Source organism: Pirellulales bacterium (assembly GCA_036490175.1).
Taxonomy (GTDB): domain Bacteria; phylum Planctomycetota; class Planctomycetia; order Pirellulales; family JACPPG01; genus JACPPG01.
Map to the genome: position 1 here is coordinate 1 of DASXEJ010000303.1, position 57,671 is coordinate 57,671.

Sequence of the window (57,671 nt, forward strand, 5' to 3'; positions counted from 1 at the left end):
GGTTGGCATCAAGGCATCTTAAACTGCTGCTGCCCTCATTCCGCTTGGGCAAGCGATCGGCGTGCATTGTCGGCCGTTCGCTTGCCCAAGCGGAATGAGGGCAGCAGCAGTTTAAGATGCCTTGATGCCAACCCCTCTCCCCACCCGCCGCCGCGCATCCCACAGCCGTCGGATCGTTGGGATTATGGGGATGGTCATCGGTGGCGGTATGCTTATACGCATGCTCCCGAGCAACGTGCTGGTTTATGCGGTCTCGGGTGCGTTGCTTATCGCCGCAGCGATATTGCTGATCATTCCTCGCCGGTAGGGGATGCAGGCCATGCCCCAAGCTTCCTACACCCGCCGGCACTGGTTCCAGTTCTCGCTGGGGTCGATGTTCTTGCTGACGACCATCTTCGCCATATGGCTGGGTTGCGAGTTAAAGATAATACGTGACCGCAGTGCAATGCGCAAATGGATCAATGAGAACGGCGGCTCAGCTATGATGCAGAAGGACACCCGCGATTGGCTTCCGGGGAAGGAAACAATTAGCGCAATTCGCATCTGGCTTGGGGACGGCACGATCAGCATGCTGTCGATGCCTCCCAACGCAAACATTACTATGAAAAGGCGGATTCAAGCACTTTTCCCGGAGTTGCGAATGAACCTGCCATCGGATGGTTCAAGGCAACACGGCAATGATGAATCAACTTCCGTGCCAATCCCGTCCTATGCTCCGAGCGTAGGAGGATTGGTAATCTAGTGTTTCTTCGCGCCAGTACAATTTCGGGACTGGGCAACGAGGGATTCGATTCAAAGAAGGCGGCAATTGATGAACCGGCAACCCTGGAAACTACTTGTCAGGTACTAAAGTATTCGACTTGGGGCAAAGAACAGATCGACGACAGGCAGCAACAACTAGCTGATTTGGCGATAGGCATTTGGTCACTAGAGGTGCGATAATCAGCAGTAACCGGGGGAGTCGAACCCAGCCAGTTGCCCGGTCCATCCGTTCGCTTATAAGGCGAGTGCGCCACCAAGACGCTGGCCGCGATCCTGGCTGCCAACCGGCCACGGCCGGCAACAGCCTGAACTAATGGCGCCGACGATTCCGATAGGTTCGCCGCATGGCCATCGCTCCGCCCACCCGACGCCGGTGGTTCCAGTTTGGGCTGGGGACGTTATTCGTGATGCTAACGGCCCTGACGATTTGCCTGTCACTGGCACGCCGACCGATCGCAGACCGAAGGATGTTCTTGAAATGGGTCGTACAAAACGGCGGCTTTGTCACAACGGTCGTCGAGTCACGTGACTCTCCCGGACCTCGCGAAGTAAGTATCCCGGCTTGGCAGCGCTTGTTTGGTGATGAAGCAATTGCGCACGTAGTCATACCGATAAACGCAACCGAAGCCGAGTGGGTGCGAGGGCGACAGCTTTTCCCGGAAGCACAATGGTGGGGAGGCGCGGCAAGAGCGAAAAGGGAACGGGAGAGAGAAAGAAACGGTGACGATGGCGCTGAGCAGCAACGCTAATCAAATCTTGTAGCAGTCGACAAGACCGGCGGATTGAAACGACCAGCTCCAGACATGACCGGTACGACCCGCCATTTCGCTCGGGCTGTAGATCGTATTGGCGTTACGGTATTCCTTGATGATCTGGCGGCACTTCACGTAGAGGCCGAAGGCCAGATCAACGGCCTCAGGATAGACCTGGATGTCCATCGAGACACGATTGTCATCGCGGCTGGCCGCAGCGGGCGAGAGGCCGCCCTGCAACTGGCCGCGATCGCTCACGACGAATTGGCGCTGCCGAAACGTCGGGATGACGTCGCGCTCTCTAGGTGGCGGCATGGATGCTGCCGCTCGGTCCCTACCCATATTTCCATCTGACACAGTGCCATGACCCGCGACCACCAGCACAACCGGGACTCTAACGCCGACGACCTCTGATTGTCGTCGATTGCAGCCGATCCTGGGCCGGCATTGCTGTCGCTCCCGGGGCACCCTGGTCCGCTGGCGGCAATGATTTGCAACGTCAGTAATCCCCCGGCGACAATTACGTTGCCCCCCGGCGGGCTGAGTCTCGCCAACCTACCGCATCGCCCCCGACCACACGGTCAATCCATGCCGACCTTAAAGGGGGTGCCGGCCGTCGTCAGTGAGGGCTCTGCGACGGCGTTTCGGCAGGGGCGCATAATCCGCGTTAGCCGCTTTGCACTCCCATTCGCCCGTACTTATAATCCACCGGTCCGAATTGTTGCCCAGGCGATCGCTCGGGCCGGGTGGCCGCTATTCTCTTCTCGCGGTCGACTCGGCCGGCACAGTATGTCGAAGTCCGTGGCGGCAGTTCGTGGTGCTTCTCTTGTTGGTTCGATCGGGCCGTGGCGGGCTTGTTCGTCTCAATGTCCGTCCCGCTTTCTTACTGAGGAGTGATCCCCGATGTGGATTCCCAAATGGGTCAGGGACCGAAAAAAGGGCGTCAATTCTGCCATCCCGACGCAGGTCGTCTCGAATGAGGAATTCATTCCTCGCCCGCAGACCGCTAAGCAAAAACAGGTTGAATACCTGATCAACACCATGGGCGAGGAGAACGCCAAGCGTCTGGGCATGGAGCGCCGCGCGTTCATGGCTAGCAGCATGGGTCTGGCCACTTGCTTCCTGGCCAGCAACAAAGTTTTCGGCAATTACTGGGACGTCGACGAAGCCGAGACGATGGAGCCCGGCGCGTACGAGGACAAGTACCCCAAAAGCGAATACTTCATCATCGACGTGCAGTCCCACTTTACGAACGGCATTGCGATCGGCTTCCGCAATCAAGAGTTCGTGAAGAACATGGGATTTAAGCTGGACGACACGGACGAGTCGTACGCCTTCCCGAACTTCGTCAAGGAAATGTACTTCGACAGCGAGACGTCAATGCTCGTCATCTCGGGCGTGCCCGGGCGCGAGACGCACGTCGATCGCAAGGGAAACAAGGTCGAAGGACCGAAGCGCGGTGGCGGCGTGTTGCCCAGTTGGTTGATGTCGGCCCGCAAGAAAGACATCAACGAAATGGCCGGCAGCCAGCGGGCCCTGTGCCAAGGCAACTGTGCGCCCAATCACTATTGGGACATGAAGACCAACACCCAGGACAAAGTCGCGCTCTTCGAGCAGATGGAGCGCGAAATGAAGATGTACGGCATCGATTCCTGGAAGTGGTATTGCCATACCGACCCGGGTCGCTCGGGCAACGGTTTCCAACTGGACGACGAGAAGCTGACCTACCCCTTCTACGAAAAATCGAAGGAGTTGGGTATGAAGCGGATCAGCGTCCACAAGGGTTTTTCGTATCAGTCAAAAACGCTAGGGCACCTGGCGAATCCGAAAGACGTCGAGAAAGCCGCGCTCGATCATCCCGACCTGACGTTCGTCATCTATCACTCGGCCATGCAGCATGCGCCGGGTATCGAGCAGGATGCACTGCTTGAGAAGTACGATCCGAAGACCGGCGATTTCGCCTGGCACGACGTGTTGATGAAGATCAAGGAACGCAATCCGCAGATCAACAACGTCTATCCCGAGATCGGTTCCAGCTTTGGCACGCTAGTAGTCTTCCAGCCCGAGATGTGCCAGCATTTGATCGGCAAGAACGTGAAGACGTACGGGTCCGATCACGTGGTGTGGGGAACGGATTGCTTGTGGTGGGGTTCGCCGCAATGGGTGATCGACGCCTTTAAGCGCTTCCAGATCACGGATGAAATGTGCGAGAAGTTCGGCTACAAGAAGCTGACCAAGGAAGACAAGGCGAATATCTTCGGGCTGAACGCCGCGAAGATTTACAACGTCGATCCGAAGGAGCAGCGCAAGAACATTCCCAAGGACGAACTTTCAAAGCTAAAGGTTGCCTACGACCATTTTGGCGGCACGCGCGAAAACGCCGCTTATGGCTGGGTACGCGACGACGTGAATAGCTAAGTTGGGCAACAATATACTTGACTCAGTGTTGACCGGCCCCTAGCGTGGGGGTATTATCGCCTCCGATGGCCGGCTCAAACAAGGATGAATTTCCGCCTCTGCTTCCGGATGGCTTTCACGTCATGACCGCGTCGGAGCTTCGTGCTCTAGCAGTCGATGAAAAGCGATTCCCTGGGTCATCGTCGCGTGCCGCACTGATGGGGCGCCTCGAACACATTATCGCGGTTCTACGTGAGAAACGAATAGACGGGGAGCTTTGGATCGATGGTAGCTTTCTTACCGAGAAAATCGATCCCGATGACATTGACATCAGCCTTCGCATACAGGCTGCTGCATATGACAACGGCAGCCCGGACCAAGTCCAGACGATTGATTGGATGACTGGGCTTTGGCAAACCGATTCCATTGACGGATACCTGCATTTGGAGTGGCCAATCGGTCATCCGAATCATTCAGTCGGCCTTGGTAATTTCGAGTATTGGAAACGTCAATGGGGCCGCGGTCGGAACGGCACACCGAAGGGAATCGTTGTGGTAAACTTGGCTCTAGGTGAGCCATGAGCGTACTTCTAGAACTTGCCGACAAGCTGCGGGACACGACGGATGCGATTGCGCATCACGAGCGTGCGCTGTCGGCATCTCCGTCGCCATCGCTTGAGGCGAGCCTACGGTCGCTGCGGAAGCGCATGAGCGTGCTTGAAACGCAGTTTGCGGAACTTGCAGCCGGCCAAGGTGTCGACGTTTGTAGGTATCGCTTTTTCGCTGATCTTGTGCGTGCGACCGTCAATCCGGTGTGCCACGCACTGATACACTTTCAGGCGGCTTACTCGCTCGCCTACGATGCGATCAAGAACACACCCAAAAAGGTCGCGCGTCTGGGCGCCGACATTCTCGAAGAGACAACCTTCGGAGTCGGCTATTCCTTTCAGGGATCGTTGGGCATTGTCCTTACGTTCGATAACAAGCGCCTCGATTTGTTTGAGAGCGTAATGGACGAGGCAATGTCGGCCATCTTTGAGCTTGCGCATGCCCAAACATCCGAGGACGTTGCCAAGCATGGCAAGCGGCTAGGTGCACCTACTGTGCGCGCAGTATATCAGTGGGCCAATGATCATGTGCAGTATGGACTGGGCGCAGATATTAAGTGGGTACGCGGCGAGACGTTGAAGAGCAGCCTGTTCATGGAAAGCAAATCTCTTGGGCGCCTCATAGAAGTACTCAATAGCACAAGCGAAACGCACTCGGAAACCATTATCGTTACAGGAATGTTTGCCGGTGGCGAGCATGCTGCTCGTCATCGATTCCACTTCATTGCCGACGACGGCGCTGACATCAAGGGATCGTATACGACCGCAATCAGCGAAGACAATCCTGTGCAGTGGCCGAAACGATACCGTGCGCATATTGAGAAGACGACGCAAATTTACTACACGTCTGATAAAGAGGAATCTGCGTCATACGTCTTGCTGCGCCTTGAATCCGTCAACTAGGCGCGCTTCTTCTTTTTGCGTCTCTTGTTCGCGTCGTATCGCTGCACGTTCTTATCCAGCGCGGCCTTTGGCACTTCCAGCAGCCCCTTCGCAAGCTCCTCGAACTGCCGGTATTCCGTTGGTTTGTCGGTTTTCTTTGCGGCCATGCGTTAGGTCTCTTTATATGACCAGTTACATATCTAGGTGCTTCTGCCCGTCTGACTTTTTTGCTTTTGCCCGCGGCGCTTTCTTAAAGGTACGAAGGTCTCGCGTTGGCGGGAAGTCTGGCCGCGTTCCGTCCAAGAGTTCGCCCACGGTCATGATCTGGACGCGCGGATGCTTGGTCGGATCGCCATGCCCCCACGTAGACGTGTAGAAGCCGCTGCTCGCCGCTTCCTTGCGCATTGGCGCCGTTGGCTGCTGCATTGTTATCAGTACGCCGATCGCGGCCTTCTCGCGATCCAAGACGCCAACGAGGTCTCGGACATGTGCAGGACCGGTATGCCCGGCCTTAACCGAAAATATGATCTGTTTCGTATTACCGCTTTCTGCCTCATCGTGAAAGAAAAGGCGCCCGTCGATCCCTCGATCCGCGCCCTTCTTTTGCTCAACAGGCCGCGCCCCGACAAGACCCAGCGCCCACCATTGAAACTGGTACGGATCATCGTGGGCCAACTGTTCTGCGTCTTCCACTGATACCGGTTCGCCAATCACCTTATATTTGACCGTCTCACCATATGCAGTCTGGAGACGGTGCTTGATGAGTGAGATAGCGAGGTTAGTAATGTCGATTCCGATCCATTTGCGACCTAGTTTCTGCGCGGCAGCAATCGTGGTGCCGCATCCGCAAAATGGATCAAGAATTGTGTCGCCTTCCTTACTACTAGCATTGATGATTCGCTCTAAAAGCGCTTCAGGCTTTTGGGTTGGATAACCTAGTCGCTCTTGTGCCATAGCGTTAATAGGCGGGATATCGTCCCAGACGTTATTTATTGGCATACCTTGCCGTTCGTCCAGATATCTCCGCGCTTGTATTCTGCCATCTTTTTTCTTTGGGAATTCAAGCAATCCATCTGCGTCCATTTGCTTCATTTTTTCAAGTGATACCGCCCACCCGTTGGGGTGTGGTTTGTGTCCTTTGTAGTCGTAGGTCAAGTTCGGTCTTGGATGCGGACTCCTCATATCGGACAAGCGATAAATGCGCCCTGCGGCATCGACGTGACGATACTTCGATTCGATGTATTTTGGATCGTATGATTTGAACTGCCGGAAGAATGGAGCCACTGAAGATTTGACGTAGTAGAAGATGCAGTCTGACACGATCCCAAAATTACGGCGTGCGTCATTATGGGACGTTGTACGTTTCCAAATTATTTCGCTCCGAAAGTTCTCGGGCGAGAAAACAGCGTCGAGAAGAACCTTTAAGTAATGGCTCGCTGTCTGATCGCAATGCAGGTAGATCGCGCCGGTTGATTTTAAAGTGCGTCTCAGTTGCACTAGCCGCGGCGCCATCATCGCAAGGTATGCCAACATGTCGTTGTTGCCGAGCGCTTGACGCATAGCCTGCATCGCCAACGACACTTGCTCTCCAGACTCGACAACCTCCTGATATGCGGCAGCGGCGCCCTGATCCCACTTCCATGTATCCTCGAACACTTGGATCTGCGCGGCCGAGCGACTGCCGTCTTGCTCGGCAAAAAGTACGTTGTAATTCTGGTCGCTCTTGAATGGCGGATCGAGATAGACGAGATCGACAGACTCGTCATCAACGTAGCGGCGCAGTACGTCTAGATTGTCGCCGTAGTAAAGATGATTCACTTGGCCCCTAGCCTTCCGTGGCAGTTAGTTCTTTGAACGTGACTCGCTTGCCAATGATACCGATCATGGCCTCTAGGAAGCGACTGCAATCATTGCCTTGTCGCTTATTGAATCGGAAAGTTTGCTCGTCCAGGTAGCGGAATAGGTGGAATGGCTGGACGCTGACATAAGTGCCCTTGATGCCTCTCTTGAGCAGCGACCAGAAGTTCTCCAGGCCATTCGTATGAATCTTGCCATCGACGTAGCACTCTGCATGGTCGATCACCTGATGGGCGTATTCGTCGCTTAGCCCCTCGTACGATTTGAGGGCATCGGTGAACACCTCCGCTCCCCGATAGACATTTGCTCGCACTTCCGGCTGCAACGAACGACGCTTTGTGTTGGGCATGACCTTCGTGCGAACTTCGCCGTGCCGCTCCAGCAGCCCCATTACCACAGCCTTGCCGACGGTCCCGGTGCCCTTGGCCTTGCGCTTGCCCGGATGCATGTTGCGGGCCTTACCGCCGATAAACGTCTCGTCAACTTCCACTTCGCCAGCCAGGAACTTATTGAACGATCCGGTCTGCATTGCAAGGCGAATCCGGTGTAGCATGAACCAAGCTGTCTTTTGCGTGACACCCAACGACCGAGCAAGCTCATGGCTGCTTACGCCATTCTTGCTGTTCGCAATTAGCCAGACGGCCGGGAGCCACTTGTCCATTCCAAGCGGGCTATCCTCGAAGATCGTGCCCAGCTTTACGCTGAACTGCTTCTGGCATCCCTTGCACTGCCAAGTGCGGCGAGTCTTGATGAAACCGACCTTTTTGCAGTCGCAGCGGGGACAAGTCACTTCGCCATTCGACCATCGCATTGATACCATGAAGTCATGGCAAACCTGCGGATCAGAGAAATGTCGGATGGCCTCGACCAGCGTTTTCGGTAGCGATTTGGTATCCATGCCCGCAGTTTAGCGGGTTTTCGTCACTGAGTCAAGTATATTGTTACCCTAAGTTGCGTCCATAATGACCGATTGTCTGCTGCGGGGTGGGTGTCGCTTGAGTAGCTAATGCGACGAAAATCTGGGCGTTCGCGCGTCAATAAGTTTATGACCGCGGACGCCCAGTTCGTTTCCCAACGCTGTCGGGCAGCGATTTTCTGGCGACGCCATTGACGCTTTTTAAATGGGGGCGCCGCTTGCCGTCAGGGTTGGCCTGTCCGCCTTAATGTGCCTGTCTCGTTGTGCGTTGTGCCCGGGTGCGCCGCATGGGATGCTGTGCGGGCGGAAGGGAATCGCACTCGCAGTGGGTGTCGGCCGCGCCATCGAGATCCTAGTTTGGCGTCCCTCCTCTATACATACGCGATGGACACAATCGTCTAATAATCAGCCGCTATGCTAGCCTGGCAATCGAACGACATTTAACGTCACCTGGAGTTTTTCATCATGCAGCGACGGCATTTTGTTCCCGTGGCGCTAGCCTGGCTGGCCATCACCTTTGTTTGCGCCACCTCTCCAAGCGTCTCGCCGGCGGCCGAAGTGGTACGTCTTTCGCAAGAGACATGGGACGATGCCGCGCCGCAAGGCAAGGAAGTCGACTGCATCTATGGCGACTGGATGCTGCGCAACGATCGCGTGGTGGCGGTCATCGCCGAGGCCATTGCCAAGCGCAACGCGAATATGACGGTCCGCAACGTGCGCGGGTCGGTGATAGATCTCACAGCGCGCAACGATCAAAACGATCAGCTCAGCGCTTACTACCCGCTCAACGCTCAATACGAGTTGGTGGGGCCGCTGGCCAGCGACGGAACCCTACTCGAAAAAGCGCCTGTCGGTCAGGAAAAAGAGGCAACGCTGATGTTTCGCGGTCCGGCAGCCGACAAGCTGTCGACCGCGGAGGTAACCTACGTCTTGCCTGAGGGGGCCCGTTGGCTGAAGATTATCACGCGCGTGACGAGCACCAGTGATAAGCCCCTGGAACTGAGCATCGGCGACGCCATTCGCGCCGACGGCGAATTTGATTTTGGCAGGGTAGACGATCTTGGTCTGTTTTGGGCCTACGATTCGTTTTGGCGGCAGGCTTATGGCGCTGTGATCCTCGATCCGGCCTGGCGATTCGTGCCCAATGCGACCAAACGCGGCGAACACCCCGAATTGCGGATCGCCAGTGCGTCAACGGCGGCACCGCTTGCGCCGGGCGAAATCCGCGAAACGGTTCGCTACCTGTTTCCCGCCGCTAATACGCTGGATGTCTTGGCGATCGCGCGGGAGCTGCGCGGCGAGTCGCTGCTGAAGGTGGAGCTTTCGGTCAATGATTCTCAGGGCGCTGTTGACGGTGCGGAGATCCAGGTAAAAACGGCTGCTGGCGAACCTATCGCGCACGGCCGTACCGATGCCAAAGGCCAGTTGTCGACGCGATTGCCAGCCGGGAGCTATCAGGTAGTTGCGAGCGCTCTAGGACGGGGCGAGAAAGCTGTGACCTTGGATGCCGCGCGGGATGTTCGCCAAAGCATCGAACTGCCAACCGCGGGCTACGTGGTCGCCAAGATCGTCGGCCTGGGCGGTGCGGAAACGGCCTGCAAGGTGCAGTTTCGCGGTCGCAACGGCACGGCCGATCCTAACTTCGGGCCGGACAGCGCGATTCACGGAGTGCGCAATCTCTATTATTCGCAGGATGGCAAATTTCGCGTCCCTCTCGATCCGGGCGAGTACGACGTGATTCTCAGCTATGGACCAGAATTCGACGCGGTCTTTACCACCGTTTCTGTCGAGCGCGGTAAAGACACGCCGCTGACCGCCGAGCTGAAACGCACCGTCGACACCAAGGGCTGGCTCAGTGCCGACTTCCATAGCCACTCGACCCCGTCGGGCGACAATACGTCGAGCCAGCGTGGGCGGGTCCTGAATCTGCTGGCCGAGCATATCGAGTTCGCGCCCTGCACGGAGCATAACCGCATCACGGTGTACGACCCGCACCTGGAGTTTTTTGCCGCACGGCAAAAAATGCTGAGCTGTCCGGGCATGGAGCTTACGGGCCGACCGCTGCCGATCAATCATCAAAACGCGTTTCCGCTGACTCCTCATCCGCGCACACAAGACGGCGGTGCGCCGTTGTCGGACATCGATCCGGTCGTGCAGATCGAGCGGTTGGCGATGTGGGAGAATGGGTCGGACAAGCTGGTGCAGATCAATCATCCGAATATTGTGCAAATGGTCGCCGACCGTGATCTGGATGGTTCTGCCGACGGCGGCTTCGAGAAGATGTTCAGCTTCATGGACGTCGTGGAAGTGCATCCGCTCGATACGATCTTCTCGCAGCCGACGAAGCTACCGACCGAGCGCGAGGAGGGGAATCGCATCTTTCACTGGCTGCAGCTGCTGAACCTCGGCTACCGCGTGCCGGGCGTGGTGAACACCGACGCGCATTGGAACTTTCACGGATCCGGCGGCATGCGTAATTTTATAAAGTCTTCGACTGACGATCCGGCACAGGCGTCGGTGCCGACGCTCGTGCACACCTGCGAGCACGGCAACATCATGATGACCAATGGGCCGTTTCTAGAAGTGCAAGCCAAGGCTGACCAGGGGAACGACACCGCCGCGGTTGGCGAGGACCTGGCCGCGCCGGGCGGCAAGCTGCACTTGCAGGTGCGCGTGCAGTGCCCCAACTGGTTGGAGGTGAATCGGGTGCAAGTATTCGTCAACGGCAAGCCAGAGCCGAAATGGAATTACACTCGGCGCACGCATCCCGATAAATTCCACCAGGCCACCGTCGTCTTCGCCGAGGATTTGCCGATCGCGCTCGAAGCCGATGCCCACTTGATCGTCGCCTGTGCTGGCGAAGGGAAAGAAGTGGGCCCGATCATGGGTCCGTACTTCGGCAAAATCATGCCCACGGCGGTAGGCAACCCAATCTTTGTCGACATCGCGGGTGACGGCTTTCAGCCAAACGGCGATATGCTGGGCTTGCCTTTGCCGCTTGAGCCCGGGTTCAAACCCTCGAAGCCGCATCAGCACAAGCATTGAGGCGGATGCCGATTGCCGTGGTGCCACGAGCGTTGCACCTCGTCGCCCGAGCGCGCAAACTGCATGCAGCGGGAGTCGTCGTCTAGGAAATCAACATGCTCGCCAATGTTCAGCGTATTCGCTGGTGTTTTTGCCTGACGATCGCGTTGCTGGCGGTCGTGATGTCGCGGGCTATCTGGGTAGCACCGCGGCAGTTCGCGCGCGCTGCCGAAGAGCCAGCGGCGACCAAAAGTATCGATCCCGCGGCGTGGGGGACCGATCACGTGGGCGAGCCGCTGCCTGAATACATGGAAAGTGGCGAATGCCTGTTCTGCCACCGCAATGAGGTCGGGGTCACCTGGGGCAAAAACAAGCACAACCGTACGATTCGCGAAGCCGAGCCGAAAGAGCCTGCCGTCATCGCCCTGCGTGCGGACCCAGCCGCCAAGGAAATTGCCGAGCAGGTCGAATTGATCATGGGAGACTCCCGCAGCAATCGTTTTCTCAAGCGGGCGGCGGCCTACGGCAAACTAGAGATGCTTTCGACGGGCGCCGTCCTGTCGCGGACGGGACGGGCGCGGCTGGATCGAACCGACAAGCTGCATTGGGATGCCGAGATTTTCGCGAAAGAGTGTGCTGGCTGCCATGCCACGGCCGTCGATCCCGAGACGCACGCGTTCGCTGCCCTGTCGCTCGATTGTTACACCTGCCATGGCGACTCGCCGGCCGAACATGCCAACGATCCGAAGATGATGCCACTTGCCAAAGTTCGCCACGACTCGGCGGCTGCGGTGACTTCGATTTGCGCACAATGTCACATTCGCTTCGGCAAGTCGAAATCATCGGGTCGGCCCTATCCGAATAACTTCGTGGCGGGCGATAATCTGTTCAAGGATTTTCAGGTCGACTGGGCTTTGGCCGACGACCCGAAAATCAATCCGGCCGATCGGCATGTGCTGGACAATGTGCGCAACGTCGTGTTGCACGGGCAGGAGACGATGACCTGCCTCAGCTGCCACGAGGTACACATCGGTTCGACCAAACGCCATCGCGATGTGCCGGACCAGAAGTATTGCCTGCACTGTCACGAGGCAGGCAAGTCCAAAAAGGAACACATCCCGTACGAGATTCACAGTTCTCGCTGTAAATACTAATTACACATCGCGGAACTCGGAACGATAAACGCGTCGGTTGTTAACGTCGTGTCTTCTCCGCTGTGTCCATTCCACTGTGTCCGCTCCACCGTCTCTTTTCCGTGCCTCTGCGTCTCTGTGGTGGATACGGAGCTTCTTCAGCGCAGCTCGCTTTCGTGCTGTTGAATCTTTTGCACGGCAGCGGCGATCTCGTGCATGTCCTGCTCGTCTCCAAGTAGGGCATATTGAGGCACCCAATAAGTCTCCCACGCTGCACGCTCAGTGATGGGGAAAGGGCCGTTCCAGCTCGGATGACCATCGACGCCGGCCGGCAGGCGGCTGCGAAATGCGCCGCTGGTGAAGACGTCCAACGCGTGTACTGGCGGATAAGCGGCCTGGTTCGGAATCCCTTCGGCGATCATGGCCTCGATGAAGCGTTCGGTGGGCAGGCCGCCAAACGCGGCACGATCGTAGTAGAAAATGTACGCGTAATGCCCGTTGCGGGTGACGCGCGGATCGAGCGCCTGCGGTGTTACTCCTTCGATGTCGCCTAGCAGCCGATCGAGCAAGCGGCTGTTGTCGTGCCGGCGGCGTGTTTGCTCGTCGAGTCGTGTAAGCTGGGCACCCAGGATCGCGCCCTGCCACTCGCTGAGCCGATAGTTCGAACCGTAAATGAAATGGCTATAAAACCACTCGCCCGGCATGCGACCACAATCATGCACCGAGCGCAACAGTCGCTCGGCATCGTCGTCGTTGGTGATAATCAGGCCCCCTTCGCCGGCGGTCATCAACTTGCTCTGTTGAAAGCTGAAGGTGCCTGCCCGACCGAACGTGCCTACTGGCCGGCCGCGCCATTGACTGCCGTGCGCGTGGGCACAATCTTCGATCAAAATAAGGCTGTGTCGTGTCGCAATTTCGCTCAAGCGGTCGAGATCGGCCGGATGTCCTCCCATGTGTACGGGGATGATGGCCTTGGTACGCGGGCCGATCGCACGCTCGACTTGATCGCAATCGATGCAATAGGTGTCGGCCGTCACGTCGACTAGCACGGGCACGGCGCCCGTCATAAGCACGGCGCTCGCCGTGGCCACGAAGGTATAGTCCGGCACGATCACTTCGTCGCCGGGCCCTATGTCCAAGGCCAAAATCGCCACCTCGAGCGCGTGTGTTCCGTTGGTCACGGCGATGCCATGACGGGCCTGGTGATAAGCAGCGAAATCGCGCTCGAATTGTAGAGTCTTGCTGCCGGGGGTCCGCCACCAGACGCAACTATCGAGCACACCGAGCAAGGCCTCTCGTTCGCGTTCGTCGTATTGAGGCCACTGCGGAAACGGTTTGGTCTTGGTGGGCTTGCCACCACGCAGCGCGAGAGTAGACATAACGAAATTACGCACCTAAGGGAGGATCGGAGGACTCGGCATGATCAGTTTGCCATCCCGAGCCCCGACCTGGGAAGAGCGCTCCGTGCGGTTAATGGCATCCGCACGACGGCATTTACAAATTCGCTTCCGGCTGCGCATAAGCCTTGGGCACAAGAAAGCTCATATGCATTTCCGAATGGCGGAGATGAAAGCGATTCCATTCCTCGATCGACAGGGGGCCTGCCACGGGATGCACCGAGCGCGTGGTCTCGGAACGCAGCCGCATGATGCCGCGACGCAGGGCATCCAACCCTTCGCCGGGTGAGGTCTCGTCAGGTACGAGTCGCTTTGCCGCCGAGCGTGGCAGTTGAAAGCCCGCCGGAAATGGCCCGTTCAACAACAATCGCTTTACGTAGATGCGGCCGATGATCCGCAGCCACAAGCGGACCTTGAAGCCTGATCCGTTGACGGAGCCTTCCATCGCCGACCCCAAATGCTTTAACGTTTGACCCAGCGACCAGTTGCCGAGCGACGTGAGTTCAAGCGCCGCGAGGCGTTCGGCATCGACCACGATGTCCTCAAAGGAATCGTAACGCACTGGACGACGGCCGGTGACTTTGCGCGTGTCGACGGGCATTGAGACAATTCCTCCGTCGGAAGAGGTGTGCGCTTGGCGATTATTCCTCAACCGTCTGCTTGCTGCCTGGGGCGATGGCAAGGAGACGACCATTGCCCACCACTCTACTCGTGCGATTGGTATGCGGCAATCAATTTGCATGCTGGCTTTAAGTAGTCATTCGATCATGCGTGTTGACGGTTGAGATCATTAAAGATCGTTGAGTAGCCGCTTGGGCGCGATTAGCCGATAGGCCTCACGCACGAATTCGGCGACGTCGTCCCAATCGACATCGCCATCGAGCCATATGCCAACCCAGCCTCCCTTGCCAACATAGGGCGGGACGAAGAAGCAAGCGGGCGCGGCGTGTACCATCCGCGCCTGCTCGCCCGGGGCCGCCTTCAGCCACACGGCATGCCGACCGCCACCGTGATGATTATGGGCGTTGGCGTACATGGCGAAGAGTTTATTGCGCACCCGAAATGTCGGCTCGCCCCAGGCTTCCACTTCGTGAGCCTCGGGCAGAGCCAGGCAAAGTTTGCGCAGGCGGGTGAGCGGACGCGGCGGCATTTCTAGTTACTCGCGCGAGAGGTAGGACTGCCGATGTGCCGCGAGTTATTGGAGCCGACAACGCCAGCATTGCAAGTCGCCTCAGTTTTGGCAGATGCGCGGCGAAGGTCACGGCCGACAGAGGGTGCGGTTTTCCGTCAGATCCTTATTTCCGGCCGCGCAAAGAAAAACCGCCTTGCGACGGTTGTCTTTTCTCCTGAGCCTCATCGCCGGGGATTTGCCGTATCAATTCGAGGGGCTGTTCCAGACCCTCGAATTGTTCCGTGCATTTCAACACGCGCCGTCGCGAGGCTCCCTTATTCGTCGGCCCTAACTGCCCCTTCTGTTCCCAATCGCTCCCACTCTTCTCTCCTCTGCCATTACTACGACAGTGCTGAGGGTTTGGTTCAAAAATGCCCCACTCGCGACATTTTTCTGCGTGCAGCCCGGCGGTTTGACTGGCGACTCGGGCGCAACGACAATACGAACTTCCCATGCTTGGTGCTGTTCGTCGCGGACGCTCCGGGTGCGTAAACAAGAGGGCAAATCGGTGCTGTTTTCCTGTTCCTTTTGTTCTGGCGGAGGACGTGATGCCCACGAAATGTCTCGATGTGCTGCAAGGCATTTGTCTTGCTTGGCTGCTGCTGATTTCGCTGGTGGCAGCGCGGGCGGAAACGATCAATATCTATCGTGATGATTTCGGCGTACCACACATCTACGCCGAGACCTTAGCCGGTGCGTCTTACGGCGCCGGTTATGCACAGGCTGAAGATCGGCTTGAGCAGTTGCTACAAAACTATCGGCTGGCCGCCGGCACATTGGCCGAGGTGGCCGGCGCGTCACTCGTCGATCAGGACTATCGTTCGCGCGTCTGGCAGCACGAAGAGGTCGCCCGCGATCACTACAATCACATGGATCCCAAGCTAAAGGGCGCTTGCCAGGCCTATATCGCAGGGGTCGAGAAGTTCATGAACGAGCATCCCGAGCAAGTACCCAAGTGGGCGCAAAAACTGGAGCCCCATCATCCCATCATGCTCAGCCGGTTCATCATCTGGGGCTGGCCGGAGGGGCAAGCTCAGGATGATATCGAGAAGATCGGCATCAAGCCCGCTGCGAAAGAATATCGCGGATCCAACGAGTGGGTGATCGCCCCGGGGCGCAGCGCCAACGGCAAGGTCATCGCGCTGATCGACCCGCACCTGAGTTGGTACGGGCCGTTTCGTTTCTACGAGCAGCGAATGTATGCCACCGGAGAAGATTTCGCTTTGAGCGGTGCCGCGATCCTGGGGCTGCCGATGCCCGGGCTGGGGCACACTCAGTACGCCTCGGTGGCCATGACCACGGGGGGACCGGATACGGCCGACGTTTACGAGGAAACCGTCAATCCCGACAACCCGCTGCAATATCAAGTCGACGGCAAATGGCGGGACATGACCTCGCGCAAGATCACGCTACATGTGCGCGACGGCGATAAGCTGGTCGACAAGCAGTTCGAGGTTGCCTCGACGCACCACGGCCCGGTTGTCGCGCGCAAAGATAACAAGGCATACACGATGGCCTTGGCCTACGTGGATCGTGCCGGCTTGATGGAAGAACTGTACAAGGTGCATACGGCTCGCAGTCTCGACCAGATCAAGGCGGCGCTCTCGACTTGCGAGCTGATGCCGCAGAACATCATGATCGGCACAGTCGACGGCGATATCTTCTATGTACACGACGGCAGCGTTCCCATCCGCAATCACGGCCTGCCGACGGACCGGCCGGTGCCGGGCAATGTGTCGAAGAACGACTTCGCGGGTATTCATCGTTTCGAAGACCTCGTCCAGGTCACGAACCCGCCCTGCGGCTACATGCAGAACTGCAATGTCGCTCCGGCCTACATGATGCGTGAAAGCCCAATGACCAAGCAAAGCGCCAAGCGACCGTATTTGTTCTTTGACGACGGCCGCGGTGCCCACCAACGCGCTGCGATGGTGACTGAGTTGTTGCAAGCCGACGAATCTGTAACAGTCGATGAAGCCATCGACCTGGCCTTCTCGCCGCAGGTTCTCGGCGCCGAGAAGTGGCAAGAACGCTTGTCGCGGGCCTGGCAAACGGCTGCCGAATCGGCCAAGACGCCCGACGTCAAAGGCACCTACGACAACATTCAGCAATGGAATCGCCGCTCGGATCCTGGATCTACCGGAGCGCTATCGTATTACGCGTTCAAGATGGGACTGGGGGGCAAGATTTCGGAAGCCATCGCACCGCCAGCGGACCTGAGCGACCAGGACACGTTTGCGGCACTCGTCAAAGGAACGGAATGGCTCCGCAGTAAAGCAGGCAGCGTAGACGCCCGATACGGAGACGTGTTTCGCGTCGCCCGCAAAGGGGGCAAACAGAGCTATCCGGTCGGCGGCGGTACGGTGAAGGAAGCCGGCATGGCGACGCCGCGGGCCATTTCGTTTGACACTGTCGGCGATCAAAAGATCGGACACGGCGGCCAGACTTCGACGCAGATCGTGGTGCTTTCCAAGCCGCCGCGATCGTACATGGTAGTTCCCCTAGGTCAAAGCGATCATCCCGAGTCCGGTCACTGGGACGATCAAGCGGCCAAGCTTTTTGGACCGGGCAAAGCGAAGGACACGTTCTTCATGGATCGCGATGGCTTGCAACAGCACGTCACCAGCACGAAAAAGCTGGAATACAACTAGAGCGTTGGATGAATAAAGCACCCGTGCAAAAACATCTGCCTTCCGCCAGGGCCTAACGGGGAGAATGTCGCACTGGCGCTAACGCCCTTGCGCAACTGGTGCCGAGCTGGCAGGGTTATTCAATCGACCGTCGCTAATAAATGGAGGGCATAAATGATCCGCTGTCTACCATTTGCGAATGTGGTGGCGATCGTCGTTTTCCTTGCTCCGACCGTGCGCGCCGACGATGGTCCTGCCAAAGTGGATGGTGCGCCGCCACGCTACAAACTTCGCGTTGGACAGGAGCTGAATTACCAAGGAACAAATGGGTTCAAGAACGATTTCATCAACGTTAGCAGCAAGACCTCTTGGAAGCTGCTGGTCGTGCGGCAAAATGCCGACGGCGGCTGGCGATTGCTGGTGCGTTATGCGACAGCGCAAAAACGGACGTCTGACAAAGGCCAGGAGAGTTTCGCTCCGGAGCGCGCGTCGCTGGCCTGGTGCGATCTCTCGCGTGACGGTCGCATCGAGGAAAACCCGACGATTGGATTTACTGTCGACATAAGATCCGTGCTACCGCTGTTGCCTCCGACGGCACAGGCAGAAAGCTGGCAGGGCGAAGACCCCGGAACCGGCACGAAAAGCAAGTATGCAATCGTACAGCCCAGCGCCGAAGCCGGGCATGTTGAAATCCAGGAAATGCCCAAGAGTGCGCTGGACAACATCTTCTTGAGCTCGCCGAAGAGATCGTTTTTCTTCGACACAAGCCGTGGTCTCGTCGATCGCGTCGAGTTTGAAAGCGTTCAGGAATACAAGGGTCCTACGATTGGCGGCACGGCGCATCGTCGTGAGATACTCGTCAGCGTCCAGCAGCGCGATCTGAATTGGAGTACCGCGGTCGCTGTCGAGATGAACGACTACTTCGCCGTCCGACAAGAATGTGACGAACTTGTCGAACGCGCGGGCAAGCAGCCATCACGCACCGCTCAGTTATTGGCCACGGCCAAGGCGAATCTCGAGGATCTACGTAAGGCCCTGAAGACCGACATCATTCAGGCACAGCTGGACAATGACCTCGCCAACCATGCGCGAATGGCCAGTTATACCGAGAGGCAGGTTCAGCGCACCGCCGAAGTGCTCGACAAGCCGTCGCCGAGCTGGGAGACGATGGATCTCACCGGAACCACCCGTTCGATCGAGGCTTGCCGGGGCAAGGTGGTGATTCTCGACTTCTGGTACCGCGGTTGCGGCTGGTGCATCCGCGCGATGCCGCAAGTGCAGCAGGTGGCCGCGCACTTCCAAGGGCGTCCGGTCGAAGTCTTCGGCATGAACACGGACAAGGACGCGGAGGACGCGCGCTTCGTGACAGAAAAAATGGCGATCTCCTACCCCACGCTCAAGGCCGCGGAGTTGTCCGAGAGGTACGGCGTGCAAGGCTTTCCGACGCTCCTGATTATCGACCAAGAAGGCGTGGTGCGCGATATCCATGTGGGCTATTCGCGGAACCTGGCCAAGAGTGTCATCACGACGGTCGAAAAGCTGCTGGCCAGGCGCTAGCAGTGGAAACCTGGTGCCCCCCCCAAAGGCAGGCGGATGCTCGCCACCATTGCTCGCCCCGCGGATTTTCTCACTCAAGCTATTTACAAACCCCGATCGGGCCGATAAAAGGTTTGATAGCTAACCATTGGCCTTTGGGACGGCGCAAGCGCGAATTCGCACCGCTCCGACCCGTGGCGGCAGGATCGTCCTGGGACATATCAATACTTCGTGAGGTGACTCATGCGCGGCACGTTGCAAGTGGCGGCTGTGGCGGTTGCCCTTGTGGCATCGGGACAGGCATTGGCAACTGAATCGGCACCAAACGTGGTCGGCCGACAGATCGACTCGTTCTCGTTGCCGGATACGCACGGTAAGTCACAAGAGCTGAGCCAGCTTAGCGACGGAAAATTGCTGGTCGTGGCCTTTATCGGTACTGAGTGTCCACTGGCCAAGCAATACGCGCCGCGACTGGGGGCGCTCGCGGCCGAGTATGAATCCAAAGGGGTGAAGTTCGTCGCCATCGACGCAAACCTGCAAGACTCACTGGCCGAGCTCGCTCAGTTCGTCCGCATGTATGATCTTAAGTTTCCAGTCCTGAAAGATATGAACAACCGCGTGGCCGATGCTTTTGGTGCCACGCGAACGCCGGAAGTCTTTCTGCTCGATGCCGACCGCGTGGTGCGTTACGCAGGGCGGATAGACGATCAATTCGGTTTCAAGACCGGCGCCGGCTATGCCAAGCCGCGCCTGGAGCGCCGCGACCTGGCCGCGGCCATCGACGAGTTGTTGGCCGGCAAGCCGGTCAGCCAACCCATGATCAAGGCCGATGGCTGCTTGATCGGTCGCGTCAAACGCGAGCCGCATGGCGAAGTTACATACTCGAACCAAATCGCACGCATTGTGCAGAATCGCTGCCTGGAATGCCATCGGGCGGGCGAAGTCGCGCCGTTTGCAATGGATTCCTACGACGACATCGTCGGCTGGGCCGAAACGATTCGCGAAGTCGTCGATCAGGGACGCATGCCGCCCTGGTTCGCTAGCCCGGACCACGGCAAGTTCACCAATGATGCGCGGCTGACCCTCGAAGAGAAAGCTTTTATCGCGACCTGGGTCGACAACGGCTGCCCCGAAGGGGACCGTGCCCAATTGCCCGCGCCACGAGAATTCGCCAAGGGGTGGCGTATCGGCGCGCCGGACCAGGTTATCTATATGGACGAAAAGCCCTATGACGTACCTTCCGAAGGAACTGTTGAGTACAAGTACTTTACGGTCGATCCAGGCTGGACGGAGGATAAATGGGTGCAGGCCACCGAATCGCGACCCGGCAACTACGCGGTGGTGCATCACATCATTGTGTTCATCAAGCGTCCCGGCGCCGACGACCAAATGATGACGGGGCTGGGCGGTTACGCCCCCGGCAACCCGGCCGACGTGCATCCGCCAGGCACGGCTACGTTCGTACCGGCAGGCTCGAAGCTCTTGTTTCAGCTGCACTACACACCTAACGGTACCGCCACCACCGATCGCAGCATGATTGGCGTGAAGTTCGCCGATGCAAAGACGGTCAAGAAGAAGATTCACGGCGACGCGGTGGGCAACCTGTCGCTGAAGATTCCACCTGGCGAGTCGAACTACGAAGTCAGCGCCAAGCACAAATTCCGTCGCGACATGCTGCTGTTGAATATGACCCCGCACATGCACCTGCGCGGTAAGGATTTTCGCTACGTGCTCGATTATCCGGATGGGCGAAGCGAGGTCCTGCTCGATGTGCCAAACTGGGATTTCAACTGGCAACTACGTTACGAATTTGCCGAACCGGTGCAGGTCCCCAAGGGCTCGGTGCTGCGTTGCATCGCACACTTCGATAATTCGCCCGAGAACCTGGCGAATCCCGATCCCAAGAGTGAGGTCCGTTTCGGCGACCAGACGTGGGAAGAGATGATGTTCGGTTTCTACGCGTCGATCGATCCCGCGGAGGATCTGACCCTCAAAGTGGCCGCTGAGTCACCTCAGGGGGACACGCCCGCGGCAGGCGATGCGAGCAAAGACGGCGCTCGCGACGGCACGGCCATCGAACGTGACGGCGACGGAGAATAGCCTGCGGCTGGCAGGAGCTGTTCGCTTAAAACCAGCCCGACGATGCCCGCCAGGGTCTTAGGCCGCGGTTTTTTGACCGCTCGGGCAGTTGCCTGCCTGGACAGGGTACGCACTGCGCCGCAGAATGCTCGCGGGTATTGATTCCAGCACGCATTCTCCGGGTGACCTACCGATGACTCGCTGGCCAGACAACGCCATGCTGCCGGCGCTATGGCTATTGTTCTGCTGGTTGTCGTGCGCCGCGCGCGTCTGTGCGGCGGATGTGGCGCCGCTGGTAACCCGCATCATTGAGCGAATTCCGCGCACGCCGGCAGAGGTTGCCGAGGCGCACGAGAAGAGCAACCTGGGGTGTGTGCAACTGCCTAAGGATATTCCTTTGGTGCAGCCGAGTTTTGATCAGCACGTCTATTACGACGTGAAGGCGCCCGGTGCGGCGCAGAGTCTGCTTTTTGATTGGGGACGCTGGCCGATCATCGATTATGGCACGCGGATGACCGCAGCGGATCAAAAGGAGCTGCCGTTTTTTACCAGTTCCTCGATTCTGGACGTCATTGACAACACCTACGTTTGTCTGCAAGCGCGGGTGCATCGTGCGGCACCGGACGGCGTGCCCTATCTGCATTACCTGCCGATCGCCGGCGTGGGCGAGTACATCCAGTCAAAAACAACCACCGAGTTCGCCGCGCTACAGCAAGTGGCCGTGAGCAACGTTCGTAGCCTGGGCTTGTTTCTAAAAACATCCGACCGGCGCGAGCCCCAGTCATTGCGCACCCTGGTTGTCAGCATCAAGGGCACTAAGCTGATCCCCAACGAAGAATCGGGCGAGTTGCAATCCATTCCCACGCTTGAGTTGCTATTCGTGCGAATGCGCGTCGATCTCACGAGATTTGCGAGGAGCCCTGCCGATGCGGTGAAATTGCACGCCTTCGGCACGATCGACGGGCTGCAAAAGCTCGTCTACTTCAAGCCATATGCCGCGCCGGCCAGCGCCGACGATTGCACGATCCGCAGCACGGTCCGCATCACCGAATACTCACTGGCGGGACAGATTCCCTCGGGGCGCGCGGCGCGCGAGGTACGGATCAACGCCGCAAAGGAATTCACGATTCTCACGCTCGACGAATACGCCCGACGCAACGGGCTCGCCGGCGACGCGTTCGACAACATTACAGAGATTCTCGACGGTATCATTGATGGAAAAGTGAAATAGCCGCGACGCGCAGATTAAATCAGTCGGGTTCGGTGTTTCGACTTGTTCGGCCTGTCGGATATGTAGCTCCCCAGATTACAGAGATTTTGCAGATGGATGCGGATCTCGTGCATTGCCATTTGGAACCACGCTCGTTGTCGCTCATCGTCCATCTGTAAAAAATCTGCTTCAATCCGCGAGGTCTGTCGGTGAAAAACTTCGGCGTGCAGAGCAGATTTTCTCAACGGTGGCCATGACCGAATTTGCACACGAGCGTCATAAACCTCCCACGAAGCTGGTACGAGAGCGCGAATTGGTCGTGGCTTGCGCGCCGTTGCGCACGAACGTCAACCTTTCGCGCATCGTACGCGCGGCCGGCTGTTGCGGTGTGCGGCGGATTATTTGCTGCGGTCATGCCAAAGTGATCGGCAAGATCGCTCGGGATAGCCTCGATTCGCAGAATCCGGCCGGACTGTCGCTGGAAGTTCATCGCACTTTGGCCCCCGCCTTAGTGCGATTGCGGGAAGAGGGATTTCAGCTTGTCGGCCTCGAGCAGACGACCGGATCGCAGTGCTTGTATACATTTCCCTTTCCGCGCAAGACCGCCCTAGTGGTAGGCAACGAGCGGCAGGGTTTGGAGGATGACGTGCTGCGACTGGTCCACCAAGTGGTAGAGATTCCGGTCTACGGGCTCCCCTACGCCCACAACGTGGCCACGGCTACGGCCATGGCCCTCTACGAGTACTGCCGGCAGTTCCCCGCGGGATGAGCGGATGCAACGGCGTTGGTAGTCGTACTATCCCGCACAGTTCAGGCACAGCCCGGCACTGGCGACCGGGACCCGGATGTGCTAATTTTTATCCTCTTAAGCTGGTTCAGGCTGGCCCTTTCCGGCCCTGACCGGTGGCCGCCAAAACTGTCTCTGCTGACTGCTCTCGAGGGTTCGCGATGAAACAGGCAATTGCCGGGGTTGCTCCCCCGACGTCAAGCGAAGTTACCGTCATGACCGTGTGGCCGTCGATCGCGGTGACAGGTTTGGGCCGCTTCCTGGGGCGGCGTTACGAGAGTCGCCTGGGAATCGGCAATATCTGGACGGTCGGCAATGTTTGGAAAATCGCCTCGATACCGGTCGCCCTGGGGTTGTTCTTCATGCTCCTGGCCCCGGGCTTCAACCGACGCTATCGCCTGACCAATCGCCGGTTGATCATCGAAAAGGGAATCGTCCCCGCGCCAGAGAGTTCGGTGTTGCTCGACGACTTCGACGCCATCGATATCGAGTTCTTGCCTGGGCAGGAATGGTTTCCCTGCGGCGAGATGATCTTTCGCAAGGGCAAGATCGAGACCTTTCGCCTGTCGGCCGTTCCTCGCCCCGAATCTTTCAGGCAGGTCTGCCTGAAGACCCAGCGGAGCTACACATCGGTCAAGAACGTGCTCGCGCACCAGGCTGCCTTGGCGGTATGATCGCGAAATGATGAATTAGCTGACCTACGATTCGTCATTTCGCGTCAATCATCATTTCGCAGTTCATCGTCCAGCATCCTCTTTGATTCGCACGTTGCGGAACCATACGGGCTCGCGATGGTCTTGCAGACCGAGATAGCCGCGCAGCTGACGCTTGGCGAGTTCAGGCACTTTCTCAGCGTTTACATCCACGACCACCACCCCGTTGTGCGTGATACGATACGTCGTGTCGTGGCAATCGATCTCCATAGTGTTCCATTGCCCCGCCGGGTGACCGACGTGCTGCTGGGCTCCGGCCACCTTGTAAATGCTGGCGGCGAACTGTTCGGGCAAGATGTCGGCGTATCGTTTGTCGGCGTCGTCGAGTAGCTGCACCTCGACTCCGCTGGGATCATTGTCAGGAGGTTCCTGCTCTCGATGGGTGCCATCGTGCGGCACGCGAATGAACACGCCCGAATTGCCGCCTGCTTGTAGCTTGTATTCGAGTCGCAGGTTGAAATCGCCGTACTCCCGCAGGCTGCGCAGCCAGGGCCCCGCCTTGCCTGTGCATTCGAGTACACCGTCGGCCAGCTTCCAGCACGTGGCGGCATCGGCGGTAGCGCCTTCCCAACCATAGCCGTCTGTACCGCGCAGGGTTTCGCCGAGCAGCGCGTGATAACCAAGCTCGGTGATGCGAATGTTGCGGAACTCGAACTGCCCGCCGACTGGCACCTCGGACTGCAGCCCAATGTAACCATCTGGCACGGCGACAGCATCAGTTTTCCAGGCTGGCTTGCCATTGATTTCCAGCGCGGCCGTTTTACCAATCACGGTCAATCTAAAGTGGTTCCACTGACCCGCCAGGACCAGGCCGGTGCTCGACGCGTCCGGCAGATCCTTGATGTTACCTTCCATCCCCTGGGCTAGATTCACCTGGTACTTGGTCGGCCAGGCGCGTCCTGTGGCGCCGGGCAACTCGGAACGGATGTAAATGCCCGAGTCCCACATCTCGGCCTTGCGGGCTTTCCAGTCCAATTCCAAGGTGAAGTCACGGTATTTGTGATCCGTGCGAACAAATCCGTTGCCAGACTGCAAGACCAGCGAGCCATTTTCGACACCGGCCTCGCAACGGGTGACGTGCCAGCCCGACAGATCCTTACCATTGAACAGTGACGTCGTCACCCCTTCCGTGGCTGCCAGCGCGGTGGTCGCATAAAGCGCGAGCAATCCCCAAGCCAACACATACCAGCGCATGCGAACACCTTTCGTTGATGTCGTCAAATCGTTGGGATAATAACCGCGGCAACCAACAAAACCCGATGTGGCACGAGTGGGCCGCGAACATAAACACGGGCACGTGCAAACAGGTTGCTACGGCTTCAGCTCCAGCAACTTGACATTCTTATACCAGCACTTGTGGTCGTGATCCTGAAAACCCAGATAGCCGGAACGAGGCATGTCTTTGATGGCGGCACCGAATTTGTGTTTCGAGCCGTCGGGCCGTTTCCCTTTTTCGGGCCATTCGTCGACGTTGATCTTTGACACTTCCTCATCATTGACCCAGACGGTGATGAATGGGCCGCGGGCTTTGATCTTTACGTGATTCCAATCGTTCGGTTTGCTGGCGTTTTTCGTTGGTGCAACCAGATCGTAGATCGCACCGAAATCATGCCATCCTTTGCCCTTGCCATTGAAGACCTGCACTTCGAAGCCGGTGTAGACCGGATTGGCCGGGTCTCCGACGCGGAAGAAAATCCCCGAGTTACATTGTGCGTCACCCATCTTTACGTCGCACTCGAGGATGAAGTTGGCAAACTGCCTGTTGTAAATGATCAAGTAGCCGCCGGCCTTGTAGGGCACGAGCGCGCCATCTTCGATCGGCGTGGCAATCGCCTCGTTGTTGTTGCACTTCCAACCGGTCGTGTCATGACCGTTGAACAACAATTGCCAGCCTTCCGCTTTTTCTTGCGGAGTGAGCTCGTTGTCGGCGGCAAGCGCCTGCGAAGTGACGGCCAAACAGAAGGCGAATGCGAGCGTTCTTCCGGTACGCATCGAACTTCTCCTCAGGTAGGGTGAAACGTGGGCGGGGCGTGGATAGCGAATGGTCGAATTGTAATCCGACCTTCCAGGCAGTTCGAGTGCCAAGAGAGAGAATCGCTGTCGTTCCGGGACGCATTTATGTTTATGGCTGTTGTCGCGCCGGGGTCATATTGTGTGCGGTAACCGTCCAGAACATCCCTGGTAGCCGGCCACGCGAAGGGCATACAATACGGCATCATCTCGTCATGTATCGCGTCTTCTTCGTGCCTCCGCCGCTTTGTCGTGAAGCTTTTGCGTTCGAGCTACAGCAGAATGCTCGAGGTTCTTAAATTCAAGGTGCTTAGATGCGCGAAGAGAGCGAATTGCCGCGAGCCACATCCGGTTTACGCCGCAAGGGAGTGCCCCTCGCGACGCTCGTACTCTTGGCAGCCAGCGTCGCAACGTTTTGGCTGCTGCCAGCCGACGCCTTCGATCGCGGTATGCGGTCGACGTTTTCGTTCTTGGCGTGCATCTTGGCCAGTGTGATCATTGGCATTTGGTTTTTTGGATTTGCCGGTGCGGCGCGGCGGACTCGCGCCTCGGTGGGTTTGGTACTACTGTTGTTGGCCATAGGTGTTGTTGCCAGCGTGCGACGCGTGGAGTTCTCGGGCGACATGGAACCGACGTTCGATTTTCGCTGGCAGGAATCACGCGAAAGCCGCCTGGAGGGATTTCTTGAAGCGGAAATGAAAGATCCCCTGCCAGTGGAACAAGAAGCCGGCCGTCCCATGCCGCGCGTCCGCGCGGAAGACTCGCCGCAGTATCGCGGTCAGAAGTGGGACGGGATCGTCGATGGACCGGCGCTCGCGAGAAACTGGGAAGAGCAGCCCCCGAAATGTCTCTGGCGCCACCCCTGCGGCGAAGGGTATGCATCGTTCGCCGTGGTCGGCGATCTGGCCGTTACGATCGAGCAACGCGGCGATAACGAAGTGATTGTTTGTTACGACTTGTTAAGTGGCCGTCAGCATTGGACGTATGCCTATCCGGCGTTGTTCAACGAACGAGTCGGTGGTCCCGGCCCTCGCGCTACGCCCACGATCCATCAGGGACGCGTCTACTCACTGGGAGCGACAGGCGACCTGGTGAAGCTCGATCTGGCTGCCAACTACAAGATCTGGAAGACGAACATTCTCGCCGAGAACGGATCAGGCAATCTCGATTGGGGGATGAGTGGGTCGCCGCTCGTCTATGACGGCCGCGTGATCGTCAACCCCGGCACGCAGCAAGGGTCGGATGCGAGTGCGGACATTTTGTGCGTGGATGCGAACAAGGGAGACATCGTGGGGCGGGGCGGCAAGGCCAAGGCAAGCTATTGCTCGCCGATGCTCGCCACGCTTGCCGGCAAGCAACAGATTCTCGTCTTTGACGCGGCAGGCCTGGCGGGCTTCGATCCTGACGATGCCAGCGAACTGTGGCGAGTCGCCTGGACTAGCGACTTTGACATCAACGCCGCCCAGCCTGTCGTTCTTGACGACACGCATGTGATCATCACGTCGCAAGCGGGCTGCGCGCTGTTGGAGCTGTCTGCCAACGAGGGGCAATGGACCGCGACGGAAAAGTGGCGCAACCGCCTGATGAAATGCTCTTATGCTAATCCGATTGCCCACAACGGTTATCTATACGGGCTCGACGAGGGGATCATGGCCTGCCTGGATCTGACCACCGGCAAGCGGCTGTGGAAAAAGGGTCGTTACGGCCACGGTCAGATTTTGCTCTCGGGCGATTTACTGCTGGTGCTAAGCGAAAAGGGGGAGTTGGCCCTGGTCGAGGCTACACCGGAGGAATACCGCGAGCTTAGTCGGATCCAAGCTATTGAGGGGAAGACCTGGAACAATCCAGTTCTGGTTGGCGGACGGGCCCTGGTGCGCAACCATCTCGAAATGGCCTGCTACGAGCTGCCCTTGGCCAACCCAAACGAGCCACGCGATGCGCCACAGCCGGAGGAAGACGGGGTCGAATAGTCCGGCTCGTCAAAACAGGCGGTTGTAGCCGTTCAAGGCCGCCACGCGATAGGCTTCTGCCATGGTCGGGTAATTGAACGTGGTATTGATGAAGTACAGCAGCGAGTTGGCCTCGCCCGACTGCGCCATGATCGCCTGGCCGATATGGATGATCTCCGACGCGCTCGATCCAAAGCAGTGTACGCCCAGGATCTGCAGCGTCTCGCGATGGAAAAGGATTTTCAGCATTCCCACCTGGCGGCCTGTTATTTGCGCTCGCGCCAGATGCTTGTAGAGGGCGTGACCGATTTCGTAGGGCACCTTTTCGGCGGTCAACTCGCGCTCGGTGCGACCAATCGAACTGATTTCGGGGCTGGTGTAGATCCCGGTCGGAATGTCGCGGATTAGCGCGCATTCTTTTCGTCCGGTGATGATATGCGTGGCCGCGAACCGCCCTTGCACATAAGCGGCGCTTGCCAACGCGGGGAATCCGATGACGTCACCCACCGCGTAAATATGTGGTAGCGCCGTCTGAAACGTTTCGTTCACATCGAGTTGTCCGCGCTGGTTAGGTTGGATGCCGATTTGCTCCAAACCCAAGCCGCCGGCCTGACCGGTGCGACCGTTGGCCCATAGCAGGATGTCTGTCTTGAGTTGCTTGCCGCTCTTCAGGTGCACGATCACTCCGTCATCGCGCGGCTCGACACGTTCGTATTGTTCGTCGTGGCGAATCAGCACACCGAGATCGCGCATATGATACGCCATGGCGTCGATGATTTCGTCATCGAGAAACTCCAGCAGCTTCGAGCGCGTATTGATTAGGTTGACCTTGATGCCCAGGTTTTTGAACATTGTGGTATATTCGCAGCCCACGACCCCGGCGCCATAGACCGTCATCGACTGCGGCGTCTGCTCGAGATCGAGAATCGTATCGCTATCGAAAATGCGCGGATGGCCAAAGTCGATATCTGGCGGACGATAAGGACGCGAGCCGGTGGCGATGACGAAGGCGTCGGCCGCCAGCTGTTGGACGGTTTTATCTTCGCTGACTTCGACAGTATGGTCATCAATGAAACGCCCCCGTCCAGTAAACACTGGTACGTGATTGCGTTCGTAGAAGCTTGATCGCATTTCGATCTGTTGGCTGATAACGCGCTGTGCCGAACGGCGCAGTTCGGCCACAGAAAAGTGCAGCGACACGCCCGCAGCGCGGAACAGCGGATTTCGGTTCGCCTCGGTCATCTGAAAGATGGCATACCGCAGCGCTTTGCTGGGGATGGTGGCCCAATGGGTGCAGCCGCCGCCGATCTTGTTGAATTGCTCGACCACGGCCACGGTTTTACCGTGCTTTACGGCCTGCATGGCGGCCCCCTCACCGCCCGGACCACTACCGATTACCACTACGTCGAAATGGAGTTTGTTCATCAGATTTTTGCGCACGCTTTCCGGGAAGTTAGGGTCGACAATCCGTTGTCCGCGGAGAACGGCGTCGTATCGATGCGTTGCCGCGAATCAAATTTACTTCGTACTAAGGCGGCAGAGGGCGTGCCGGGCGTGCGGGTGCGAACAGGGATTCTACTAAGACTTGCGGCATCGCACCAAGGGGGCTCGTCGCCGGCCGTGACAGTGGCTTCGAAATGACGACCCGATTTTCAGGGTTCTTGCCCCCCTTTTTTGTCGCCAGAGTGTTTCGTGCGGCCGTGTTGGTTTATTCTCCACAGCAACGGCCGGCGCGATTATGGGCGACCTTGGATCGCCTCGCCCGTCAGGGTCGCGAAGCACACGTTGGCAGAATTTTCTTGCCCTTAGAAAGGTGATTGGCATGTTAGGCAAACTTGCCCTGCCGGAAGTCCGAGAGTTGATCGCCGAGCAGGATTTCGTCACATTACGCGACGCGCTGCAATCGTGGCTGGCCGCCGATTTGGCCGCGCTGTTAAGCCAGTTAGACTCCACCGAACGGTCGCAGCTGTTTGCCGTGCTTGGCACGAGTCAAGCCGCTGAGACTTTTGAATATCTGGACCTCGAGTTTCAACAGGAGCTGCTGGCGTTGCTCAGCGACGCCGCAGGCGCCGCCGTGCTCAATGAAATGGCGCCGGACGACCGGACCGCGCTCTTCGAAGAGTTATCCGTTGAGACCGCGGCGCGCCTGATGCCGCTATTATCGGACGAGCAACAGGCCATCACGCGGTCGCTATTGAGCTACGGCAAAAATACCGTGGGCCGGCTGATGACCCCGGACTACATCGCCGTGAAGCGAGAATGGACGGTCAAGCATGTCTTGGACCATGTCCGCGCTCATGGCAAGGACAGCGAGACGTTGAACGTCGTCTATGTCGTCGATAACGACAATCGCTTGATCGACGACTTGCGAATTCGCGAGATTCTACTGGCGCCGCTGCACGAATTTGTATCGGCGCTACTCAACAGCCATTTTGTCAGCCTGATCGTTACCGACGACAAGAAGAAGGCGGTCGATGTCTTCCGCAAATATGATCGCACGGTCCTGCCCGTCGTCGATTCGCATGGCTTTTTGGTAGGCATTGTGACGATCGACGATGTACTGGATGTAGCCGAGCAAGAAGCCACCCGCGACATTCAACGATTGGGCGGTTCCGAAGCGCTCGACGAACCGTACGCGGAAACGCCACTATTGGTCATGGTTCGCAAGCGCGCGTCGTGGCTGGTGATTCTCTTCCTGGGCGAACTGCTGACCGCGACGGCCATGGCTTACTACGAGGACGAAATCGCCAAGGCGGTTATCCTTGCCTTGTTCGTCCCGTTGATCATTTCCAGCGGCGGCAACTCCGGATCCCAGGCCGCCACGCTGATCGTGCGGGCACTGGCGCTGGGGGAAGTGCGGCTGCGCGATTGGGCACGCGTGCTTCGCAGGGAACTAGCCTCGGGACTGATGCTGGGAACGCTACTCGGCACGATCGGATTTCTGCGCATCGCCTTGTGGAGTTCTGTTTCGGACATTTATGGGCCACATTGGGCGCTCTGCGGGCTGACGGTGGGGCTATCGCTTGTGGGCGTCGTGACGTGGGGAGCCCTCTCGGGGGCGATGCTACCGTTTTTGCTCAAACGGCTAGGGTTCGATCCGGCGACGTCTTCAGCCCCGTTTGTCGCTACCTTGGTCGACGTGACCGGCCTGATGATCTACTTCACGGTGGCCATGATCGTGCTGCGCGGCACGCCGCTGTGACGCATGCCGGCGCCAGCATGCCAGCAATCGCTCTGACGATCGATTTCCGCGCAGCAGAGCGGAAAAATCGCGTCAATCGGTCCTGCCCCTACGGCCGATAGATTTCAATGAGCGCTGCGGCCGACGGCCGCGCGCTCCAACCTCGCTCGCTCTCGCGTTGCCCTGCCCACTTCACGCCTGATCGCATCTCATTCCCCGATCTGTCTTGCGAGGCCTCGTCATGAAGCCGCGTCGTTGGTTCGCTGCTGCCCTGTCTCTGTTGTGTGTCGCCGGTGGCTGCATGACCACCAAGGAATCGGACACGGCGCGAACGGGCGTCGAGCAACTGTTGATTTCGAGCGCCACGGATCGGGCGCTCGACAAGATCGATCTGGCTCCGATCGCACGCGCCAAGGTATTTGTCGATTCGCAGTACTTGGACTGCGTGGATAAGAACTACGTGATCGTGGCGATGCACCAGCGTCTGCTGCAACAGGGCTGCGCGCTCGTTGAAAAGCGAGAAGATGCCGACGTCGTCGTCGAGGTGGGCAGTGGCGGCTTGGGCACCGACCGTACCGAATGGTTCGTCGGCACTCCGGCGATTCCGCTGCCGCTTCCCTCGCCCATCGGCATACCCAAGCTGGCAATCTTCACTCGCACTCGCGCGATCGGCACCGCCAAACTGAGCATCATTGCGATGGACGTAAAGTCTCATCAGGCCGTGATCAATTCCGGCTGCTCGCTGGCGCGCAGCGACCAGAAGAATTGGAACATGCTGGGAATGGGCTCGATGCAGACCGGTACTGTCCCGCAGGAAATTGCCACGGCCACGGGTGACACCGAGTCAGTACTGGTGCCGTCGAACATTGCCCGCCGAAATGAGCCGGCGACCTCAGTCCGATAGCCGTCTTGGGTCAGTATACGGAAATGCCGACCAATGTTGCAAAACCCGAACTAGAAGCCGGCGTCTTGTTCTTCGCCTAGTAATTGTTCCGTGCGTTGCTTGATCAGCGAATCGCGCGCCACTGTCCGCTTATCGATCGCGCCGCGGAGCCGATCGAGCTGTTTTTCTAGCCGCTCGAGTTCCAATTGTCGCCGCTGCTGACGAACTTCAAAGTGTTGCGTCACTAAGTCCGCCAACTCCTCGCGTAGCTCTGCGCGACGGCTGTCGTTGGTCGCGCGGCGATAATGTTCCGCCAGCCCACGGGCTTTCACGTCGAGACTGACTTCCTCGGCATTGAGTTTTCCCATTTCTGGATCATCCGGCCCTATCACCTGCTGCGCGCGAAGGCCAGACCCGAGGCCACGAAGGCCACCTCCTTGCCGCGGCGGCAGCGGGGGGCCGTCTTCACCAGGGCGACCGGGCGGTGGTGGGGGCGGCAGCGGACCATCGGGGCGCGGCGGATTGTCGCCATCGGGTGCGAATCCGCCCGGCGGTGCGTAGGCACGGTCCTCGCCTGGCCGCGGCGGCCGGCGCTGCTCGGGATCAAGAACCTCGTCATGAGGTTGATCGGCGTTCTGCAACGCACCCGCCGCACGTACGGCCGCCCCTAATCCAGCACGCACGGCATCGCCCGCCGGGCGCCGGCCGGGAGGCAGACCTCGTCCGCGCAACGATCCACGCGACGCCGGACCGGCCTCGGTCGTTTTCGCCGGCTTGGCATCTTCAGTCTTGGGAGCGTCATCGGACTTTTTTGCATCGCTGGCTTTTTTTGCGTCATCGGCCGGCTTTGCGGCTTCGGTCGCCACCGATTGATCGTCGTCAGCCAGGGAAGCATGGCAGGTCAGCAACGGCAGGCAAACAGCCAGCCAGCTGAGGCTTCGTAAGGTCATGGTTATTTCCTCCCAAAGGATTGCAAGGTAGGAGTGCAACAAACATCAAGGAACGATTCCGACTGCGCGTTCAAGCAGACGACAGCCCGTTCATCGTTCCGCAGTCATCGTTCTGCAATTGCGTCACAACGTTCCATCCGTTATCTCACGTTCCAACTTGTCGACTTGGGTTTGCAGCAACGCGATACTATCGGGCTGTTCCTGCCACCGTTGCTCAACAGCCTGCACGTCATTGGCCAGCGAGGCGGCGTCTACCGCCAGCTCGTCATCCCATGCCAGGTTTTCGCCAGCATTCTCTTTGGCGATACTTTCTCCAAAGTCACGAGTTGCTAGCTCCTGGACCTCGGTCTCGGTGGGGATTGTGACCTTATCGATCCGAGATTCGCGACTTGCATCCGCTGCCGCGAGATCCGGCTCGCCGCGAGGAACACGCGTGACAAACGACACACATACGACAAGCCCTGCCGCGAGGGTCAGCAGTCCGGCACCCATTTGCAAACGCCGCCGACGTGACCGCCGAACGGCATGTGCCACGACGCGCTGCGCTAGTCCCGCTTCATCAAGCGGTGAGTCGCTTGCCGCGATCAACTGTGCGAAGGCGTTCCAGGCTTCCGCCAACTGTGGGTCTTGTAAGGGGTCGTGATTCATGCCTGTCACGCGGACCTCTCCACCAGCAACCGCCGCAATGCCATCAACCCTCGTCGCGCGTGGCTGAGCACGGTGTTTGTGGGGCTGTTCATGATGCGGGCAATTTCGTTGAAGTCTAGGTCGCCGTAATACCGTAACAAAAGCGTTCGCCGTTGCACTTCGGTTAGTGCGTCGAGGGCATCGGCCAGTTGCTGCCGGTTTTCGGCCCCCAACACAGCGGCCAGCGGTGTGCCGTCCGGGTTACGTGGCTCGATCTGCTGCCATTGATCGGGATCCACTGATTGTTCGCGGCCGCCTCGACGGGCGCGATCGCACGCCAGCCGGTCGGCAATTCGCAGCAGGTAGGCCCTCGGTTTTCCTTGCTCGGCATAGCGATCGCGCGATTCCCAGGCGCGGCAGAACACTTCTTGCACCAAATCCTCGGCCGCATGTCCGTCTCGAACCAAGGCCAACAGATACCCGTGTACCGCCCGCGCGTGGTCCCGCACCCACTCGGTCAAACGCTCGGTATCGGGCATGCGGTTGGCCATGACTACAAACTAAACAACGCCGGAACGACCAATAAATTGCACGCCAGGGGGCAAGAAGCCGGATTTTTACGAGGTTTGTACCGCGCACCGGATCGATTTTGAGGCGTTGCGCCGTGGGCCGGCCCATTGTACCCTTCACCGACGAACTCTCCGCTCAGTGAACTTGGGCCGTTGACGGCAGGTCACGGCTGATGGATGCTTTATAAAACCCCTTTTGTGCCTGGAGTGAGGCGGACTCCGTGCCAGCCGAGAGCTTGTCGAGGAGCCCCTGGTGAAAGACTCCCGCCTTTTGATTGTCGATGCCGACCATTCTAAGCGCGAACTTTACGCGCGAGCTGTCGAGGGGCTGCCGGCCTGTGAGCTGGTTTTCGAGGCCGATCTGGCGATCGCCGACCGACGTTTGGCGGATGAGTCGTTCGATGCGCTGATCGTCGCCATTTGCCCCCCCAACACGAAAGCCCTGGCCTTAGTCGACGCGGCGCGGCGGCGCGATGCCGCCCTGCCGGTGGTCATTGTCAGCGATCCGCCGACCGTCGACAGCGCCACCGCCGCCTTGCGATTGGGAGCGGCGGACTACCTGTCTCAGCCGCTGGTTGCAGGTATGCTTGCCGAACCGTTAGGCAGGCTGCTTGGACAGCGCCGGCGAGATGCCGAGCGCGAGTTGCTCCGCCGCCAGGTCGAACGTCCTTACACTTTCGACGACATCATCGGCACGAGTGCCGCGATGCGGAAGGTTTTCGAAACGATTGATCAGGTGGCCGACTCGGGCGTCGACGTGCTGGTCGTAGGTGATACGGGCACTGGCAAGGAGCTAGTGGCACGCAGCATTCACCGGCGCAGCCGTCGGGCCGGTGGCCCCTTCGTGCCGGTCGATTGCGGGGCCATACCCGAGAATCTGCTCGAGGCCGAGTTTTTTGGCCACGAGAAGGGAGCCTTCACGGGGGCCGAGAACCGCAGCATCGGCCTTTTGGAATTCGCCGACGCGGGGACATTTTTTCTCGACGAATTGGGCGAGTTGCCGCTATTGATGCAGGCCAAGCTGCTACGTACCTTGCAAGAGCGCAGGATTCGTCGTGTAGGCGGACGGCAAGAAACTGATGTCGACGTGCGAATCGTGGCGGCGACCGCTCGCGATCTTGACGCGATGGTGTCGCAGGGTCGCTTCCGCAAGGACTTGTATTACCGCATCAATGTGGTGCGCATCAACCTGCCCCCCCTTTCGGCACGTGGCGACGATCTGGGCCTGCTGGCGGAACATTTCGCCATTAAATACAGCCGCGAGATGAATAAGCCTGTGGCCGGCATCACGCCCGAAGCGTATCAAGTCATGGCCCACTACGCCTGGCCAGGCAACGTGCGCGAATTACAGAACGTGATCCGCCGGGCGTTGGCATTATCGACGAACTCGATGATCGGGGTCGAGAATCTGCCCGACTCGCTCGTGGTTAGCGCTGGCGCGGACCGGGGGGCCAAGAACGGAGCCGGAGGCTATTTCCGCGCACGTGACGACCACATGGCCAAATTCGAGCGGCAATACTTGATCGAACTCTTGCGACAACACGGCGGTGAAGTGACGTCCGCGGCACTCGAAGCGCAGTTACCCCGTGGCACCCTGTACAGGCTGCTGAAGAATCACGGCATCGACGCTGGCAGTTTTCGCGGGTGATCCAGCCAGGGCCTGGGTCGGGATTGCGCGCCACAAACGTGTGACAACTTACTCGGGGCGCGCGACGAACGACGTAAGTTAAATCACAGGCTGGCTTTTACGTGGCGCTGCTGATAATCCAGAAATCGTTGCCATGTCGCGCGCGTGAGAAACCCACCGAATTGCCTTGACGAATCAATTGGCGCGAGACGCGCGTCCGAACTCCAAGCAAGCACAGCAGTTCCAGATGCCCGGCGGGAATAATGCACCGATACATTGCCGCACGGCACAGGCGTTGCTTTAATGACTGCCGGCATCTGGAGGTTCCGGGTGAGGCGGACAGTAGAGCAAATTAGGGCGTCGAGTACGAAAGCGAGTTGAGCCATGAAAAAGATCGAAGCCGTCATCCGTCATTTCAAGTTGGAAGACGTGAAGAACGCCCTCACTGAAAAGGGCATCCACGGTATGACCGTGTCGGAAGTGCGCGGTTTCGGCCGCCAGAAGGGGCACACCGAGACCTACCGCGGTGCGGAGTACGCCGTGGACTTCATCCCGAAAGTAAAGTTGGAAGTCGTCGTCTCGGCTGCCGACGCCCACACGGTCGTCGATGCGATCGTCGGCAAGGCCCGCACCGGGCAGGTTGGCGACGGCAAGATCTTCGTCAGCGATCTCACCGAGGTCGTGCGCATTCGCACCGGCGAGACCGACCACGCCGCCCTGTAGGGCACCGGCGTCTGCTGCCGCAGAGAATCGAATCAGTGATCGGGGAGCGAAGCTTAGGCGGACTTCGCTCTCCGATTTTTTTTGCTGCGATTATCGAGCCGCAGAGTGAGATCGGCGATAACGTGTGCGCTCATCGAGTTCAAGTGGCACAGGCAGTTCGCCTCAGGACGAGCGCACCGCGTGACCAGCGCGGGGGCCGGCACTGCGGATTTCTTCGTTGGCGAATTGCTCGTATTGGGCAAAGTTCGCGCGAAACAGGGCGATGAGCTTATCGGCCGTCCGTTGATACGCGACTTCATCAGCCCAGGTTTGCTTGGGCAACAGAATCGCATCAGGCACCCCCGGACAATGCTGCGGCACCTCGAGTCCGAATTGCGGCTCGATAACCGTCGGCGCCTGTGCTAATTCGCCCGAGTGAATAGCGTCGATGATGGCCCGCGTGTAGGCCAGCTTGATGCGCGCGCCGGTACCGTAAGCCCCGCCGCTCCAGCCTGTGTTCACCAGCCATGCCTGAGCGTTATGCGCGCGAATTCGTTCGGCCAGCAGCGTCGCATATTTCGTGGGGTGCCAGACCATGAAGGCGGCGCCGAAACAGGCCGAAAACGTGACCGTCGGCTCGGTCACGCCCACTTCCGTGCCCGCGACCTTTGCGGTATAGCCGCTCAGAAAGTGATACATCGCTTGGGCAGGCGACAACTTGCTGACCGGCGGCAAAACCCCATAAGCGTCACAGGCCAGGAAGATGATGTTGGTCGGATGGCCGCCCTGGCAGGGGATTTTGGCATTGGGAATGAACTCGATCGGGTAGCAGGCCCGCGTGTTTTCGGTCAACGAATCGTCGCGGTAATCGGGCTCGCGCGTGGCCTCGTCAAAGACCACGTTCTCCAGCACTGAGCCGAAACGAATCGCCTGGTAAATCTCTGGCTCGGCCGCGGCCGAGAGACCGATGCACTTGGCGTAGCAGCCCCCTTCGATGTTGAAGACCCCCTCGTCGCTCCAGCAATGCTCGTCATCGCCGATCAGCCGACGATGCGGATCGGCCGAAAGCGTGGTCTTGCCGGTGCCCGATAGGCCGAAGAACAACGAGACGTCGCCGTCGATGCCCTCATTGGCCGAGCAGTGCATGGAGAGCACGCCCCGCAGAGGCATCAGATAGTTCATGATCGTGAAGATGCCCTTCTTCATCTCGCCGGCATACTCAGTGCCGAGAATGACGACCTCTCCGCGCTCGAAGCTGATGTCGACGCTCGTGCGCGACGTCATGCGCGCCGTCAGCAGGTTAGCGGGGAACTCGCCGGCATTGAAGATGGTGAAATCCGGTTCACCGAACGCAGCGAGTTCGTCCGCCGTGGGACGGATGAGCATGTTGTGCATGAACAACGCATGATACGGGCGTGCGCAGATCACGCGCACCTTCAACCGGTAACGTGGATTCCAACCGGCAAAGCCATCGACGACATAAATCAACGGCCGGGTCTCGAGATAGTCCACGGCCCGTTGCAGATTGGTGAGAAACGTGTGCTCGTCGAGCTGGATATTGATCGCACCCCACCACACGTTCCCCGAGCTATCGGCATGATCGACGATGCGTTTGTCCTTCGGGCTGCGGCCGGTTTTGCTGCCCGAGCGCGCCACAAGACCGCCGGATGGCATCAAGACGCCATGATCGCGCAGGATGGCCTCCTCGTACAATCGTGCCGGTGGCGCATTGCGCAAAACGTTGGGCACCGAAAGTCCATAGCGGCCCAGATTAAACGTATCGTGCATCATGCTTCTCGCGGAAAGAATATCGGCCAACCGAACCGGTTGCTATGACGTCCAAGGCTTTGACAACAAAAGGCAGAGTCCTGTCAGCCCGTCCCAGAGAGTCAAGCCAAAATAGTCCGCACGGGACATCGCTTGACGCTCGGTCAGAGGCCGTAAACTATACGCGCGCCGAGGTGCCCAGGCCAAGTTCTGCGGCGATCGTTTGCAGGGCGGCGATCACAAATTGGATATGTTCATCCAGGTCGACCCCCAGGTCTCTTGCCCCGCGATCGATATCCTCGCGTTTGACGGCGGCTGCAAACCCCTTTTGTTTTAGCTTTTTGCGTACACTGGCGGCCTGCATGCCGGCGAGCCGCTCGGGGCGCACCATAGCGACCGCCGTAACGAACCCTGCGAGCTCATCGCACGCGTATAGCGTCTTGTCTAGCTGCGAGCGTCGGGGACAGTCTGGCAGATAGTCCGCGTGCGATTTGATGGCGTAAATAATGTGCTCGGGATAACCCGCATCGGCCAGAATTGCGGCGCCCTTTAGCGGGTGGTCGGGGGGATTCGGCCATCGCTCGTAATCGAAATCGTGCAGTAACCCGACGATGCCCCACGTCTCCTCGTCCTCGCCGAAGCGGCGTGCGTAGGCTCGCATGGCCGCTTCGACCGCCAGCATATGCTTGCGCAAACTGTCGCCGCTCGTGTATTGGCAAACTAGATTGTAGGCGTCGGCACGATTCACGGGTGTTCGCACCTGGGAGATACGCAGCTGATGCCGCATGCCGGCGCGGCGAACGCACCTCGCTGTCACAAGTCATCCGTTTCGATGCGAGGCTTTCGCCCGCAGCGATGTCTAGCGACGTGTTGATTCAGCGGGCTTTGTCGAATCGGCGGCGGCGGTTTGCAACTCGCGCCACGGCTTCGAGGCTTCGTAGCTTTCCAGTTCCTTGGATAGGTCCGCCTTCTGCACGTCGTCCCCTAGGTCGAGAGCCTTCTTCGACCACTCGACGGCCGAAGAGAAATCTCCGATCTCGGCGTAGCCAGCCGCGAGCGTGCTAAGGATATGCGCCTGCTTATACTCGGTCTCTTCGCACGCCTTCTTCGCCAGATCGACCGCTCGCTTGCCGTCTCGCAACGAGGCATCCGGTGAAGTCGCCAACACCCAGGCCAGATTGTTCAGGACACCGCTGTCATCCCCCTTAAGGGCGAGAGCCTGTTCGAAATCGCTAATGGCTTCGCGCTGTTTGCCGGAGGTGAGATACAGATCGCCCCGCCCGCGAAAGGCCTGCCAATTCTTGGGATCGGCCTGCAAAATTTCGCCATACAATTGCATGCTGCGCTCCATCTTGCCGTCGGCGGCATAGACGGCCGCGAGCTGCAGCGAGGCCGCTTGATCGTCCGGTTCGAGCTTGCGGGCCAACTCCAGATCGCCCACGGCGGCCAAGTATTTATGGGCATGCGCCAAGAGGGCGGCCCGCTGACGCAGCGCTGGGACCATGCCGGGGCGCAGATCGAGTGCCTTGTTCAGGTCCTCCATCGCCTCATCCAAATGGTCGGGGATGGCGGCTTCAGCGCGCAACAGTAGGGCCGGAACATTGTCGCGATCGATACGCAGGACTTCGCTGAAATCGGCCAGTCCTGCTTCGTTTTTGCCAGCCAGCATGTTAACGCGGCCGCGTTGCAGCAGGATTTCGACCGAATCGGGAGCCAACTCCAGGGCGCGGTCCAGGCTGGCGCGCGCTTCGTCGAACTTCGTCTGTGTGGCTAAGGTCAGGGCCTTGGCTTCATGCGTCGTTGCGTCTTCGGGATCGAGAGCCAGGGCGGCGTCGAAGTCGGCCACGGCGCCGTCGGCATCTTTCAACGACAGCTTCATGGCACCCCGAGTACGCAAGATCTTGGGGTCTTGCGGCGCGAGCTTGGCCGCATCATTAAGGTCCGCCAGGGCTTGCTCGGGCGTATCCTGGATCGAGCTTCGCATCAGCAAGGCTTCGGATTGCTTGGCGGGATCGTCGGCGGTCAGACGGACGATCTCGTTGGTGGCCGACATGGCGCGCTTGCGGTCGCCGCCGGGAAGCGCTTGGAGTTTGGAGACCAGCAGGTAGGCGTCGACCATCGTGGGGTCGTATTGCAGGGCACGCTCCAGATCGGCCAAGCCAATTTGGCGCATTTGCGGCCACTGGGGAGGGGGAGCACCGCGACCGAAGATCATCTCGCAGACCGCCGATCCGCGTTCCAACAGCGATGATGCCAACAACTGCTTGGCGAATCCTTGGTTCTTTTCGCTCAATCCCTTGTCGAGCGCACTTTCGCACTGGCTGATGACAACATTCAGGTCCCGCACGCTGCGGGCCGACAGCTTTGTCTCGATCGCTTGGTCGAGATCCTCCTGCCCATTCTCTTTTTCTTCGCCAGCCCAAGAGTGGGTGGCCATAAGCATCAGCAACGAAACGAGACCTGCGGTGTGAACCGGCGCACGCATGGTATTAACTCCCTCGAATGGCAAGACCTGTGACCATCCCTGGTAGGCACCCCGCAGTGCAATCGTCGCACCTGGCCGGTGGACTTCGCGGCCGAGGCGACCGGAGCCATTTCCGGTAGCCACCGATGTTGCCGCGGGACACGCTGGCGGATGCGGGGCTCTGGGAACCTATTATGACCGCAATCCGGATTTGATGCTATCCGAGTCGATCGCCGTAAAGGCCGGTGCGATATTTGCTTATAGCGGGGCCGGCAAATCACGATGACAGAAAATCACCGCCGCCCCGACATAACAGGCCAGTCCGCAAGCCAGCAAGACGCCGTCGTACCGGACGGACAGGGCCCAGGCGTGGTCGTAATCGATGACCAAAGCCTGGGGTTCGCAGGCGGTGGCGAAGGTGAAATACATCAGCCATTCGAATCGTTCCACCAGCCGGCCAATCACCTTGAACACGAGCTCCACCATGTAAAAGGCACCCATGATGCCGATGGTCCGCCAGCGATAGTCGTCGGCCGACGAGACGAGGGTGCTAGCACCCGACAAAAAAAACATCATGGCAAACAGATTCAGAACGCCCGGCACAAAGTCGGTCCAGAAGACGGGCTCGCTCAGCTTGACCGTCGCCAACCCCATGCATGTACCCAGCAGCACGGCCGATGCCAGGATCGCGGACCCGATCGTGGTGACGATCGCCTGTGTGGCCAAAATCGACAGGCGCCGCACCGGCTGCGCCGTGAGCATCTCCATGGTGCCGCGGCCAATCTCGCCGCTCACGGCGTCCGATCCGCGCCCCACGGCCCAGATGGTTGTCGAGAACAGCACGACGGGATCAACGAACGCGGCCGAAATGCGACCCACCGGCGTGGCCACGCTCGCAAATGGCACACCAGAAAGTTTCTCGAACGACGGGGGCAAGGTCTCTAGAAAAATCGCCAGCGGCCCCAGTTCGATCAGGCTCGACAGATAGACGAACAGCCAGTTAAAGACGAACAATAGCGCCGTCAAAAAGATCACCAGCAATCGTGCATCGCCGATCGCCTTGCGCCACAGGGCCTTGTTTCCCATTACTGCACCTCGCCCCCATGAAAGCGATCATAGATCGAGCGCAGTCGATAAGGCTCGATGCGTACCTCTGCCAGGGGCAATGTGGCCAACCAGCCAAGCAGCGGCGATAATTCGCCGGGCGTCTCGATCGTCACCGATTCGGTGCCATTTTGATGAATTTGAATATCACCGGCCAGCCGCGCGGGAACCGGCGGCAAAGGGCCGGTAAGCTGCGCGCTAATGCGATGCTGCCGGCGCAGCTCGGCCATGATCTGCGTATGGACGACTTTGCCCTTGCGCAAAATGCACACGCGATTGCACGCATCTTCGACCTCGTCCAACACGTGCGACGAGAAGATCACAGTGCGGCCCGCGGCCTGCGCCTCGCGCACGATTGCCACCACGTCGCTGCGAACCGTCGGGTCTAGATTGGCTGTCGGCTCATCGAGAATCAACAGGGGCGTATCGGCTGCCAGCACAGCGGCTAGCGCCAGCTTCTGCCGCATGCCGGTCGAGAAACCAGAAACTTGTCCCGACAGATCCAACTCCAGACGGTCGGCAAAAGCCAACGCACGCTGCAAATCGGCACTGCTGCGCACGTCGCAAAAGAATCGCAGTACCTCGCGACCCCGCATCTGCGGGAAGAGCCGGGCGTCGCCCGGCAAATAGGCCACACGCTCGTGTACGGCCACGCTTTGCCGGTAGCAGTCCAGACCGTCGATCGTGGCCTGACCGGCCGTGGGCCGCAGGTATCCCATCAACAGTCGCAAGAGCGTGGTCTTGCCGGCGCCATTAGGTCCGAGCAGCCCCAGCACCTCTCCGCGAGGAATTTCCAGGTCGCACCGGTCCAGCGCGGTCTTCTGGCCGTAGGCCTTGGTCAACGAATGGGTTTCGACCAGCACTCAGACCATCCTCGCAAAGAAAACCGACGGTCGCAGACAGCCCGTTGGCGCCTCATCCGAATCGAGCGGGACGCAGACGATATTGAAGTCGCTCTATTGTTGACGCGCTGCCGCCGACTGACAAGCGTCCTTTGGTTTGCGGCTGTCGCTGGCTGCAGTATGAATGTGCGATCGCGGCGCCCGGGGGGGTCAAGCTCCGCCAGAGCTGATTATTGCGGCGATTCGTTCGCGATTCACCGGCTCGATCAAGCCATGCTCGCAAATGATGGCGCGGATCAAGCGGGCTGGCGTGACATCAAAGGCCGGGTTGTAGACCTTTATGCCATCCGGCGCAGTCTGGCGGCCGAAGCCGTGGGTTATTTCGCGGCTGTTGCGTTCTTCGATCGGGATTTGACTGCCATCGGCCAGGGACAGGTCGAACGTACTTGTCGGCGCGGCCACGTAGAAGGGAATGTCGTGCGCGGCGGCCAACAAGGCCACGCCGTAGGTGCCGATCTTGTTGGCCGTGTCGCCGTTGGCGGCGATCCGATCGGCTCCTGTGATGACTGCCTGCACGCGCCCCTCGCGCATCACTTGGGCCGCCATCGAGTCGCAGATGAGCGTCACATCGATGCCCCGCTGCTGTAGCTCCCATGCCGTCAACCGGGCGCCTTGCAACAGAGGCCGGGTCTCATCGGCATAGACGTGCAACTGCTTGCCAGATTCTTGCGCGGCGAAGAATACGGCCAATGCGGTACCGTAGTCGCTGGTGGCCAGGCCGCCTGCATTGCAGTGCGTGAGGACTCCTTGACCGTCGGTGAGCAGTGCGGCGCCGAAACGGCCAATCGCGCGGCACATGGCACGATCTTCCTCGTTGATTGCCTGCGCTTCGGCGAGTAGTCGGCCGGCAATTTCGCGCGGCGATAGTGCTTCCGACGCGTTGGCGACCTGCTCCAATCGAGCAATTGCCCAGAACAGGTTGACGGCCGTCGGCCGGCTATCGGCCAAACGTTGAGCATCCTTGTGCAGTTGAACGCGAAAGGCCGCCGCTTCAAGCTTCATGGCGTGCTGTGCGCCCAGTACTAGTCCATAAGCAGCAGCGATGCCGATCGCCGGCGCACCGCGGACCCGCAGCACGCGAATGGCCTCGAATACCGTTTCCACATCATGGCAGTCGATTTCACGCACTTCCAGCGGCAAGAGCGTTTGATCGATCAGTTTTAAATGACCGTCGACGTCTCCGACCCAGCGAAGCGTTGGCGGTGCGACAGGATATTGCTCGATCGACATAGGATGCTTGCGATCAATGGTCGAAACAAGGGTTCAGTGGCATGTCAAACGTCTCGGCCACGGCTCGATTGGTGACCGCGCCATCCATGATGTTTACCGCGCGGGCGATAGGCGGAAAGCGCTGGCAGGATTCTGCCAAACCGTAGCGTGCCAGGTGCAACGCCCAAGGAAGCGTTACGTTGCACAGCGCGTATGTGCTGGTGCGCCCCACCGCGCCCGGCATGTTGGTAACGCAATAATGGACGACTTGCTCGACCAGGAACGTCGGTTCGCTATGCGTCGTCGGATGGCTGGTGGCAACGCAGCCCCCTTGGTCGATGGCCACGTCGATGATCACGCTGCCCGGCTGCATCACCTTCAGGTCGCTTTCCTCGATCAGCATCGGCGCTCTGGCACCGGGGATCAGCACGGCGCCGATCACCAAGTCTGCGCGACGCAATTGCTCGCGAATCGTATGGCGATCGCTGAACAGACAATCGACGTTGGCCGGCATGATATCGTCGAGATAGCGCAGCCGATCCATGTTGACGTCCATAAGTCCGACGTTGGCGCCGAAGCCAGCCGCAACCTTTGCGGCATTCGCGCCCACCACGCCTCCCCCCAGGATCGTGATGTTGGCGGGGGCCACTCCGGGCACTCCCCCCAGCAAAATCCCGCGCCCCATCTGAGGGCGCTCGAGATATTTGGCCCCTTCCTGGATGCTCATGCGACCGGCCACCTCGCTCATGGGCGTCAACAGCGGCAGACGTCCGTTGTCGTCGCGCAGTGTCTCGTAGGCAACCGCGGTGCAGCCGCTGGCTAATACGGCTTCGGTCAGAAGCCGATCCGCGGCGAAATGAAAATATGTGAATACGATTTGCCGCCGGCGCAGCAGCGGCCATTCGCTGGGGAGAGGCTCTTTCACCTTGAGGACCATGTCGGCCCTGGCGAAAACTTCTGCGGGGCCTTCGACCATGCGGGCGCCCTGCTCGATGTATTGTTCGTCCAGTATGCCCGAGCCAAGGCCCGCACCGGATTCGACCAGGACCTCGTGCTTGGCGCGGACCAACTCTTCGACGCCGACGGGCAGCAGTGCCACGCGGTATTCGTCGCGCTTGATTTCCTTGGGTACGCCGACGATCACGGTCGGATCCTTTCCAAAGGAGACGCAAACCTCTGCAACCTGGAGCCGGCTCCGTCGCGACCAAGCAGGCCGCTGGCAATGATGCGAATCCGCGCCGATTGTGTCAACCGCGACCAGTTGCTGAGCACACGCACTGGCACAGAAACCGTGGCACTCGCGCGAGACTACTCGTGAGAGGCCGTCGTCGAGTCGATTTCCTTGGCAGAATCCCCTGACCCTTCTTCGCTGCGCCGTAGGTAGAGCTTGATGGGGACTTCGCCGAATGGAAGGTGGTCACGGAACACCCCCAACAAATAGCGGCGATAATCCGTTTTGAAGAGTCGCGGTTCGTTGCAGAACAGCACGATAGTTGGCGGCTGAATGCCCACTTGCGTGCCGTAATAGATCTTCGGCCGACGATTGGACGACAGCGGCGGCGGATTCCCATCCAGGGCTGCTCGCACAAGCTTGTTCAAATCGGCCGTCGACACACGATCCTGCGATTGCTTGAAGAGCATCTGGCCGTGGTTCAACAGCGCTTTGACGTTTTTGCCGGTCTGACCCGTAATAAAGGCGATGGGCACGTGCCACATCGAGCGGAAAGTGTCGCGCAGGTATTTGACCCACTTCTCCGTCGGCATCGAATCGGCCAGCAAGTCCCACTTATTGACGACAAAGACACAAGGCTTGTATTGCTCGCTAATGTAGTCGCCCAACTGCTTGTCAACCTTGCTGATGGGCTGCGACGCATCGAAGAATAGCAATACGACGTCCGCGCGGCGGATGCTGCGCTGTGCGCGATGTAAGCTGTAAAAGTCGATGTCGGTCGTAATGCTCTTGCGACGCCGCAACCCCGGCGTATCGATGGCCATGAAGGCCTTGCCGTCGAGCTCGAAGCGCACATCGACGCTGTCTCGCGTGGTGCCGGGCACTTCGCTGGTAATCATTCGTTCGGCCTTGGCCAAACTATTAACAAAAGTGCTTTTGCCCGTATTGCGGCGGCCGACGATCGCCACCTTCATCGTGGCTTCGGCAGGAGCAGGGGATAGGCCGTCGTCCGGTGGCAGCCGCTCGATGATTAAATCGAGTAACTCTTGCCGACCGCGGTTTTCCTTGGCGCTGACGCGCACGATCTTGCCGCGCCCCAGCTTATAGAATTCATCGGCTTGGATGTCCATGCTCGGCGCGTCGGCCTTGTTCGCCACACAGAGGATCGGCACGTCGATGTATCGCAGCCGCTTCGAGACCTCTTGATCCAGCGGCACGACCCCACTGCGCGTATCGACCACGAATAGCACGACGCTTGCAGACTCCAACGCGATCGTGATTTGCTGCTCAATGTCCGCCGTGAGGTTATCGACGTCTTCGACGCCAATACCGCCGGTATCGACCAGTTCGAAGTAGCGGTCATCGACACACATCAGGTGTGTGAGGCGGTCCCGCGTGACGCCTGCCGTGCCGTCGACAATGGCCAGTCGCTTGCCAACGATCCAATTGAAAAGGCTCGACTTGCCTACGTTCGGCCGGCCGACAATGACAACCTGCGGGATACCCATGACCAAATTGATACGTACGAGGTGAAATAATGCTCGGCGGTACTGGGCCAGGACCGACGGCCCGCCGCGACCGAGCACTCCATGATACCTGTTCGCCCCCTAACTGTGAGCCGGAAACTGGCGGTAGGCGTCATTTTACGTGCTATCGCCCTACCGCTTATACTCCTGGCAGATATACGCAACGGCCGCATACTTCGGAGGCACGGATGTCGAAAATGTCTGACAAAGCGGGTCGCTCAACGGGGCGCGCGGTCGTCCAGACGTTGGAATCTCTGGAACGGGCTGGAATCACACATCTGCCCAAGAAACGCTCGCGCGCGGCGCGACCGGCCCCCGGGGGGCAAGAAATCTCCCCGGCGGCTGTGGTCCGCGCGACGGAGCCCGAGGTTACTGTCAGTCCGGCAGCCGCGGCGATCCCGACACCCCAGGTTCGGAACCTGACACGCGACGAGCGCGTGGCGCAGCTGGAAATTATTCGCGGCGAAGTCGCTGGCTGCCAGCGCTGTGGGGAGTTGGCTGCCACGCGTTGCAAAACCGTGTTCGGTTCCGGAACTCCTCAACCACGCCTGGTATTCATGGGTGAGGCACCCGGTGCCGACGAAGACCGCCAAGGTGAGCCGTTCGTCGGCCGTGCTGGCCAACTGCTTACCAAAATCATCGAGGCCTGTACGCTCCGTCGGGAGGATGTTTATATCCTCAACACGCTCAAATGCCGGCCCCCCGAGAACCGCACGCCGCTCCCCCAGGAGGCGGCCAACTGTCGTGAGTTTCTCGATCGGCAATTGGCCATCTTGCAGCCCGAGTACATCTGCTGCTTGGGAGCGGTAGCTGCGCAAAATCTGCTCGGCACCACGCAGACCATTGGTCGCTTACGCGGAAGTTTGCATGCGTTTCAAGGTTTCCGCGTATTGTGCACCTATCATCCGGCCTACTTGCTGCGCAATCCGGCTGCCAAGAAAGACTGCTGGCAAGATATGCAGTTGCTATTGCGCGAGATGGGTATCCCACTGCCAAGTGCGGGCAGCCAATCCTGAAATGGATTCCAGGCAGCTGACCTATTGCGCTACGCGGATATCGGTCGGCGCGCAAGTCAGCGCCTTACTGCGTAGGCTGCCGAGTCAGGTTTCCGCGGTGGCAACCGGGGGTACGAGGCGAAACAGCACGTCGCGCACGGCCTTCAGCTTCACAGGCAAAGGAACGACCACGCGATGATCGGCCAGGTGCGGCTGAATCCGCGCGTGCCATTCCGGGTGTTTCTCATCGAGCAGAATCACCGTCGGAACTTTTCCGGTCTGTTCCCCCGAGGCGAGATCCACGAATGCGTCGACAACCGCGTCTTTTAACTCGCCGCTGGAAAGTATGACCCCGTCGATGGGATGCTGCGTATCCTCGCAGCGCGCTAGAGCCCGCTTGGCATCGCTGATCACTAGCACTCGGTAGCCATAGCGTTTCAGTGCGTCACGGAACGTATCCTGCACTTGCGAATTCGACTCGACCACCAACAAGGCGCGCCGTTGGCTGTCTGGTAAATACTGCGCGACTTCGCGCTGTTTCTTCATTTGATCGGCGGGCGAAAGCTGTTGCATGCTGGCCGCGGTGATGTCCTCGGTGCCCAGGCAAGCTTCGTCTTCGCCAGCGGCCATGCGGTCCCCGGCCATCCGCAGGTCCATGTGCATTTGGCCGGGAGTTTGAAAGCGCTTGTCGGCTTCCAGACTCATGGCCTTGTTGACCACCGCCGCGACCACCCGCGGCACCCCGGGGCAGGCCAGATGGATTGGTTCAACGCCGGTATAGCGCGACTTTGATAACCGCTGAATGCGATCGCGCGTTTCGACCAGCGGAGCCTTGCCGCTCAGCATGTGGTAGAAAATGCAGCCGATAAAGTAGATATCGCTACGGGCGTCATCCTTGCGTACGCCCGTCGCCCGTTCCAATCCGGCATAGTCGATCGTGCGAGCATTTAAAGTTTCTGCAGTGATCGACTCGTCGGCAATCCTCTCATCAGCGCCGGCCAGTCCGAAATCGACTAGCTTGGCCTGACCACGGCTGGAGAGCAGTACGTTAGTCAGCTTCAGATCCCGATGGGAGATGCCACGCTGATAGGCATAGTCGAGGCCTGCCGCTATATCGGTGGCGATTTTGGTGGCCTCGGTCGGCGAGAATTTCTTACGCACCTTCATGAAATCGCGGAGGTTTCCCCCTTCGACGAACTCCATGACGAGATAGTGCAAGTTGCCCTTCGATACCGCCTCGAAGATGGGAACGATGTTGGGGTGTCGCAACGAAACCCCCATCAATCCCTCGCGGTAGAATTGATCGGTCTGCGCCGGATCCTCGCAGTAGCGACGGCGGAGAACCTTCAGGGCGACGACCTTCCCGGAATCTTTGTGAACGGCCCGGTAGACCCTCGCAAAGCTGCCGCCGGCTACCAGATACAGGACCTTGTAGTCTCCATAGAAATAGCCGCCGCGTTCGCCGCGTAGCAGACGCTCTAGTTGAAAATTGGTCAGCAGTTCGCGACGCAGCAGCAATTGAACGAACTCGTCGACCGTTACATTGCGTCGACCGAACTCGCCCCAGATCTCCTGTAACTGGCGATCCGTAAGAAGGTTGAGGTCGAACGCGCGCTGAGCGATCGATTCAGCGGTCTGTTCGGCCATGGTGCTATCGACTCCCTGTTCCCGTGGCGCGCAACGGCACCAATGCAACTTCGTCGCCCGGAGCCCGCGCTGGCGGGAATACGCGCGTTGACCTCAATCGTACGCTGACTGCGAAATGCTCGCAACGACCGTAGGACGAAGTGTCGGTCCGCGCCAAAAAAGAAGCACCCGGTTGGGTGGCTGGGTCGAACAACGCGCGCCGTCAGTCCTTTGCCACTTTCTAGACGGCGGCCCGGGGAGTATACGAGGCCGCACCAACCCTCGGGCGTCCACCGCCTTTGAATTAGTTCGGCACTGGAGTATCCGGCAGATTTGCTGAGGGCGCAAGAAAAGAAGCACTCGGGCCCGTGGGAGAAATGAGACCCGAGTGCTTCAGTCGCGGAATGGCAGATTTAGCGGATCAGGGGGCGGGGGGTAGCGAAATGGTCAGGATTGTTCCAACCGGCTGCGGTAGTCGTCACGCTCGCGGCGGGTGGCTTCCAAGTCGAACATCAGATACTTCATGTCGAGCCGCAATTGGCCCAACGCATCTTGAACCATGCCGAGGATTCGCCGGCGACGTTGCGTGCTTTCGACAACGCGTGACAGGGCAGGCGCCAACATTTCTCGAACCTCGGGCGAAAGGGACTCGATATGGCTACGAAGCAAAACCAGGTCTTGCGGGAGACCCGACGATTCGGCGGACGTGTCGTGGGAAACTTGGCTCATGGTGTCGGCCCTTGTAGCGTTGTCAGGATGCTGAGTTGGTCTTAAAGCACCGGGCGTGCCAGAGCATGGTGCCGATCCAAGGTCAGCGCGTAACTCCTTGTGACGAAAGAATTTCAGGGATCCGGTGCGTTTTCGTCCGTCGAGCAGATGTTGACGAAAGGCATCGAAGTGATCTGGAGGCAGTTCGCAAACCCTGATAGAAACGGGGTTTAAGGAAAATTCCCGGAATACGTCGCCGTGTCGCTTTTCCGCCATGCGGCGGGCCGTAAATCGGGAAATGTTTGGGCCGACGGATCGCCCGATGAGTTCTTCGCACCGTTCCCTACTCGGGAAAGCCCTGTTGTGGGCGTCCCTCGTGGCGTCGAGCGTGGAGGTGCGCGCCCAGGTCGTCGTGCGGCAAGATTTTGATGGTCCAGACACGACCTGGCGCGACGGGCGGGGTAGCCCCAGTTATCGCACCCTGGATCATAGACGCACGAGCGAGGGCGCGCGGACCGGAGCGGGCTGCGAATTCTTTGCCTTTGCGTCCGGTGGCAAAGGCACCTTCGTCTACCTAATTCACGACCTGGCGCCGGCACGAATTATCGACGAGTTGAAACCTAGCCTGTGGGTGCGATCCGACCAGCAGGGAATTCAGCTATTGGCCCGTGTGGTTTTCCCGCGCAGCATCAACCCCGAGACCAAACAACCCGACTCGACGCTCATTGCCGGCACAAGCTACGCCCGCGTTGGCTCCTGGGAACAACTGCGGATTGAAGACGTGCCAAAACTCATGGCAGGTCAGGCCCGTGTCTTGCGCGCCGAATTCAAACGCGAAGTTGACAGTCGCGAGGCGTTTATCGATCGGCTGGTGTTAAATATCTACACCGCTCCGGGCCAAACACGCCTATGGATCGACGACCTCGAAGTGGCCGGATTCGTAGGCGAGGCGGCAATGCCCGCGGGCACAGGGCCTCTCCCCTCGGCGGTGTCGCATCAGCCGGGATCACGCGCCGAGCCCGTTCCGGCTGGCCCGACGGCGCCTCGTCGCCAGGGACCGCAACTCAAAAATGACATGCTTCTGGTCGGAGAGCGGCCATTTTTCCCACGTGCTATCGAGTATCAAGGGGAGCCATTCACGGTCCTTAAAGATCGTGGATTCAATACGGTTCGACTTCGCGCGCTTCCGTCCGATGCACTGTTGGCGGAAGCGAACAAAACTGGCCTGTGGCTGATCTGCCCGCCCCCCTTGCCCGCCGGGCTCGATCGCCCTGTCGTCGACGCCGCCCCTTTGGCTGGCATCACTGCGGAATTCGATTGCGTGCTGGCTTGGGACCTAGGCGAAGGGCTCACGGGCCGAGAACTGGCCGCGGTGAAACGTTGGGCCGAGCAAGTACGCCGCGCCGACCAGCTTGCGCGCCCGATCATTTGCGGCGCGAGCGCCGACTTGCGCGAATATAGTGCACCCGGCCGTGCCGATATTCTGGTGCTCGATCGCTTTACTCCGTCTACCAGCTTCGAGTTGAACGACTATCGCCGATGGCTGCACGAAAGACCGCGGTTCGCGCGGTACGGCACGCCCATCTGGAGCACAGTACCCACCGAGCCCGCCGCGACCCTGGTCAGTCAGCTGGTCGGATTCTCCGCGGGTCGTCCCGTAAATCTGTTGGCGGGGACAGAGCAGACGAGGTTGGTGGCCTACACGGCGCTTGGCGCCGGAGCCCGAGGGCTGATTTTTGCGTCGCACGCTCCGTTGACCGGCCAGGACGTCGACACGCGCTGGCGCGCCTCGCAACTGGAACTGTTGAATCTCGAGTTGGAATTGATCGAGCCTTGGATCGCTGCCGGCACATTGGTCACAACGGTGTCTAGCACGGACAACGAGGTGCAGGCCGCAGTGCTGCAGACCAACGGTGCGCATTTGGTACTGCCGGTCTGGTCCGGCAAGGGCGCACAATTCGTCCCCGGGCATGCAACGGCCACCGGTGAGTTGTCCTTCCGTGTGCCTGGTGTGCCAGAGACGATGAAGGCCTACGAAATCTGGCCCGGCGGCATGCGGCTGATTAGGACACTGCGGGTAACGGGCGGAGTTAATGTCACGATCGACAACTTTGGTTTAACCTCGATGGTCCTGATCACCCAGGATTTGCAGGGAGAGGTGATGAAACGCGCGTCCCAGGCGCGCGATCACGCGGCGAAACTGCTGATCGAGATGGCGACGGTTAAGTTGCAAATCGACACTGATGTTCGCGGGCAGCTTTCCAACCGCGGCAAAGCAAAGACACTGGCGCCGCGCGATCAATTGCTGCAGACCGCTCGAACAGAATTGCAGTCCGCCGAAACATCGTTAGGCCGCGGCAATGTGACTGACGCCTTTCGATTTGCCCAGCTGTCCCTACGCAATTTGCGCGCGATGGAAAGGGACTATTGGCTAGCGGCCACGGCGAAGTTGGGTTCGCCAGTAAGTAATCCGTACGCCGTTGCGTTTGCGACGTTGCCTCAGCATTTCTCGCTGGTCGAGAACGTCGACGGCGCGCGTCGTATGAAGAATCTGCTGCCGGAAGGGAATTTCGAGGATCTTGGACGAGCCATCAACGCCGCCGGATGGAAGCATTATCAGCATCCGCTCGATGGCGTCCGAGAAGAGGCGGAAATCTCACAGGCAAAATTCTGCGAGGGCAAACACAGTCTGAGAATGGCCGCCAAGGCCATCGATCCCGAGGCTCCGCCCGATCAGATCGAAACGCCGCCGGGCTGGATCACCAGCCCAGTACTCACCGTCGAGCCGGGCACACTGTTGCGCTTGCACGGTCGCGTGCTCGTGCCCGCGCCCATCAAAGGAAGCCCCGACGGTCTATTGATCATCGATTCCTTGGGAGGCGAGGCGCTGGCCGAGCGGATTGTCCATGCCCCTGACTGGAAGGAATTCATCGCCTACCGCGTGGCCGACGCCTCACGCGGGCTCACCCTGACGTTCGCTTTGACGGGACTGGGAGAGGTATGGATCGACGACGTGACTATCGAACCGGTCCTACCGCGCACCGCTGCACCGGGATCGACACGACCGCCGGCCGACCCAGCGGCCAATCGCCGCTTGCCCCTTCTTCGTTAAACTGGCGCGGTGATTCTGCCGCACACCCCTGCGAAACCACTCCGCATCGCTACCTGCGAGGCGATGCTACGCGCCGCGCGCTAAATGCCTCGGCAGCAACGTGCATGTCTCCTAGTGAGTTGATCCCCGACTCGATCGCGAGTTTAGACTGGCCGGTGGGATATCGATCGCTCGCGAGCCAGCCTGTCCGTTCGTGCCACATGACAAAGTCCCAGGCGCCGACGGGGACTGTTGGAATCTCGAATCGGCCGCCTTCGTCAGTGATGGCGAAGTAAGGATGCGCGAGCGGCAGCAGGAAAGCACCCATCCACGGATGGATGTTGCTCGATAGCCGCACTGGAACTGGCTCCGCCCTGCGGGCAACGTATTCGATCCTCGCACCAGGCTTCAACAGCGGATTGACGAACGGATTGTTTACCGCCTGTAAATTGATATTTGTCGTCTCGTCCATGTCATTGACAAGCTCAAGATGCCGGGCAAGCCAAAACACGCGCACGTGCGGTTCAAATCTCCCCGGTTCGGCGAGGACCTTGATCGGCGGGAGTGGTCTTGGTGGCGGAATAGGAGGTAGGCCCTTGCCGCGCAGCCAGATGACGACGTTGGCAATGCCGCCGTCAGGCCCCACGATCAGCGACTCGTCTCTCAAACCGAGCGCGATAAGCTGCGGCGAGTTGGCCGCCTCGACGACCGTGCCCGTGCCGTCGCGATTGCGATAGGACCAGGTAAACGTGAGTGGTTTTCGCTCGGGCGGAGGGCCGGTGTACAAGATGCGTCCTACCAGGCTCGCGGCTGGTACGGTCACGTCGCGTGCAATGGCCGATCCATCAACCGCGTGATCGTCTGCAGCGGACAAAGTGTGTGCCGTCGCAGCGAGAACCAGAAACGCGACGAGCGCTCCTTCGGCAATCCGCTTCGTCATCCCCCGGTATTGGCGCATGAATCGGGCTCCGCTGCTTGTCCAAACGGTGAATTTCTTCTTACCGTTACGAGCCGGCCACGTCGCTATCCTTTCATAAATATACTGACCGCAACGGACGAGGATCGACGACGCGGGGCCAATGCCTGCCGCCGTGGACCTCGGCGTTTGGAGTGCGGACGTTTACGGCACGTTCTTCCTTCTCCGCTGCGCCATACTTGCGGGACGAGTTGTTGCAGAAGTGCAGCAAATGACCGTCCCATCCAGCTTATGGCCCGAAACATGCCTTGCTTTACCGCCCTCCCTGGCAGGGGTACAATGGAGCGAGTTGTACTTCAGGCGACATAACTCGTTGAGCCATGAGGAGAACGGACCATGCGGCATTCCTTCGGGATTCTCTCTTTGGGGATTCGTTCCCTAGGTTTGTTGGGTGTGCTGATCGTGGTCTGCGCGAGTGCCGGCGCCGCGGATATTCGCGGTGACTATCTAGAAACCCGCACCTGCGATGTATATACGGGCCCCTGCTTTGCCAACGGACAAATTGGCCTCACTGGTCAACAGGCAATCCTGGCTTGGAGCGTGGACGAAGGTAGCTACCAAGGGATCGATTTAAAGGGGCTGAAAGTCGTGATGAGCGTGCGCGCCAAAGACACTTTGGGCTTTGGCAGCGGGCTGGTAATCCATCCTGAACCGATTCGTTCGATAATCCTGGTCGATGCCAATGCTTCGTCTGAGCAGCAGCAAGCGCTAGCTGCATTCGCGCGTGAGCGGGCCGGGGAAGTGGCGGGCGAAGTAGTGCGGATTGCGGCGGCGACGATCGACCTGTCAATCGATCACGTCGACATGGCTGCCAAGCTCACGGCCGGTAAGGAAATCCAGGTCGAAACGCGGAAACTGGAAAAAGGGGATTGCGTCTGCTCGAACGAATCAAGGTTCTACCCACCGTTGACCGCAGTCGACAATTCGGCCCCAGCGTATACCGTTGACGCGTCTTTTAGCGGGCGCGGACTGGGCGCACAATGGACGGCGCCGCGGACTCGGGGCGCGTACTTGGCAACGTTCTAGGAATCGATGAAAGCGAAATGAGGAGGGATTCGCGGGCCCGCGGCAACTGGGGCGTTGTCTTTCTCATAAATTCGTCGTCTAGCATTCGTCATACAGCATACTTTGAGAGCACCACTGATGAGGCTGCGATACGCTATTGCCGTGGGACTGCTGTGCCTTTCTGTTGGGCCGGTCCTTGCCGCCGATGACTATAAAATCGCCGCCATCGACCAGGCGTCGCCTGACGAAGTATCGCCCGACTTGGCCAAATTGCTATCGCCCAAGGCACTCAAGGTGACGAACGGTAAACGTGTATTGTGCGAAATTTGGCTCCGGCGCGCCGTACCGATCAGGGCCGACTTTGCGCCGTCGCAAACGGAACTCTACCCATTCGACGTTGGGCAGGTGGTAGGAGTGATTCGGTTTCCGCGCAAAACAAGCGACTTCCGCAATCAAGAAATTGGCGCGGGAGTCTACACGCTGCGATACGGTTTACAACCCGTCGATGGCAATCACGTGGGAACGTCTGAGACGCGTGATTTTCTGCTTTTGTCGCCAGCCGCCGAAGATAAGGATCCAGCGAAGCTCGAAGTAGATAATCTTTACAAGCTGAGCCGTGACGCGTCGGAAACCACGCATCCCGCCATCTTGCCGATGCAAGGAGCGGTCTCGGACTTCGACGATGCTACGGCGCCGGCGATGGTCCACGATGATTCGCACGAATTGTGGAGCGTAGTGATCAAGTCTACGGTTTCGACTGGCGAGCAGGACGACCAAAAGGAAGATCGTTTGCTACAGTTTGTCGTCGCGGGACACGCCGCCGAGTGAGCACGCGGTGGAATCGCTTTGTTCTTACCCGCAACGGGTTGTAGTCATGTCGCTAATTCGTCTTCGCTGGAGGCTGCTGTTGGCCTCGATCGTTGTCGTTAGCGTCACAACAGGATTGTCGCTGGGCAGCGACGACCATCCGAATGCGTCCGGGCAACAGCCGCAAAAAATCGCCGAAGATGGCGCGATCGAAACGCCGCACTATGTTACTGAGACGTTGCGTGGTCGCCTGGTTTGGCTGGCGGAAGCGCTGAAGCGTCGTTTTGGGGTCGAAACCGATGCCGACGCCGCGGAGGCGGCGATTGCCATCGAGGCATCCGACGGAAAGCTGGTGCCTTTGGTCAAGGATTTTCACAGCCGCGGATTCTGGCTCGACCCAAGACTGCGTGCCGACGAAGTGGAGCTTGTCGTCCGCCGTTACGAGCAATCCCCAGCTGTGCAGCTAGTCAGATGGTATGCAATCCGCAAGGGGCGGAAATACGAAGTGGACTACTGGTGCGACATCTGCGCAATACCCATGTACGAACTGAAAACCTGCGACTGCTGCCAGGGAGAAATACGGCTGCGGGAACGGTTAGTCGAAGCAGATGTCCCATAACGCCCGCTAGGCGGCCCGGGACGGGGTTATTGGCTTGTTTTTCCCTTGTTCGTGCCGGTATGGCGAGATATATGTAGCAATAGAGCACTCCGATGGGGGGATGGATCCCGTTCGCAGGCATTTACTCGACTAATTCACGCTCGAGATAGCTTCGCCTCCAAGGGCCCCACAGCCATATCGCGAGCAATAATAGACAAGCGGCCCATCCTAATGGGCGAGGAAATCAGGAACACGATCTATGGACCATGCAGATCACGATGAACCGATCGAAATCGCGATGGTGGGCGACCTCACCGACAGTGAGAACGAATTGAGCAGTAAGCTGCTCGACGTCCAGCCCGGTGGCCAGTGCACTCTGTTCATCGATTCGCCTGGTGGCAGCCCCTACTCAGGTCTATCGCTGATGTCGCTGATCCTGTTGCGCGGCATTCGGGCCACTGGCATTGTGACGGGCGAGTGTTCGTCGGCCGCACTATGGCCCTTTGCCGCGTGCCGGCGCCGCATTGTCACTCCCTACAGCGTTTTGCTGTTTCATCCCATGAAATGGCAGAGCGAAGAGCACGTCGGACTGGCCGAAGCGGCGGAGTGGGCCCGACATTTCGGTCAGCTCGAAACTGAAATGGACCAGGTCTTGGCGAGCTTATTCAACGTTCCCGAGGACGAGATGTCTCGCTGGATCCGTCCGGGCAAGTACATTTCCGGGCGTGAACTGGCTGCGGCTGGCATGGCCGAGCTGGCTGATCTAAAGGTTCTCAAGCTCTTCGAGCGCAACGGTGCCAGTCCGGGGCGCAAGCGAACGAAGGCCATGCGTTAGCGGACGATGTGCCCGTCGTTACAAGGCCGCTCCTTGCTGGGCCGTCGAATCGTCGCAAATTCGCATGTTGGCGGCCAGGGCTTAAACGTAGCGATTAGTTGCGATCCCTTAGTAGCGCCACGATCAAGCGCAGTTCTCGCACGTCCTCACGCAGCTGCTCGATCTCGTAGCGCACATTCGACAGAGGAGATTCCGACGCCAGGTGCTTGGCCTTTTCGACCCGCATCTTGGCCAGTTCAAGGTCCGCCTGCAGGCGTTCCACTTCCTGCTTGCCGATGGTGCCAGGCCGCTGTGCGTTGGCAGTGTCCGCCTTGCGGATTGATTCTTGTACGGCGCGCAAATCAGCCTCGGCGCTCGATACATACAGTGCCGCATCACTCGTGTTGTCTCCTTCGGCCAAAGTGACGCGCTCTTGGGCGTCGCGGACATTTTCTTGAATGGCTTGAATCACACCGCGACGAATCGTGTTCGGTTGAAGGCGATTCGTCTGCTGATACTTGTCCAGCGTTGCTTCCATCAACCGCAGGTACGCCTTG

General features: G+C 59.1%; 49 protein-coding genes (1 of these 49 running past the window's edge). 24 read left to right on the forward strand and 25 right to left on the reverse strand.

Going from position 1 to position 57,671, the window contains the following annotated elements:
- Positions 1-319 precede the first annotated feature (319 nt).
- Complete coding sequence (locus VGG64_22920) at positions 320-742, forward strand: hypothetical protein (protein HEY1602474.1); 423 nt, start codon at positions 320-322, stop codon at positions 740-742.
- The gene (locus tag VGG64_22925) at positions 742-942 is read left to right on the forward strand and encodes a DUF1524 domain-containing protein (protein HEY1602475.1); all 201 of its coding nucleotides are present in this window, start codon (positions 742-744) and stop codon (positions 940-942) included. The genes VGG64_22920 and VGG64_22925 overlap by 1 nt, the downstream gene beginning before the upstream one ends.
- A 569-nt stretch (positions 943-1,511) precedes the next feature.
- Here VGG64_22925 and VGG64_22930 read toward each other — a convergent pair.
- On the reverse strand, positions 1,512-1,829 hold the full coding sequence (locus VGG64_22930; protein ID HEY1602476.1) for a hypothetical protein: 318 nt from the start codon (positions 1,827-1,829) through the stop codon (positions 1,512-1,514).
- Between the two features lie 588 nt (positions 1,830-2,417).
- On the opposite strand from VGG64_22930, the gene VGG64_22935 reads away from it, so the two are divergent.
- From VGG64_22935 to VGG64_22945, 3 genes are all read left to right on the forward strand, one after another.
- Complete coding sequence (locus tag VGG64_22935) at positions 2,418-3,932, forward strand: amidohydrolase family protein (GenBank protein ID HEY1602477.1); 1,515 nt, start codon at positions 2,418-2,420, stop codon at positions 3,930-3,932.
- A 65-nt stretch (positions 3,933-3,997) separates the two neighbouring features.
- Positions 3,998-4,492: a hypothetical protein gene (locus VGG64_22940; GenBank protein ID HEY1602478.1), complete on the forward strand. Its 495-nt coding sequence runs from the start codon at positions 3,998-4,000 to the stop codon at positions 4,490-4,492.
- Positions 4,493-4,617: 125 nt separating this feature from the next.
- Positions 4,618-5,421: a hypothetical protein gene (locus tag VGG64_22945; GenBank protein ID HEY1602479.1), complete on the forward strand. Its 804-nt coding sequence runs from the start codon at positions 4,618-4,620 to the stop codon at positions 5,419-5,421.
- Here the strand turns inward: VGG64_22945 and VGG64_22950 are convergent.
- The 3 genes from VGG64_22950 to VGG64_22960 are packed head-to-tail and all read right to left on the reverse strand — an operon-like array spanning position 5,418 to position 8,155.
- Positions 5,418-5,567 carry a hypothetical protein gene (locus VGG64_22950; protein ID HEY1602480.1) on the reverse strand — a complete coding sequence of 50 codons (150 nt, stop codon included), beginning with the start codon at positions 5,565-5,567 and terminating at the stop codon, positions 5,418-5,420. The genes VGG64_22945 and VGG64_22950 overlap by 4 nt on opposite strands.
- 25 nt (positions 5,568-5,592) lie before the next feature.
- On the reverse strand, positions 5,593-7,218 hold the full coding sequence (locus VGG64_22955) for a DNA methyltransferase (protein HEY1602481.1): 1,626 nt from the start codon (positions 7,216-7,218) through the stop codon (positions 5,593-5,595).
- A 7-nt stretch (positions 7,219-7,225) separates the two neighbouring features.
- Positions 7,226-8,155: an IS1595 family transposase gene (locus VGG64_22960; GenBank protein HEY1602482.1), complete on the reverse strand. Its 930-nt coding sequence runs from the start codon at positions 8,153-8,155 to the stop codon at positions 7,226-7,228.
- Positions 8,156-8,638: 483 nt separating this feature from the next.
- On the opposite strand from VGG64_22960, the gene VGG64_22965 reads away from it, so the two are divergent.
- Together VGG64_22965 and VGG64_22970 are read left to right on the forward strand one after the other, a co-directional pair.
- Entirely contained in the window at positions 8,639-11,218 is a 2,580-nt protein-coding gene (locus VGG64_22965) for a CehA/McbA family metallohydrolase (protein HEY1602483.1), read from the forward strand.
- A gap of 95 nt (positions 11,219-11,313) precedes the next feature.
- On the forward strand, positions 11,314-12,351 hold the full coding sequence (locus tag VGG64_22970) for a hypothetical protein (protein HEY1602484.1): 1,038 nt from the start codon (positions 11,314-11,316) through the stop codon (positions 12,349-12,351).
- A gap of 137 nt (positions 12,352-12,488) precedes the next feature.
- Here VGG64_22970 and VGG64_22975 read toward each other — a convergent pair whose 3' ends face one another.
- The 3 genes from VGG64_22975 to VGG64_22985 form a co-directional block, all read right to left on the reverse strand.
- Positions 12,489-13,709, reverse strand: coding sequence for a DegT/DnrJ/EryC1/StrS family aminotransferase (locus VGG64_22975; protein ID HEY1602485.1), 1,221 nt, complete (start codon positions 13,707-13,709; stop codon positions 12,489-12,491).
- Positions 13,710-13,824: 115 nt separating this feature from the next.
- Positions 13,825-14,328: a DUF1569 domain-containing protein gene (locus VGG64_22980; GenBank protein HEY1602486.1), complete on the reverse strand. Its 504-nt coding sequence runs from the start codon at positions 14,326-14,328 to the stop codon at positions 13,825-13,827.
- A gap of 189 nt (positions 14,329-14,517) precedes the next feature.
- Entirely contained in the window at positions 14,518-14,877 is a 360-nt protein-coding gene (locus tag VGG64_22985) for an MmcQ/YjbR family DNA-binding protein (protein ID HEY1602487.1), read from the reverse strand.
- A 569-nt stretch (positions 14,878-15,446) separates the two neighbouring features.
- Between VGG64_22985 and VGG64_22990 the strand changes: the two genes are divergently transcribed.
- The 6 genes from VGG64_22990 (at position 15,447) to VGG64_23015 (ending at position 23,814) form a co-directional block, all read left to right on the forward strand.
- Positions 15,447-17,549, forward strand: coding sequence for a penicillin acylase family protein (locus tag VGG64_22990; GenBank protein HEY1602488.1), 2,103 nt, complete (start codon positions 15,447-15,449; stop codon positions 17,547-17,549).
- A gap of 153 nt (positions 17,550-17,702) precedes the next feature.
- Entirely contained in the window at positions 17,703-19,085 is a 1,383-nt protein-coding gene (locus VGG64_22995; GenBank protein ID HEY1602489.1) for a TlpA disulfide reductase family protein, read from the forward strand.
- A gap of 222 nt (positions 19,086-19,307) precedes the next feature.
- Positions 19,308-21,164: a redoxin domain-containing protein gene (locus tag VGG64_23000; protein HEY1602490.1), complete on the forward strand. Its 1,857-nt coding sequence runs from the start codon at positions 19,308-19,310 to the stop codon at positions 21,162-21,164.
- A gap of 172 nt (positions 21,165-21,336) precedes the next feature.
- A complete protein-coding gene (locus tag VGG64_23005; GenBank protein ID HEY1602491.1) occupies positions 21,337-22,374 on the forward strand; it encodes a hypothetical protein in 1,038 nt (345 codons plus the stop codon).
- 232 nt (positions 22,375-22,606) lie between these two features.
- Positions 22,607-23,122, forward strand: coding sequence for a TrmH family RNA methyltransferase (locus VGG64_23010; GenBank protein HEY1602492.1), 516 nt, complete (start codon positions 22,607-22,609; stop codon positions 23,120-23,122).
- A gap of 179 nt (positions 23,123-23,301) precedes the next feature.
- Positions 23,302-23,814: a PH domain-containing protein gene (locus tag VGG64_23015; protein ID HEY1602493.1), complete on the forward strand. Its 513-nt coding sequence runs from the start codon at positions 23,302-23,304 to the stop codon at positions 23,812-23,814.
- A gap of 63 nt (positions 23,815-23,877) precedes the next feature.
- Here VGG64_23015 and VGG64_23020 read toward each other — a convergent pair whose 3' ends face one another.
- Together VGG64_23020 and VGG64_23025 are read right to left on the reverse strand one after the other, a co-directional pair.
- Entirely contained in the window at positions 23,878-25,047 is a 1,170-nt protein-coding gene (locus tag VGG64_23020; GenBank protein ID HEY1602494.1) for a DUF1080 domain-containing protein, read from the reverse strand.
- 117 nt (positions 25,048-25,164) lie between these two features.
- Complete coding sequence (locus tag VGG64_23025; GenBank protein HEY1602495.1) at positions 25,165-25,845, reverse strand: DUF1080 domain-containing protein; 681 nt, start codon at positions 25,843-25,845, stop codon at positions 25,165-25,167.
- Between the two features lie 332 nt (positions 25,846-26,177).
- On the opposite strand from VGG64_23025, the gene VGG64_23030 reads away from it, so the two are divergent.
- Positions 26,178-27,833, forward strand: coding sequence for a PQQ-binding-like beta-propeller repeat protein (locus VGG64_23030; protein ID HEY1602496.1), 1,656 nt, complete (start codon positions 26,178-26,180; stop codon positions 27,831-27,833).
- 9 nt (positions 27,834-27,842) lie between these two features.
- Here VGG64_23030 and sthA read toward each other — a convergent pair whose 3' ends face one another.
- Entirely contained in the window at positions 27,843-29,237 is a 1,395-nt protein-coding gene (gene sthA / locus VGG64_23035; GenBank protein HEY1602497.1) for a Si-specific NAD(P)(+) transhydrogenase, read from the reverse strand.
- Positions 29,238-29,634: 397 nt separating this feature from the next.
- Here sthA and mgtE point away from each other — a divergent pair, with 397 nt between their 5' ends.
- Complete coding sequence (gene mgtE / locus VGG64_23040; GenBank protein HEY1602498.1) at positions 29,635-31,014, forward strand: magnesium transporter; 1,380 nt, start codon at positions 29,635-29,637, stop codon at positions 31,012-31,014.
- A gap of 220 nt (positions 31,015-31,234) precedes the next feature.
- Positions 31,235-31,897 carry a DUF6655 family protein gene (locus tag VGG64_23045; GenBank protein HEY1602499.1) on the forward strand — a complete coding sequence of 221 codons (663 nt, stop codon included), beginning with the start codon at positions 31,235-31,237 and terminating at the stop codon, positions 31,895-31,897.
- 50 nt (positions 31,898-31,947) lie between these two features.
- On the opposite strand, the gene VGG64_23050 is transcribed toward VGG64_23045, so the two are convergent.
- The 3 genes from VGG64_23050 to VGG64_23060 form a co-directional block, all read right to left on the reverse strand.
- Positions 31,948-32,826, reverse strand: coding sequence for a hypothetical protein (locus VGG64_23050; GenBank protein ID HEY1602500.1), 879 nt, complete (start codon positions 32,824-32,826; stop codon positions 31,948-31,950).
- A 123-nt stretch (positions 32,827-32,949) separates the two neighbouring features.
- Positions 32,950-33,483 (reverse strand): hypothetical protein, encoded by a 534-nt coding sequence (locus tag VGG64_23055; GenBank protein HEY1602501.1) that lies wholly within the window; start codon positions 33,481-33,483, stop codon positions 32,950-32,952.
- Positions 33,480-34,004 (reverse strand): RNA polymerase sigma factor, encoded by a 525-nt coding sequence (locus tag VGG64_23060; protein ID HEY1602502.1) that lies wholly within the window; start codon positions 34,002-34,004, stop codon positions 33,480-33,482. The genes VGG64_23055 and VGG64_23060 overlap by 4 nt, the downstream gene beginning before the upstream one ends.
- Before the next feature lie 271 nt (positions 34,005-34,275).
- Here VGG64_23060 and VGG64_23065 point away from each other — a divergent pair, with 271 nt between their 5' ends.
- Complete coding sequence (locus tag VGG64_23065) at positions 34,276-35,670, forward strand: sigma-54 dependent transcriptional regulator (protein HEY1602503.1); 1,395 nt, start codon at positions 34,276-34,278, stop codon at positions 35,668-35,670.
- Between the two features lie 363 nt (positions 35,671-36,033).
- A complete protein-coding gene (locus VGG64_23070; GenBank protein ID HEY1602504.1) occupies positions 36,034-36,372 on the forward strand; it encodes a P-II family nitrogen regulator in 339 nt (112 codons plus the stop codon).
- A gap of 162 nt (positions 36,373-36,534) precedes the next feature.
- On the opposite strand, the gene pckA is transcribed toward VGG64_23070, so the two are convergent.
- The 8 genes from pckA to der all read right to left on the reverse strand — a co-directional run bounded on the left by pckA (position 36,535) and on the right by der (position 46,476).
- Positions 36,535-38,139, reverse strand: coding sequence for a phosphoenolpyruvate carboxykinase (ATP) (gene pckA, locus VGG64_23075; protein ID HEY1602505.1), 1,605 nt, complete (start codon positions 38,137-38,139; stop codon positions 36,535-36,537).
- A 157-nt stretch (positions 38,140-38,296) separates the two neighbouring features.
- Entirely contained in the window at positions 38,297-38,866 is a 570-nt protein-coding gene (locus VGG64_23080; protein HEY1602506.1) for an HD domain-containing protein, read from the reverse strand.
- A gap of 111 nt (positions 38,867-38,977) precedes the next feature.
- Positions 38,978-40,603: a tetratricopeptide repeat protein gene (locus VGG64_23085; protein ID HEY1602507.1), complete on the reverse strand. Its 1,626-nt coding sequence runs from the start codon at positions 40,601-40,603 to the stop codon at positions 38,978-38,980.
- A 237-nt stretch (positions 40,604-40,840) separates the two neighbouring features.
- Positions 40,841-41,668 carry an ABC transporter permease subunit gene (locus VGG64_23090; protein ID HEY1602508.1) on the reverse strand — a complete coding sequence of 276 codons (828 nt, stop codon included), beginning with the start codon at positions 41,666-41,668 and terminating at the stop codon, positions 40,841-40,843.
- On the reverse strand, positions 41,668-42,549 hold the full coding sequence (locus VGG64_23095) for an ABC transporter ATP-binding protein (protein HEY1602509.1): 882 nt from the start codon (positions 42,547-42,549) through the stop codon (positions 41,668-41,670). The genes VGG64_23090 and VGG64_23095 overlap by 1 nt, the downstream gene beginning before the upstream one ends.
- Positions 42,550-42,738: 189 nt before the next feature.
- Entirely contained in the window at positions 42,739-43,818 is a 1,080-nt protein-coding gene (gene mtnA / locus VGG64_23100; protein HEY1602510.1) for an S-methyl-5-thioribose-1-phosphate isomerase, read from the reverse strand.
- A gap of 13 nt (positions 43,819-43,831) precedes the next feature.
- Complete coding sequence (ald, locus tag VGG64_23105) at positions 43,832-44,941, reverse strand: alanine dehydrogenase (protein HEY1602511.1); 1,110 nt, start codon at positions 44,939-44,941, stop codon at positions 43,832-43,834.
- Positions 44,942-45,105: 164 nt separating this feature from the next.
- On the reverse strand, positions 45,106-46,476 hold the full coding sequence (der, locus tag VGG64_23110; GenBank protein HEY1602512.1) for a ribosome biogenesis GTPase Der: 1,371 nt from the start codon (positions 46,474-46,476) through the stop codon (positions 45,106-45,108).
- 215 nt (positions 46,477-46,691) lie between these two features.
- Between der and VGG64_23115 the strand changes: the two genes are divergently transcribed.
- Complete coding sequence (locus VGG64_23115) at positions 46,692-47,510, forward strand: uracil-DNA glycosylase (GenBank protein HEY1602513.1); 819 nt, start codon at positions 46,692-46,694, stop codon at positions 47,508-47,510.
- 84 nt (positions 47,511-47,594) lie between these two features.
- Here VGG64_23115 and VGG64_23120 read toward each other — a convergent pair whose 3' ends face one another.
- A complete protein-coding gene (locus VGG64_23120) occupies positions 47,595-49,136 on the reverse strand; it encodes a serine/threonine-protein kinase (protein HEY1602514.1) in 1,542 nt (513 codons plus the stop codon).
- Positions 49,137-49,562: 426 nt separating this feature from the next.
- Positions 49,563-49,844, reverse strand: coding sequence for a transcriptional regulator (locus VGG64_23125; protein HEY1602515.1), 282 nt, complete (start codon positions 49,842-49,844; stop codon positions 49,563-49,565).
- A gap of 301 nt (positions 49,845-50,145) precedes the next feature.
- Between VGG64_23125 and VGG64_23130 the strand changes: the two genes are divergently transcribed.
- The gene (locus tag VGG64_23130; GenBank protein HEY1602516.1) at positions 50,146-52,935 is read left to right on the forward strand and encodes a hypothetical protein; all 2,790 of its coding nucleotides are present in this window, start codon (positions 50,146-50,148) and stop codon (positions 52,933-52,935) included.
- Positions 52,936-52,984: 49 nt separating this feature from the next.
- Here VGG64_23130 and VGG64_23135 read toward each other — a convergent pair whose 3' ends face one another.
- Entirely contained in the window at positions 52,985-53,872 is an 888-nt protein-coding gene (locus VGG64_23135; GenBank protein ID HEY1602517.1) for a hypothetical protein, read from the reverse strand.
- 354 nt (positions 53,873-54,226) lie between these two features.
- Between VGG64_23135 and VGG64_23140 the strand changes: the two genes are divergently transcribed.
- The 4 genes from VGG64_23140 to VGG64_23155 all read left to right on the forward strand — a co-directional run bounded on the left by VGG64_23140 (position 54,227) and on the right by VGG64_23155 (position 57,135).
- Entirely contained in the window at positions 54,227-54,916 is a 690-nt protein-coding gene (locus VGG64_23140; GenBank protein HEY1602518.1) for a DUF1326 domain-containing protein, read from the forward strand.
- Positions 54,917-55,033: 117 nt separating this feature from the next.
- Positions 55,034-55,723: a hypothetical protein gene (locus VGG64_23145; protein HEY1602519.1), complete on the forward strand. Its 690-nt coding sequence runs from the start codon at positions 55,034-55,036 to the stop codon at positions 55,721-55,723.
- Positions 55,724-55,769: 46 nt separating this feature from the next.
- Entirely contained in the window at positions 55,770-56,321 is a 552-nt protein-coding gene (locus VGG64_23150; protein ID HEY1602520.1) for a hypothetical protein, read from the forward strand.
- A gap of 238 nt (positions 56,322-56,559) precedes the next feature.
- Positions 56,560-57,135, forward strand: a complete 576-nt coding sequence (locus VGG64_23155; GenBank protein HEY1602521.1) for an ATP-dependent Clp protease proteolytic subunit — start codon at positions 56,560-56,562, stop codon at positions 57,133-57,135.
- A gap of 94 nt (positions 57,136-57,229) precedes the next feature.
- On the opposite strand, the gene VGG64_23160 is transcribed toward VGG64_23155, so the two are convergent.
- Positions 57,230-57,671, reverse strand: the 3' portion of a protein-coding gene (locus VGG64_23160) for a hypothetical protein (protein HEY1602522.1). Its footprint extends 155 nt past the window's final position; 442 of the gene's 597 nt are visible here — the last part of the coding sequence; the start codon falls outside the window, past its right edge; it ends in the stop codon at positions 57,230-57,232.

What these genes read in the sequence shown, in the direction of transcription:
- VGG64_22920 (HEY1602474.1), top strand. Translation starts at nt 320, where the DNA reads ATGCCCCAAGCTTCCTACACCCGCCGGCACTGGTTCCAGTTCTCGCTG.
- VGG64_22930 (HEY1602476.1), bottom strand. Translation starts at nt 1,829, where the DNA reads ATGCCGCCACCTAGAGAGCGCGACGTCATCCCGACGTTTCGGCAGCGC.
- VGG64_22935 (HEY1602477.1), top strand. Translation starts at nt 2,418, where the DNA reads ATGTGGATTCCCAAATGGGTCAGGGACCGAAAAAAGGGCGTCAATTCT.
- VGG64_22940 (HEY1602478.1), top strand. Translation starts at nt 3,998, where the DNA reads ATGGCCGGCTCAAACAAGGATGAATTTCCGCCTCTGCTTCCGGATGGC.
- VGG64_22945 (HEY1602479.1), top strand. Translation starts at nt 4,618, where the DNA reads ATGAGCGTGCTTGAAACGCAGTTTGCGGAACTTGCAGCCGGCCAAGGT.
- VGG64_22950 (HEY1602480.1), bottom strand. Translation starts at nt 5,567, where the DNA reads ATGGCCGCAAAGAAAACCGACAAACCAACGGAATACCGGCAGTTCGAG.
- VGG64_22960 (HEY1602482.1), bottom strand. Translation starts at nt 8,155, where the DNA reads ATGGATACCAAATCGCTACCGAAAACGCTGGTCGAGGCCATCCGACAT.
- VGG64_22965 (HEY1602483.1), top strand. Translation starts at nt 8,639, where the DNA reads ATGCAGCGACGGCATTTTGTTCCCGTGGCGCTAGCCTGGCTGGCCATC.
- VGG64_22970 (HEY1602484.1), top strand. Translation starts at nt 11,314, where the DNA reads ATGCTCGCCAATGTTCAGCGTATTCGCTGGTGTTTTTGCCTGACGATC.
- VGG64_22975 (HEY1602485.1), bottom strand. Translation starts at nt 13,709, where the DNA reads ATGTCTACTCTCGCGCTGCGTGGTGGCAAGCCCACCAAGACCAAACCG.
- VGG64_22980 (HEY1602486.1), bottom strand. Translation starts at nt 14,328, where the DNA reads ATGCCCGTCGACACGCGCAAAGTCACCGGCCGTCGTCCAGTGCGTTAC.
- VGG64_22985 (HEY1602487.1), bottom strand. Translation starts at nt 14,877, where the DNA reads ATGCCGCCGCGTCCGCTCACCCGCCTGCGCAAACTTTGCCTGGCTCTG.
- VGG64_22990 (HEY1602488.1), top strand. Translation starts at nt 15,447, where the DNA reads ATGCCCACGAAATGTCTCGATGTGCTGCAAGGCATTTGTCTTGCTTGG.
- VGG64_22995 (HEY1602489.1), top strand. Translation starts at nt 17,703, where the DNA reads ATGATCCGCTGTCTACCATTTGCGAATGTGGTGGCGATCGTCGTTTTC.
- VGG64_23000 (HEY1602490.1), top strand. Translation starts at nt 19,308, where the DNA reads ATGCGCGGCACGTTGCAAGTGGCGGCTGTGGCGGTTGCCCTTGTGGCA.
- VGG64_23005 (HEY1602491.1), top strand. Translation starts at nt 21,337, where the DNA reads ATGACTCGCTGGCCAGACAACGCCATGCTGCCGGCGCTATGGCTATTG.
- VGG64_23010 (HEY1602492.1), top strand. Translation starts at nt 22,607, where the DNA reads ATGACCGAATTTGCACACGAGCGTCATAAACCTCCCACGAAGCTGGTA.
- VGG64_23015 (HEY1602493.1), top strand. Translation starts at nt 23,302, where the DNA reads ATGAAACAGGCAATTGCCGGGGTTGCTCCCCCGACGTCAAGCGAAGTT.
- VGG64_23020 (HEY1602494.1), bottom strand. Translation starts at nt 25,047, where the DNA reads ATGCGCTGGTATGTGTTGGCTTGGGGATTGCTCGCGCTTTATGCGACC.
- VGG64_23025 (HEY1602495.1), bottom strand. Translation starts at nt 25,845, where the DNA reads ATGCGTACCGGAAGAACGCTCGCATTCGCCTTCTGTTTGGCCGTCACT.
- VGG64_23030 (HEY1602496.1), top strand. Translation starts at nt 26,178, where the DNA reads ATGCGCGAAGAGAGCGAATTGCCGCGAGCCACATCCGGTTTACGCCGC.
- sthA (HEY1602497.1), bottom strand. Translation starts at nt 29,237, where the DNA reads ATGAACAAACTCCATTTCGACGTAGTGGTAATCGGTAGTGGTCCGGGC.
- mgtE (HEY1602498.1), top strand. Translation starts at nt 29,635, where the DNA reads ATGTTAGGCAAACTTGCCCTGCCGGAAGTCCGAGAGTTGATCGCCGAG.
- VGG64_23045 (HEY1602499.1), top strand. Translation starts at nt 31,235, where the DNA reads ATGAAGCCGCGTCGTTGGTTCGCTGCTGCCCTGTCTCTGTTGTGTGTC.
- VGG64_23050 (HEY1602500.1), bottom strand. Translation starts at nt 32,826, where the DNA reads ATGACCTTACGAAGCCTCAGCTGGCTGGCTGTTTGCCTGCCGTTGCTG.
- VGG64_23060 (HEY1602502.1), bottom strand. Translation starts at nt 34,004, where the DNA reads ATGGCCAACCGCATGCCCGATACCGAGCGTTTGACCGAGTGGGTGCGG.
- VGG64_23070 (HEY1602504.1), top strand. Translation starts at nt 36,034, where the DNA reads ATGAAAAAGATCGAAGCCGTCATCCGTCATTTCAAGTTGGAAGACGTG.
- pckA (HEY1602505.1), bottom strand. Translation starts at nt 38,139, where the DNA reads ATGCACGATACGTTTAATCTGGGCCGCTATGGACTTTCGGTGCCCAAC.
- VGG64_23085 (HEY1602507.1), bottom strand. Translation starts at nt 40,603, where the DNA reads ATGCGTGCGCCGGTTCACACCGCAGGTCTCGTTTCGTTGCTGATGCTT.
- VGG64_23090 (HEY1602508.1), bottom strand. Translation starts at nt 41,668, where the DNA reads ATGGGAAACAAGGCCCTGTGGCGCAAGGCGATCGGCGATGCACGATTG.
- mtnA (HEY1602510.1), bottom strand. Translation starts at nt 43,818, where the DNA reads ATGTCGATCGAGCAATATCCTGTCGCACCGCCAACGCTTCGCTGGGTC.
- der (HEY1602512.1), bottom strand. Translation starts at nt 46,476, where the DNA reads ATGGGTATCCCGCAGGTTGTCATTGTCGGCCGGCCGAACGTAGGCAAG.
- VGG64_23115 (HEY1602513.1), top strand. Translation starts at nt 46,692, where the DNA reads ATGTCTGACAAAGCGGGTCGCTCAACGGGGCGCGCGGTCGTCCAGACG.
- VGG64_23120 (HEY1602514.1), bottom strand. Translation starts at nt 49,136, where the DNA reads ATGGCCGAACAGACCGCTGAATCGATCGCTCAGCGCGCGTTCGACCTC.
- VGG64_23125 (HEY1602515.1), bottom strand. Translation starts at nt 49,844, where the DNA reads ATGAGCCAAGTTTCCCACGACACGTCCGCCGAATCGTCGGGTCTCCCG.
- VGG64_23130 (HEY1602516.1), top strand. Translation starts at nt 50,146, where the DNA reads ATGAGTTCTTCGCACCGTTCCCTACTCGGGAAAGCCCTGTTGTGGGCG.
- VGG64_23135 (HEY1602517.1), bottom strand. Translation starts at nt 53,872, where the DNA reads ATGCGCCAATACCGGGGGATGACGAAGCGGATTGCCGAAGGAGCGCTC.
- VGG64_23140 (HEY1602518.1), top strand. Translation starts at nt 54,227, where the DNA reads ATGCGGCATTCCTTCGGGATTCTCTCTTTGGGGATTCGTTCCCTAGGT.
- VGG64_23145 (HEY1602519.1), top strand. Translation starts at nt 55,034, where the DNA reads ATGAGGCTGCGATACGCTATTGCCGTGGGACTGCTGTGCCTTTCTGTT.
- VGG64_23150 (HEY1602520.1), top strand. Translation starts at nt 55,770, where the DNA reads ATGTCGCTAATTCGTCTTCGCTGGAGGCTGCTGTTGGCCTCGATCGTT.
- VGG64_23155 (HEY1602521.1), top strand. Translation starts at nt 56,560, where the DNA reads ATGGACCATGCAGATCACGATGAACCGATCGAAATCGCGATGGTGGGC.